The 55,335-nt window shown below is 70.3% G+C and carries 53 protein-coding genes (1 of these 53 only partly in view); 25 read left to right on the forward strand and 28 right to left on the reverse strand.

The features are described 5' to 3' along the window. Positions 1 to 103: 103 nt before the first annotated feature. From ACTWPT_RS29630 to ACTWPT_RS29660, 7 genes are all read right to left on the reverse strand, one after another. Positions 104 to 619 carry a hypothetical protein gene (locus ACTWPT_RS29630; RefSeq protein ID WP_443180756.1) on the reverse strand — a complete coding sequence of 172 codons (516 nt, stop codon included), beginning with the start codon at positions 617 to 619 and terminating at the stop codon, positions 104 to 106. Positions 620 to 1,137: 518 nt separating this feature from the next. Further along, positions 1,138 to 1,707, reverse strand: coding sequence for an ArsR/SmtB family transcription factor (locus tag ACTWPT_RS29635; RefSeq protein WP_443180757.1), 570 nt, complete (start codon positions 1,705 to 1,707; stop codon positions 1,138 to 1,140). Positions 1,708 to 1,949: 242 nt separating this feature from the next. Further along, entirely contained in the window at positions 1,950 to 3,278 is a 1,329-nt protein-coding gene (locus ACTWPT_RS29640; protein ID WP_443180758.1) for a TniQ family protein, read from the reverse strand. Continuing rightward, positions 3,275 to 4,321: a TniB family NTP-binding protein gene (locus ACTWPT_RS29645; protein WP_443180927.1), complete on the reverse strand. Its 1,047-nt coding sequence runs from the start codon at positions 4,319 to 4,321 to the stop codon at positions 3,275 to 3,277. Before ACTWPT_RS29645 ends, ACTWPT_RS29640 begins: the two co-directional genes overlap by 4 nt. Before the next feature lie 148 nt (positions 4,322 to 4,469). Further along, on the reverse strand, positions 4,470 to 6,590 hold the full coding sequence (locus ACTWPT_RS29650; RefSeq protein WP_443180759.1) for a hypothetical protein: 2,121 nt from the start codon (positions 6,588 to 6,590) through the stop codon (positions 4,470 to 4,472). Continuing rightward, positions 6,587 to 7,348 carry a TnsA-like heteromeric transposase endonuclease subunit gene (locus ACTWPT_RS29655; protein WP_443180760.1) on the reverse strand — a complete coding sequence of 254 codons (762 nt, stop codon included), beginning with the start codon at positions 7,346 to 7,348 and terminating at the stop codon, positions 6,587 to 6,589. The genes ACTWPT_RS29650 and ACTWPT_RS29655 overlap by 4 nt, the downstream gene beginning before the upstream one ends. A 190-nt stretch (positions 7,349 to 7,538) precedes the next feature. After that, the gene (locus ACTWPT_RS29660) at positions 7,539 to 8,642 is read right to left on the reverse strand and encodes a TniQ family protein (protein ID WP_443180761.1); all 1,104 of its coding nucleotides are present in this window, start codon (positions 8,640 to 8,642) and stop codon (positions 7,539 to 7,541) included. Between the two features lie 170 nt (positions 8,643 to 8,812). Between ACTWPT_RS29660 and ACTWPT_RS29665 the strand changes: the two genes are divergently transcribed. Genes ACTWPT_RS29665 through ACTWPT_RS29675 form a run of 3 tightly spaced genes read left to right on the forward strand, consistent with a single transcriptional unit; the run spans position 8,813 to position 10,900 of the window. Beyond that, positions 8,813 to 9,430: a TetR family transcriptional regulator gene (locus ACTWPT_RS29665; protein WP_443180762.1), complete on the forward strand. Its 618-nt coding sequence runs from the start codon at positions 8,813 to 8,815 to the stop codon at positions 9,428 to 9,430. Further along, positions 9,427 to 9,618, forward strand: coding sequence for a ferredoxin (locus ACTWPT_RS29670; RefSeq protein ID WP_443180763.1), 192 nt, complete (start codon positions 9,427 to 9,429; stop codon positions 9,616 to 9,618). Before ACTWPT_RS29665 ends, ACTWPT_RS29670 begins: the two co-directional genes overlap by 4 nt. A 10-nt stretch (positions 9,619 to 9,628) precedes the next feature. Next, positions 9,629 to 10,900: a cytochrome P450 gene (locus tag ACTWPT_RS29675; protein ID WP_443180764.1), complete on the forward strand. Its 1,272-nt coding sequence runs from the start codon at positions 9,629 to 9,631 to the stop codon at positions 10,898 to 10,900. An 18-nt stretch (positions 10,901 to 10,918) separates the two neighbouring features. Here the strand turns inward: ACTWPT_RS29675 and ACTWPT_RS29680 are convergent, their stop codons facing one another. From ACTWPT_RS29680 to ACTWPT_RS29700, 5 genes are all read right to left on the reverse strand, one after another. Continuing rightward, positions 10,919 to 11,749 carry an ABC transporter permease gene (locus ACTWPT_RS29680; protein ID WP_443180765.1) on the reverse strand — a complete coding sequence of 277 codons (831 nt, stop codon included), beginning with the start codon at positions 11,747 to 11,749 and terminating at the stop codon, positions 10,919 to 10,921. Continuing rightward, on the reverse strand, positions 11,746 to 12,660 hold the full coding sequence (locus tag ACTWPT_RS29685) for an ABC transporter permease (RefSeq protein ID WP_443180766.1): 915 nt from the start codon (positions 12,658 to 12,660) through the stop codon (positions 11,746 to 11,748). The genes ACTWPT_RS29680 and ACTWPT_RS29685 overlap by 4 nt, the downstream gene beginning before the upstream one ends. 1 nt (position 12,661) lies before the next feature. Next, positions 12,662 to 14,179 carry an ABC transporter substrate-binding protein gene (locus ACTWPT_RS29690; protein ID WP_443180767.1) on the reverse strand — a complete coding sequence of 506 codons (1,518 nt, stop codon included), beginning with the start codon at positions 14,177 to 14,179 and terminating at the stop codon, positions 12,662 to 12,664. Between the two features lie 161 nt (positions 14,180 to 14,340). After that, positions 14,341 to 14,538, reverse strand: coding sequence for a DUF5708 family protein (locus ACTWPT_RS29695; protein ID WP_443180768.1), 198 nt, complete (start codon positions 14,536 to 14,538; stop codon positions 14,341 to 14,343). 79 nt (positions 14,539 to 14,617) lie between these two features. Then, on the reverse strand, positions 14,618 to 16,225 hold the full coding sequence (locus ACTWPT_RS29700; protein ID WP_443180769.1) for an AMP-binding protein: 1,608 nt from the start codon (positions 16,223 to 16,225) through the stop codon (positions 14,618 to 14,620). A gap of 85 nt (positions 16,226 to 16,310) precedes the next feature. Between ACTWPT_RS29700 and ACTWPT_RS29705 the strand changes: the two genes are divergently transcribed. Further along, positions 16,311 to 17,168, forward strand: coding sequence for a LuxR C-terminal-related transcriptional regulator (locus ACTWPT_RS29705; protein WP_443180770.1), 858 nt, complete (start codon positions 16,311 to 16,313; stop codon positions 17,166 to 17,168). Positions 17,169 to 17,202: 34 nt separating this feature from the next. On the opposite strand, the gene ACTWPT_RS29710 is transcribed toward ACTWPT_RS29705, so the two are convergent. Genes ACTWPT_RS29710 through ACTWPT_RS29745 form a run of 8 tightly spaced genes read right to left on the reverse strand, consistent with a single transcriptional unit; the run spans position 17,203 to position 24,861 of the window. Continuing rightward, the gene (locus ACTWPT_RS29710) at positions 17,203 to 17,940 is read right to left on the reverse strand and encodes a serine hydrolase domain-containing protein (protein WP_443180771.1); all 738 of its coding nucleotides are present in this window, start codon (positions 17,938 to 17,940) and stop codon (positions 17,203 to 17,205) included. 2 nt (positions 17,941 to 17,942) lie between these two features. Further along, the gene (locus tag ACTWPT_RS29715) at positions 17,943 to 18,695 is read right to left on the reverse strand and encodes a FadR/GntR family transcriptional regulator (RefSeq protein ID WP_443180772.1); all 753 of its coding nucleotides are present in this window, start codon (positions 18,693 to 18,695) and stop codon (positions 17,943 to 17,945) included. Between the two features lie 25 nt (positions 18,696 to 18,720). Then, positions 18,721 to 19,959, reverse strand: a complete 1,239-nt coding sequence (locus ACTWPT_RS29720; RefSeq protein ID WP_443180773.1) for a four-carbon acid sugar kinase family protein — start codon at positions 19,957 to 19,959, stop codon at positions 18,721 to 18,723. After that, positions 19,956 to 20,393, reverse strand: a complete 438-nt coding sequence (locus ACTWPT_RS29725; protein WP_443180774.1) for a VOC family protein — start codon at positions 20,391 to 20,393, stop codon at positions 19,956 to 19,958. The genes ACTWPT_RS29720 and ACTWPT_RS29725 overlap by 4 nt, the downstream gene beginning before the upstream one ends. After that, a complete protein-coding gene (locus ACTWPT_RS29730) occupies positions 20,386 to 21,165 on the reverse strand; it encodes an HpcH/HpaI aldolase family protein (protein ID WP_443180775.1) in 780 nt (259 codons plus the stop codon). Before ACTWPT_RS29730 ends, ACTWPT_RS29725 begins: the two co-directional genes overlap by 8 nt. Then, positions 21,162 to 22,184: an NAD(P)-dependent oxidoreductase gene (locus ACTWPT_RS29735; protein WP_443180776.1), complete on the reverse strand. Its 1,023-nt coding sequence runs from the start codon at positions 22,182 to 22,184 to the stop codon at positions 21,162 to 21,164. Before ACTWPT_RS29735 ends, ACTWPT_RS29730 begins: the two co-directional genes overlap by 4 nt. Beyond that, positions 22,184 to 23,860, reverse strand: a complete 1,677-nt coding sequence (locus tag ACTWPT_RS29740; RefSeq protein ID WP_443180777.1) for a hypothetical protein — start codon at positions 23,858 to 23,860, stop codon at positions 22,184 to 22,186. The genes ACTWPT_RS29735 and ACTWPT_RS29740 overlap by 1 nt, the downstream gene beginning before the upstream one ends. Further along, on the reverse strand, positions 23,860 to 24,861 hold the full coding sequence (locus tag ACTWPT_RS29745; RefSeq protein WP_443180778.1) for an aldo/keto reductase: 1,002 nt from the start codon (positions 24,859 to 24,861) through the stop codon (positions 23,860 to 23,862). The genes ACTWPT_RS29740 and ACTWPT_RS29745 overlap by 1 nt, the downstream gene beginning before the upstream one ends. Positions 24,862 to 24,979: 118 nt before the next feature. Here ACTWPT_RS29745 and ACTWPT_RS29750 point away from each other — a divergent pair, with 118 nt between their 5' ends. The 6 genes from ACTWPT_RS29750 (at position 24,980) to ACTWPT_RS29775 (ending at position 31,321) form a co-directional block, all read left to right on the forward strand. Continuing rightward, positions 24,980 to 27,619, forward strand: coding sequence for a family 78 glycoside hydrolase catalytic domain (locus ACTWPT_RS29750; protein ID WP_443180779.1), 2,640 nt, complete (start codon positions 24,980 to 24,982; stop codon positions 27,617 to 27,619). A 96-nt stretch (positions 27,620 to 27,715) separates the two neighbouring features. Beyond that, positions 27,716 to 28,459 carry an SDR family NAD(P)-dependent oxidoreductase gene (locus tag ACTWPT_RS29755; RefSeq protein ID WP_443180780.1) on the forward strand — a complete coding sequence of 248 codons (744 nt, stop codon included), beginning with the start codon at positions 27,716 to 27,718 and terminating at the stop codon, positions 28,457 to 28,459. Beyond that, complete coding sequence (locus tag ACTWPT_RS29760) at positions 28,459 to 28,848, forward strand: carboxymuconolactone decarboxylase family protein (protein WP_443180781.1); 390 nt, start codon at positions 28,459 to 28,461, stop codon at positions 28,846 to 28,848. Before ACTWPT_RS29755 ends, ACTWPT_RS29760 begins: the two co-directional genes overlap by 1 nt. Before the next feature lies 1 nt (position 28,849). Next, complete coding sequence (locus tag ACTWPT_RS29765) at positions 28,850 to 30,085, forward strand: Tm-1-like ATP-binding domain-containing protein (RefSeq protein WP_443180782.1); 1,236 nt, start codon at positions 28,850 to 28,852, stop codon at positions 30,083 to 30,085. Next, on the forward strand, positions 30,082 to 30,903 hold the full coding sequence (locus ACTWPT_RS29770) for a phosphoenolpyruvate hydrolase family protein (RefSeq protein WP_443180783.1): 822 nt from the start codon (positions 30,082 to 30,084) through the stop codon (positions 30,901 to 30,903). The genes ACTWPT_RS29765 and ACTWPT_RS29770 overlap by 4 nt, the downstream gene beginning before the upstream one ends. A 10-nt stretch (positions 30,904 to 30,913) precedes the next feature. Further along, positions 30,914 to 31,321, forward strand: a complete 408-nt coding sequence (locus tag ACTWPT_RS29775; RefSeq protein ID WP_443180784.1) for a cupin domain-containing protein — start codon at positions 30,914 to 30,916, stop codon at positions 31,319 to 31,321. Between the two features lie 87 nt (positions 31,322 to 31,408). Here ACTWPT_RS29775 and ACTWPT_RS29780 read toward each other — a convergent pair whose 3' ends face one another. Next, positions 31,409 to 31,561 carry a hypothetical protein gene (locus tag ACTWPT_RS29780; protein ID WP_443180785.1) on the reverse strand — a complete coding sequence of 51 codons (153 nt, stop codon included), beginning with the start codon at positions 31,559 to 31,561 and terminating at the stop codon, positions 31,409 to 31,411. 73 nt (positions 31,562 to 31,634) lie between these two features. Further along, a complete protein-coding gene (locus ACTWPT_RS29785; RefSeq protein WP_443180786.1) occupies positions 31,635 to 32,009 on the reverse strand; it encodes a DoxX family protein in 375 nt (124 codons plus the stop codon). A 121-nt stretch (positions 32,010 to 32,130) separates the two neighbouring features. Here ACTWPT_RS29785 and ACTWPT_RS29790 point away from each other — a divergent pair, with 121 nt between their 5' ends. Then, positions 32,131 to 32,625 (forward strand): MarR family winged helix-turn-helix transcriptional regulator, encoded by a 495-nt coding sequence (locus ACTWPT_RS29790; RefSeq protein ID WP_443180787.1) that lies wholly within the window; start codon positions 32,131 to 32,133, stop codon positions 32,623 to 32,625. Positions 32,626 to 32,668: 43 nt separating this feature from the next. Beyond that, positions 32,669 to 33,544, forward strand: a complete 876-nt coding sequence (locus ACTWPT_RS29795; protein ID WP_443180788.1) for a dioxygenase family protein — start codon at positions 32,669 to 32,671, stop codon at positions 33,542 to 33,544. A gap of 6 nt (positions 33,545 to 33,550) precedes the next feature. Here ACTWPT_RS29795 and ACTWPT_RS29800 read toward each other — a convergent pair whose 3' ends face one another. Further along, the gene (locus ACTWPT_RS29800) at positions 33,551 to 33,877 is read right to left on the reverse strand and encodes a hypothetical protein (RefSeq protein WP_443180789.1); all 327 of its coding nucleotides are present in this window, start codon (positions 33,875 to 33,877) and stop codon (positions 33,551 to 33,553) included. A gap of 21 nt (positions 33,878 to 33,898) precedes the next feature. On the opposite strand from ACTWPT_RS29800, the gene ACTWPT_RS29805 reads away from it, so the two are divergent. The 9 genes from ACTWPT_RS29805 to ACTWPT_RS29845 all read left to right on the forward strand — a co-directional run bounded on the left by ACTWPT_RS29805 (position 33,899) and on the right by ACTWPT_RS29845 (position 44,069). Then, positions 33,899 to 34,072, forward strand: coding sequence for a hypothetical protein (locus tag ACTWPT_RS29805; RefSeq protein WP_443180790.1), 174 nt, complete (start codon positions 33,899 to 33,901; stop codon positions 34,070 to 34,072). Between the two features lie 139 nt (positions 34,073 to 34,211). Beyond that, the gene (locus tag ACTWPT_RS29810; RefSeq protein WP_443180928.1) at positions 34,212 to 35,720 is read left to right on the forward strand and encodes a glycoside hydrolase family 43 protein; all 1,509 of its coding nucleotides are present in this window, start codon (positions 34,212 to 34,214) and stop codon (positions 35,718 to 35,720) included. A gap of 107 nt (positions 35,721 to 35,827) precedes the next feature. Beyond that, the gene (locus ACTWPT_RS29815) at positions 35,828 to 36,991 is read left to right on the forward strand and encodes a low temperature requirement protein A (RefSeq protein WP_443180791.1); all 1,164 of its coding nucleotides are present in this window, start codon (positions 35,828 to 35,830) and stop codon (positions 36,989 to 36,991) included. 344 nt (positions 36,992 to 37,335) lie between these two features. Continuing rightward, positions 37,336 to 39,678 carry a beta-xylosidase/alpha-l-arabinosidase gene (locus ACTWPT_RS29820; protein ID WP_443180792.1) on the forward strand — a complete coding sequence of 781 codons (2,343 nt, stop codon included), beginning with the start codon at positions 37,336 to 37,338 and terminating at the stop codon, positions 39,676 to 39,678. Next, on the forward strand, positions 39,678 to 40,658 hold the full coding sequence (locus ACTWPT_RS29825; protein ID WP_443180793.1) for an ABC transporter permease: 981 nt from the start codon (positions 39,678 to 39,680) through the stop codon (positions 40,656 to 40,658). The genes ACTWPT_RS29820 and ACTWPT_RS29825 overlap by 1 nt, the downstream gene beginning before the upstream one ends. Beyond that, positions 40,655 to 41,530, forward strand: coding sequence for a carbohydrate ABC transporter permease (locus tag ACTWPT_RS29830; protein ID WP_443180794.1), 876 nt, complete (start codon positions 40,655 to 40,657; stop codon positions 41,528 to 41,530). The genes ACTWPT_RS29825 and ACTWPT_RS29830 overlap by 4 nt, the downstream gene beginning before the upstream one ends. A 27-nt stretch (positions 41,531 to 41,557) precedes the next feature. Next, positions 41,558 to 43,195, forward strand: a complete 1,638-nt coding sequence (locus ACTWPT_RS29835) for an ABC transporter substrate-binding protein (protein ID WP_443180795.1) — start codon at positions 41,558 to 41,560, stop codon at positions 43,193 to 43,195. Positions 43,196 to 43,200: 5 nt separating this feature from the next. Continuing rightward, positions 43,201 to 43,386 (forward strand): GH39 family glycosyl hydrolase, encoded by a 186-nt coding sequence (locus tag ACTWPT_RS29840; protein ID WP_443180796.1) that lies wholly within the window; start codon positions 43,201 to 43,203, stop codon positions 43,384 to 43,386. Beyond that, the gene (locus ACTWPT_RS29845) at positions 43,383 to 44,069 is read left to right on the forward strand and encodes a hypothetical protein (protein WP_443180797.1); all 687 of its coding nucleotides are present in this window, start codon (positions 43,383 to 43,385) and stop codon (positions 44,067 to 44,069) included. Before ACTWPT_RS29840 ends, ACTWPT_RS29845 begins: the two co-directional genes overlap by 4 nt. On the opposite strand, the gene ACTWPT_RS29850 is transcribed toward ACTWPT_RS29845, so the two are convergent. The 4 genes from ACTWPT_RS29850 to ACTWPT_RS29865 form a co-directional block, all read right to left on the reverse strand. Continuing rightward, entirely contained in the window at positions 44,066 to 46,081 is a 2,016-nt protein-coding gene (locus ACTWPT_RS29850; protein ID WP_443180798.1) for an alpha-glucuronidase, read from the reverse strand. The genes ACTWPT_RS29845 and ACTWPT_RS29850 overlap by 4 nt on opposite strands. 135 nt (positions 46,082 to 46,216) lie before the next feature. Then, on the reverse strand, positions 46,217 to 46,603 hold the full coding sequence (locus tag ACTWPT_RS29855) for a FixH family protein (RefSeq protein WP_443180799.1): 387 nt from the start codon (positions 46,601 to 46,603) through the stop codon (positions 46,217 to 46,219). Next, on the reverse strand, positions 46,600 to 47,919 hold the full coding sequence (locus tag ACTWPT_RS29860; RefSeq protein WP_443180800.1) for a hypothetical protein: 1,320 nt from the start codon (positions 47,917 to 47,919) through the stop codon (positions 46,600 to 46,602). Before ACTWPT_RS29860 ends, ACTWPT_RS29855 begins: the two co-directional genes overlap by 4 nt. After that, a complete protein-coding gene (locus ACTWPT_RS29865; RefSeq protein WP_443180801.1) occupies positions 47,916 to 49,067 on the reverse strand; it encodes a hypothetical protein in 1,152 nt (383 codons plus the stop codon). The genes ACTWPT_RS29860 and ACTWPT_RS29865 overlap by 4 nt, the downstream gene beginning before the upstream one ends. 290 nt (positions 49,068 to 49,357) lie before the next feature. Between ACTWPT_RS29865 and ACTWPT_RS29870 the strand changes: the two genes are divergently transcribed. Continuing rightward, on the forward strand, positions 49,358 to 50,671 hold the full coding sequence (locus ACTWPT_RS29870) for an FAD-binding oxidoreductase (RefSeq protein ID WP_443180802.1): 1,314 nt from the start codon (positions 49,358 to 49,360) through the stop codon (positions 50,669 to 50,671). 69 nt (positions 50,672 to 50,740) lie between these two features. On the opposite strand, the gene ACTWPT_RS29875 is transcribed toward ACTWPT_RS29870, so the two are convergent. After that, positions 50,741 to 52,849: a carbohydrate-binding protein gene (locus ACTWPT_RS29875; protein WP_443180803.1), complete on the reverse strand. Its 2,109-nt coding sequence runs from the start codon at positions 52,847 to 52,849 to the stop codon at positions 50,741 to 50,743. Between the two features lie 199 nt (positions 52,850 to 53,048). Between ACTWPT_RS29875 and ACTWPT_RS29880 the strand changes: the two genes are divergently transcribed. From ACTWPT_RS29880 to ACTWPT_RS29890, 3 genes are all read left to right on the forward strand, one after another. Further along, positions 53,049 to 53,606, forward strand: a complete 558-nt coding sequence (locus ACTWPT_RS29880; RefSeq protein WP_443180804.1) for a TetR/AcrR family transcriptional regulator — start codon at positions 53,049 to 53,051, stop codon at positions 53,604 to 53,606. 223 nt (positions 53,607 to 53,829) lie between these two features. Further along, positions 53,830 to 54,273 (forward strand): hypothetical protein, encoded by a 444-nt coding sequence (locus ACTWPT_RS29885; RefSeq protein WP_443180805.1) that lies wholly within the window; start codon positions 53,830 to 53,832, stop codon positions 54,271 to 54,273. Between the two features lie 361 nt (positions 54,274 to 54,634). Then, a protein-coding gene (locus ACTWPT_RS29890; RefSeq protein WP_443180806.1) for a pectate lyase crosses the window boundary here: on the forward strand, positions 54,635 to 55,335 show its 5' portion. It continues 487 nt past the right edge of the window; the window shows 701 of its 1,188 coding nt (coding positions 1-701); it begins with the start codon at positions 54,635 to 54,637; the stop codon falls past the right edge of the window.

A 55,335-nucleotide genomic window follows, 5' to 3' on the forward strand; every position in this document is an offset into this window, starting at 1 on the left:
CAAACGCTGGATCACCCGCTGGAAAGCCGCTCTGAACGCCTTCGCCATCACCTTCGAAGGCCGTCTGACCCCGACCACTCGATAGAACTAATTCAAGATCGAGTTACACCGTTTTCTGGACAGGCCCTAGGCCTTCACCGGCCAGCAGCAGCGCGGCCTCGGGCAAGTCCAGATCTTCGACAGTCGCGGGCGGGTGCAGGTGGTAGGGCGCGCCTGGTTCCCAGAGAGCGAGCGGTTTGAGCAGCGCCGGGTCGACGTTTCTGATCTTGAGGTGGTTAAGGACCCGGTTGGTGACCGCGGTGGGATGGTTGTCGTCGCAGAATTCGTGCCAGAGGGTGCCGGCCCAGGGGTCGTAACGGCGTTGGTCCATGAAGTAGCGCAGCGCGTCCAGCAGGGTGCCGGCGAAGCTGAGGGCTCTGTACGTCTTCGGTGTCGCAATGATGCCGTACGCCAGTGAACGGACGTCCCTTGACGCGCGTACATCCAGCCCTAACGCCTCGGCCATCGTCCACGGTGGACATCCGTTCCGCAGGGCCATCCGATCAACCCACGACGCGAACGACTCGCCGTACGCCGGTGCCATCACCAGCGCCAGCCGCCGGGGCCAGATCGTCATCATTTCCTGGGCCGAACCTCCTGCCGTACACCGCCCCTACTGCCAACCCCGATGGCCCACTGCCATGTCCGCTTCCATCTGGCGTGACGCACTTCCATCTGCAAGGCCGCCAGACACAGGTGTCTGGACGCAGCGAAGATGACAGTTGGACCTGCGCCCGACCTGGGCACTGTCACTTCGAGGGGCGTCGAAATAAGGTGCTAGCGTCATCGAAGTTGGCAGTATCCGGCCGAAGATCGTTCACCTCAGCCCGCGCAGGGAGCATGCGACGGTCAGATGCCCCGGGCTGGGCATGCGAAAGCATCGGGCGTCAGTAGGCCGACCGGCGACCTCAGGACTATCGGGCAGGTTCGAGGTGATCGGCGAGGCGGCGGAGGGTGACCGCGAACCGACCGCGGAGGCGGAGAAGAACACGCTGGCGCGAGCGCGGCGGGATCATGCGTAACCGTGCTGCCTCGGCTCGCTGTTCAGCGAGGTAGGCGCGGCCCCACTCCTCATGCATGAAATGCATGGAAGGCTCCTCAGGGTTCTTCGGGGAATGCGTGGTAGAAGAGAAAGATCGGGCGGGTATCCGGCGGTGTCTCGCTCGATTCGACACGCGACTTGGTCAGCTCGCGCCACGGCTCCAACACGGCATTGAGCTGGTCGGCGAGCTGCGCGAGCTCATCCTTGGTGAGCCGTAGGTGGCGGCTGCTCCCGAAGCCCGCGCCTCGCCAGTCCTCGGGAAGCGTCATGTGAGTGCGTTGGGAGTCGCGCAGCCGCTCGAACTGGTCAATCACCCACTGTGAAATCCACGCCCGCACCACGGCTGCGGCTTCCGGGGCTTCGGAGTCCGTGTCCACTGCCCACCCGACCATGGCCGCCCGCACCCAGCGTTCCCGGCTGTCCCGGGCGAGCTCCGGCACGTCCTCGATCAAGCCATGTTTCTGCATCTGCCGCAGGTGATAGCTCACCTGCCCAGGGTCGGCATCCATCCGCCTGGCGAGCTCACTCACCGTGACCGGGCCGATCCGGAAGAGGACGCTGAAGAGCTTCATCCGAAACCGGCTGGTCAAGACCTTGAGCACGTCCAGGTCATCGATCTGTCGCATGGCCAAGACGGTAAGACCAGCAGGTGAGAATGCTCAAGACGTCTACTGGATCTTGAAACCACGCGTTGGCGGCGTAGCCGCGCTCGGCAGTGCCTTTGCCGATCCCGCCGTTCAAGAGGTCAACCTAGGCGTCTACTCACGTAACACCGGAGCGATGAGGCTCTATGAATGCCTCGGATTCCGCCGCCAACGTATTGAGCCGATGGCCACGCAAGTTGCTGGGGAATGGTGGTCATTGATCACTATGAGTTTGCAGCGTGAGGCTTGGCTCGTGCTATGAGCTGGGCTCTTTTGTGGGACGGCAGGGTAGCCGCAGAAGTTGCCCAAGGACGTAGTCCTTCGCCGACCAGAAGCAGCGCAGCCTCGGGCAGGTCCAGGTCTTCGACGGTCTCGGGCGGGTGCAGGTGGTGGGGCGCGCCGGGTTCCCAGAGTGCGAGCGGTTTGAGCAGCGCCGGGTCGACATATCTGATCTTGAGGTGGTTGAGGACCCGGTTGGTGACCGCGGTGGGATGGTTGTCGTCGCAGAATTCGTGCCAGAGGGTTCCAGCCCAAGGGTCGTAGCGGCGTTGGTCCATGAAGAAGCGCAGAGCGTCCAGCAGGGTGTCGGCGAAGCTGAGTTCGTCGATGATGAGCATCGCGGCCGCGCTGAGCAGCGGCCCGGGCTGGTAATAAAGCAGATCGCCGCAGAGCTCGCGGGCCGCGGATCCGGCGGTCAGCGCGAGCTGGTCGCGTAGGTGGCAGAACTCGTGGAAGGTCCACCACAGGTGGACGTCGGTGTCGGCGGGCAGCATCTCCGGGGTGCCGAAATAGACCGCCAGGCGAAACAACAGCTCATAGAGATCCCAAAACGCCTTGATGGGTTCGATGGGACCGTCCCGCGGCCGGCGCAGCCGGGCCAAGAGATCCCGCTGGATGCGCAGCAGCCGCCCGTCTCCGAGCGGCTGAGAGGGGAGCTGGGCGAGTTGCTGCCGGCAGTTGCGGACGCCGACGATGCGCCCCTGCGGGCCGAACGGTCCGTTGCATTCACGCCGGTAGCGGGGGGTGTCTCCGACGCTGATCCGGGTGTGGCACCTCGGGCACCAGCCGATCAGATAGACGCGGTGGATCGGGCAGACCACGCAGGGCAGCAGATGCCACGAGATGTGCCAGATCGGGTCGGGCCCCGCCAAGCACCGGGGGCAGACGGCCGCGGTGTCGGCGCGCCAGGGCCAGGGCCGAGTCCTGGTGTTGCCGGTCCAGCTGTAGGTGATGAACTGGCCGCCCTGGCCCATCAGCGCCATGCGCATCATGGCGCGGGCGCGCAGACCGGTGGCGTCGCGCAGGTTCTCGAAGACGTACTCGCCGTCGTAGATGGTGAGAAAGTCCTCGCCCAGGGTGTAGCGCTGCGGAGTGTAGGGAGGCAGGCCGAGCAGGGACGCGATGGTGTCGCGGTGACTGTGGTGCGCCTCGACCAGGCGGAAGAACCAGGAGTGAAATGCCTCGCCGTCGGCCGGCGGCGGCACCAGGGCCAGCCGCCGCAGCGGCGGGCGGTCCGGTTGCCGCTCCTCGAGTTCGAGGTGATGCCGGATCATCCGGTGCCCGCGTCCTGGCCGGGATCGGGCGGCGCTTTTCTGGTGCGGCGCCGAGCGGCTGCCTGGCGGCGGGCTTTCGTCTTGGCGTAGTCGACCTCGTCATTGTGGCTGAGGACCACGCTGTCCAGGATGTCGCGGGTGAGCGCTTCGACGCCGGTGTCCATCGCCAGGTGAGCGGCCTCTTTGAACAGCATGGCCAGCGCGCCGATGTAGCCGGAGGTGCGTTCGTGCAGGTAGCGCCAGTGGCGCAAGGTGAGAGCATCGGGCTGGTGATCGAGCAGGATCAGGTTGCTCTCGAAATGGCGCACTAGCGACATCCAGGTGCGCTGCTGCTCGCGGGTGGTGATCGGGAACGGGGCCAGGTGCTGCAGGTCGGCGAAGCGGGATCCGAACTGGCCGGCCCGGCCGCGCTCGTGCCCGTTAGGGGCGGTGCCTGCCTTGCCCGGGTGGGTGCGGGGTGGGGCGCCGTCGGAGAACAGGTTGCCCTGCTCCAGCAGGATCCCGGCGCCGATGATGGTGACCGCGGCGTGGTTGGCCAGGTTCTTGATGTGGTCGTTGGTCTCCTGCCCGCCATCGCGGATCTTGTCCAGCATGTGCAGATCGTCCAGGAGCAGCAGTTCGGTGCCGCATGCCTCCATCGCGTCCAGCACCGGGTCGGTGAGTGTCCATTTCGTCGCCGTGCGGCCGGGGTTCGGGACGTGCAGGAACTTGCCGATGGCTTGAGACAGCATGCCTGCGGTGGCGCCGGTGCTGGCGCTGACATAGATCACCGGCACCCGGTCGCCAAGGTATTCGCCGCGGAACTCGGCAGGTGACATCCCTGGGGCGGGGGCCAGGTCGGGATGACGTCGGCGCCAGTCCAGCTCGCACTCCTTGCCGATCAGCTTCAACAGCGACGTTTTGCCGCAGTGCCCGGGCCCGTTGATGATCGCGCTGTGGTAGGTGGCGTCCTCGCTGTAGCGGCCCTGAGCCAGCTTCGGCTTCAGCGCCGCCAGCACCCGCAAGACCTGCGGGTGTTTGATGAACGGCGGATTGTGTTGCAGCTTCTGCGCTGCTCATCGAACGGGGTCCGCCGCTCGGCGGGCCAGCTGTCATACTCGCTGCGGCTGACCTGCTCCGGCCGCGTCGGTGCCGGGCGAGCGCAGAACTCGCGCCACTGCTCCTTGGTGCGTGGCTGCGCGACACGCTTTCTCATGCGCTATCCGGGCCTCGAGAGGGTGCGCCGGGATCCCAGATCTCGAACTCCTCCAGGTCGGAAGGGTCCACCACCGCTGCCTCCGCAGGCTCCTCCTCAACGGGTGGCACCAAGCTCAGCGGCGGCGGCTCCTCTTCACGGAACTGAGCGCGAGCTTGATCGCGTTTGATGGCCCGCGCGTCCTCGCGGGCCCGGAGCAACTCGCGACGGCTGCGCGCGGTTGCCGATTCAGGAGCGTCCATCCGACGTTGCAGATCCACCAAGGCCTCGGCGATGTCCTGCTGACTCGGCTCCCGCAACCCGCCCTCGTGCAGCAGCTTCCGGGCTTGTTCGACCATCCGCCAGGTGAACGGCGTTGTCGGATCCGGCAGATGCGTCCAATACAGCACGTGCCAGGCGTCTTCGAGAAAGATGAACACCCTGCTGGGGTCACCCGGGTGGTAGCGGATCGGCCATTTCCTGCCTTTGCCCGGGATCGGCGAGATCGCCCGTCGATAGTTGCCCAGGATCGGATCGTCATAGATGAGGTAGTCGCGTTGCACTCCCTCGGGGCGGATCACCCGGTACTCGATTGGGAGCCGCTTGCAGTAGTGGTGCGAGGCTGGCGGGCAGACGATGTAGCCGTAGCGGGCCACCATCAGGCTGTATGCCTGGTTCGGCGACATCTCCAGCTCGGGGAAGCCGGGAACGATCAGCCCCGAATGCACCCGCCGCTGATAGACGGCCACCACATACTCGGCGAAGAACTCCTCGAGCTCTTCCAGGCTCCACCGGGCCGCGTGCTCCACCAGCCGGCCCCTACTGGAGGTGTCGGAGCCCTTGTAGCCAGCGACATGCTTGGCGAAATCGGCATTGACTATGCCGAAAGCGCGCTCGACGTTGGCCTTGTCGGTGGGATTCGCCTTGCGGGCCAGACCCAAGTTGATCCCCAGATCCAGGCAGGCCTCGCGCAGTGCGTCCGACAAGTTGACCTTGGCGTGGTCGACCAGGATTTCCTCGGGCCAGATCACCGGCCGGGCCGCGGCCAACTCCAACCGCTCGTCCAACTCCACCTGCCGGGTGACGGGCAGGCGCAGCATGCGGAACGCCAGCGCCTTCTGCCAGCCGGGCCGCATTGGCTCCGGCGTGATCGCGTCGTTGAGCAGCATCACCACGTCGACCGCCCGGGTGTCGCCGACCGTCATCCGCCAGGCCAGCAACGTCCGGGTCGCGACATCGATCGCCAGGACCACATGCACCGCATGCGTGACGTCGCCGATCGGGTCGTAGGCGATCACGTCCAGCGGAGTGGCGTCGATCATCACTACCTGCCCCGGCCGCACTGCCGGGTCCGGCCGGTAGGAACGCTGCGGCCGCACCGCCTCGCTGCGCCGCGCCGTCGCCCGGCCGAAGGTGTACTGGCCCGGCAGCAGCACCTCGACATAGCGGGCGACGGTCTTGGCCGAGGGGACCTTCACCACCTCGGCCCCGTGCTCGTGATCTAGCCGATCCTGCAGGCGACGGTGGAACCGGTTCAGGCTGCCGGTGGAGTCCTCGCGCTCACCGACCCTGTGTTGAGCGAGGATCGCATCCAGCACTCGCGGATCGGCGCGGGCCAGCGGATCGTGAACCTCGGCGCCGCGCCCGTCGATCAAGCCTTTGCGCTTTTCCTCGCGATAACGTTGCAGCTTGCGCCATAGAGTCCGCTCTCCCATGCCGAGTTCGACGGCCTTGGCCGCCAGCCGATCGCTCAGTCTTGGCACCAGGGCTGGATCATAGGACGGGAGTGGTTCCCTCGGCCCCGCCTGATCTGGGTCGCCGCTGCGATAGCCCTTCCACATCTCGTTCAGGTGCGCTTCGAGGTCACGCAGTATCGCCGCTTTGCCCTCGGCGAGGCCATCCAGCAACGCCCCGGGATCGACGTTGGACGAGTGCAGTTCCACGGGGCTTTCGCTCAGCAGCCGGAACCCTGGCGCGGCCATCAGGTGCGAGATATAGATGGCCGTCCACTGACCGTCAGCGGAGTGCAGGTGGACTTCACTGCCGCTGTGGCCAACCACCTGGTGACGCTCGTCCTCGAACCATACCCACGTGCCCATGGCCAGCCGCCGACCACTCGCCTCGCCGGACGCGCTCACCGTCGCGCTCCGACGTCGCTACTTTTTGAAGCAGCCCAGACCAGCGTGGTGTCCTCCAGCGGGCGTGAAAGGTCCGCAGCCAGCTCGCCGGTCCAGCACAGGTGCAACACGACCGCGCGGGCCACCAGCGGTTCGGCGGTGAAGCTGACCAACTGCCCCAAAGGCACCGGCTTGCCGGCCAGGGCCATCAGTTGCGTGCGGTAGTCGCTCACGCCCGCCATCTCACGGCGATATCCCGCCAACGTCAGCACATTGATCGTGCGCTGCCGCTCGGGTGGCTCGCCGACCAATTCATAGCCCCAGCCTGCGACCGCGCAGCAGGCCGCGACCCGTTCCGCCGTCGCCCTCACCCTCGTATCGACCAGTCGGCCGGGGTTCTTGACCTCCATCACCGTCGCCGATCCGTCCAACCGGCGGACGAACAGGTCCGGGGTCGCTTTCCAGGTGCCGCGATCGTCCACGCCGAGCAGTTGCATGGGCTGGCCGGAGAAGCCGCTCACCTCGGGGTCGAAGTCCAGCAACGTCATCCAGACGCTCTCCAGATACGACTCGCAGTCGATCATCCGGTTCGTGGTGGAGGACCAATGCGTGCTCGGCGTGTGCGCCTGATCGGCGCGGTGCGGAATCCGCCGGATGGCGCTGCAGTTCTCGAAGGCCAACCCGGCGGCATCTTCCAGCGAACATCGCTCTTCTTGCCCGTCCGGGTGCAGGTAGCGGACCTGGACGCTGCGGAGCTGCAGGTCGCCCGCCAGCTTCATTGCGCCTCCACAAACCGTAGGAGCGCCGCTCGTAGCCGTCCACACGTCGGCCACGCCCGGTGGACTACTGTGATGCAAGTCACGGTAGTGCCCTGTGGTCGCCTCCGTCCTCGCTTTCCCTGCTATAGCGCGTTAATTCAGGCCCATTGACCACAGGCATTCACCGCCATTCCACTCCTCCCCGCCTCGCTCACGACTGGCGACCGCGCCGAGGCATTGCATCCAGGGCTGCTGCAAACACGGAGGGCAGATCCAGTTCCGCCAGCGGATCCGGACGCCGCCCGTTCCGCCTGATCCGCGCGGCCGCGGCGAGTGACTTCAGCCGGGTTGCCAACTCCGACTCCCCCTCCGCGGCGACCACTTCTATGGCCACTGCCAGCAATCCCGCTGCGACCAGCGCCGTCTGCGGAAGCATCCCGAAGCGGCCCGCTGACCCCGCCCGGTTCCACCGGTGCCCCAGGGCTTCTGCGGCCACTGCCCTCCGGCCATCAGGCGACATCGCATCGAGCAGAGGCAGAACGTCCGGCATTCCCAAGCGGACCAGCATCGCAACCGCTTTCAACGCCGCGAACCACTGCCCGGCGCTCACCACTTGGCCCGCGATCAGCGCAGGCCGGCGGCGCGTCGCCACCTCAAGCATCATCCGTTGCGCGTGGACGAGTTCGTTGCTCACCGCACTCGGCCTGATCTGCGGGATCGATTGATCACAAACGCCCCCGCTAAGGATCGCGCCGCATTGCAACGGAGCAGGTACCCGTGTGCGGGACAGGCCGCGCGGCTGGCCAGCCGCACCCCGTCGTATGCGTACGCGACAGGTTGGGCAGTGATCCATCAGCAGCACCCGATGGATCGGACAGACCGCGGCCCAGCCCAGCTTCCACCACACCTGCCACGCTCCCCCCGAGGCTGCCAAGCACTCCGAGCAAGCCCGGCTGCCGAAGAACTGCGCCCACTCACGAGCCTCCGCCCGGCGGAGTGACTCCTTGTCGCCCACACGGACGCCCGCCAGGTCCACAGCGGAGCCGTTGAACACATCCAGGTGCAGTTCGCGTACGGTTTCGGCGCCCACCCCTGTGGCAGCCGCGATGGCCAGGTGCACCTCCGGAGTGGCAACGATGCCGTAGGCCAACGAGCGGACATCGCCCGACACCGCGCGTACATCCAGCCCTAACGCCTCGACGATCGTCCACGGCGGGCATCCGTTCCGCAGGGCCATCCGATCAACCCAAGACGTGAACGACTCACCAGACACAGGAGCGACCACTAACGCCAACCGCCGAGGCCAGACAGCCATCACCCTCCAGTTCGCAACACTCTGTCGTCGCTACTGCCAACTAGCGCGGCTCACTGCCAGATCCACTGCCAACTTCCGTGCCGTACTGCCAACTTCAAGGGGGCCAGACAACAGGCGAAGAGGTGGCGCGTGCTCTTGACCTATCAAATGAACGGTCTTTTAATTCGAAGATGGGGCGGATCGCAGGCGTTACCGCCGCCGAGACCCGTGAGCGGCTGCTGAGGGCGGCCGCCGAGGTGTTCGCCGAGCGCGGGTACGACGGCACGCGGGTGGCCGACATCGCCGCGGCCGCCGGGGTGAGCAACGGTGCCCTGTACGCGCACTTCGGCTCAAAGGCCGACCTGATCGTGGCGGCGCTGCGCGCTCACGGGCCCCGGCTGCTCGCCGACCTGTTCGCCGCCGACCCGGACCGGTCCATCACCGATCTGCTCCTCGTCGTCGGCCGATGGTTGCCCCGCCGCCGCGAGGCCTGCGGCTACCTCATCGTGGAGGCCCTCGTCGCGGCCCGGCGCGACGAGGACGTCGCGCGGCCGATGCGCGACTACATGGGCGAGCGCGCCGACTGGCTGTCCGGGCTCGTGCGCATCGCGCAGAACGACGGGGAGCTCGACCCATCGCTGTCGGCGAACGCGCTGGTTCACTTCTGCACGCTGCTGGCGATGGGCAGCGCGCTCGTCACACCCGACCTGCACGCGGTCGACGACCGGGAGTGGAGCGCGTTGCTCACCCGGGTCGTCAGCGCCTTCGCCCCTGCCGGCACCACAGCACAGAGTGGAGCGCCACAGTGAAAGTGAAGATCGACTCCGAGCGTTGCCAGGGACACGGCCGCTGCTACGACCTCGCCCCCGGCCTGTTCGGCGAGGACGAGGAGGGTTACGGGCAGGTGCTCGGCGAAGGCGTCGTGCCGCCGGAGGAGGTGCAGGCGGCACGCCTGGCCGTGGCCAACTGTCCGGAACGAGCGATCGAGATCCTCTAGGAGGCGTGGCATGTCCGTCGACGACCGCTTCACCCAGGATTTCCGGGAGGCGCGCGGAGACCAGCCCTTCGGCACGCGCAATGAGATCATCACCGGCCCGGTCGCGGACTGGGCGACGGACTTCTCGCATCTCGAGCCCGAGTGGGTGGACGATCCGTACCCTATCCAGGACGACCTGCGGCAGCGCTGCCCGATCGCGCACACGGGGCGGTTCGGCGGCGGCTGGCTGCCCACGCGCTACGAGGACGTCGCGGCCATCGCGTACGACACCGAGCGCTTCTCGTCGCGGTCCATCATCATGAGCAACTTCCGGCCGCCGCGTGAGCTGGCGCCGGTCGGCGGCTCGCCGCCGATCTCGTCCGACCCGCCGTTCCACCACGACGCGCGCAAGCTGCTGCTGCCGGCGTTCACCAAGAGCGCGGTCGCCAAGCGGGAGGCGGCGACCCGGGCGTTCTGCCACGAGCTCATCGACGCGCTCGAGGGGCAGGAGGTGATCGACGCCGCCGCCGATTACGCCCAGCACATCCCGATGCGGGTCATCTCTGACATGCTGGGCTTCCGGCCTGAGGACGGGCCGCGCTTCCGCGAGTTCATCGAGAACGCCCTCGAAGGCGTCAACCTGCCGCCCGAGGAACGCATCGCGCGGATGGGGCAGCTGTTCGACTACCTCCTGGCCCAGATCCGCGACCATGTGGACCACCCGCGCGACGATCTGACGACGTACTTGATCAACGCTGAGCTGTACGGCAGGAAGCTCGCCCCCGACCACGTGGCCGGCACGATGGCGTTGCTGCTCATCGCCGGCATCGACACGACCTGGAGTGCCATTGGGGCGTCGTTGTGGCACCTGGCCAAGACTCCCGACGACCGGGAGCGCCTGGTCGCCGAGCCGGGGCTGCTGCCGACGGCGATGGAGGAGCTGCTGCGGGTGTACGCGCCTGTGACGATGGCGCGGCTGGTCAAGGAGGACATGAGCTGGAACGGCGTGGACATGAAGGCCGATGATTGGGTGCTGCTGTCGTTCCCGGCCGCCAACCGCGACCCGGCGCAGTTCGACCGGGCGGGCGAGGTGGTCATCGACCGCGAGGTCAACCGCCATGCCGCCTTCGGCCTGGGCATCCACCGCTGCGTGGGCTCCCACCTGGCCCGCATGGAGCTGCGGGTCGCGCTGGAGGTCTGGCTGGAGCGCATCCCGGCCTTCGCACTGGCCGATCCTTCGGCGGTGACCTGGGCGGCGGGCCAGGTCCGCGGCCCGCGTACCCTTCCGATCCGCGTCGGCTGACCGCTGACGGGGGCACCTTCAGGAGGAGGATGTGAGCCGGCGGGCGTCGACCACGAGAGTGATGGCCACGCCGGTGAGCGCCAGGGCGAGGGCTGGGGCGATCGCCAGGCGGGGGGCGGCGATCAGCAGCGGCACGGCGTCGGTCACCATGCCGCCCCAGTCGGTCACCGGTGGAGGCAGGCCGAGGCCGAGGAAGCTCAGCGAGGTGGCCGCGATCAGCGTACGCGCGAGGTCGGCGGTGGCGACCGTGAGCACCGGCCCGGCGATGTGCGGGCCGATGGTGCGGCGTAGCAGGTAGGACGGGGAGGCGCCCAGGGCGCGGGTGGCGAGGACGAAGTCCGACGTGGCCACGCGCCGGGTGGCCGTGTGGGCGACGAGGCCGCAGTTGACCCAGCCGAACGGGACGAGCGCGGCCACCATCGTGCCCGGGCCGGGTGGCAGCACGCCCGCCAGCGCCAGGGCGAGCGTGAGGCCGGGCAGCGCCAGCGCCACCGTGGCCGCGTGCCGCAGCAGCCTCTCCGGCAACCCGCCGGCCAGTCCCGCCGCGGCGCCGGCCAGGGTGCCGAGTGCCGTGGTGATCGCCGTGATGGCGAACGCGGTCACGAAGGAGACCACGCCTGCCGCCGCCGTCCTGGTGAGCAGGTCGCGGCCGAGCTGGTCGGTGCCGAGCCAGTGCCGCGTGCTGGGCGGCAGCAGGGCGAGGGCCGGGTCGGGCAGGTACGGGTCGTGGGGGGACAGGAGCGGCGCGAGGCCGCAGAACGCCACGATCGCCGCCAGGATCGCGATCCCCGCGCGGCCCGTCCCTGGCGACGCACTCCTGAGGCGCCGGGCGGGGTCAGAGCTGTTCATGGGCGGCGCACCCGCGGGTCGGCCGCCGCCAGGCACAGGTCCGCCAGCGCTAGGAGCAGGACCGTCGCCGCCCCGATGACCAGCACGTACGCCTGCACCACCGGCACGTCGCGCTGCCGGATCGCCGAGATCGCCAGCTGCCCCACCCCGGGCCAGGAGAACAGCGTCTCCACCACCACGGCGCCCGCCACCAGGTCGGCCAGCACCGCGCCCCCGGCCGTGATCGCGTTCGGCGCGGCCACCCGCAGCGCGTGCACCGTCACGGCGCGCCGCGCGCTCAGCCCCTTGGCGGCGGCCAGCCGCACGAACGGCAACGCGAGCGCCTGAGCCAGATCGGCGCGCAGCAGCCGGGTCAGCGTGGCGGCGCCCGCCAGCCCGAGCGTCAGCGCGGGCAGCACCACGGCGCCGGACCCGCTGCCGCCCCCGGTCGGCAGGGCACGCAGGCCGACCGCGACCACGCTGATCAGCAGGATCCCGACGATGTACGGTGGCACGCTCGCGACCACCACCGTCACCGCCGTGATGACCCGGCCGCCCAGCCCTCGCGGCCGGAGCGAGGCGAGCAGGGCCAGCCCGGCCGCGACGAGCGCCGCCGCGCCCGCCAGCCGCAGCGTCGCGGGCAGGCGGGACAGTATCTCGCCCGTCACCGGGGACCGGTCCACGTAGGACAGCCCGAGGTCGCCGCGCACCACATCGGACAACCACCGCACGTACCGGACCGGGAGAGGCAGCTCGAGGCCTAGTTCGGCACGCAGCGCGGCGACGCTGGCCGCCGTCGGCTGGATCCCGCCGCGGCGCAGGATCTCCTCGGCCGGATCCCCGGGCGCCAGCGAGGTCAAGAGGAAGACCAGCACCGACAGCACCAGCAGCACGAGCAGCGTCTCCGTGGCACGCCGCAGCAGGAACCGCACGTCAGCTCGACGGCGTCAGCGTGCCGAGATCGATGACATACGCCGCATTCTGCACGACCCCGCCGACTTCGGTGGTCGTCACCACGGGATTGTCCTGGTACGCCAGCGGGATCATCGGCCGGTCGGCCGCGAGCTGCCGCTGCAGGCGCCGGTACAGGTCCCGCCGCCCGGCCTGGTCGGTCTCGGTCGCGGCCTGGTCGACGAGCGTGTCGAACTCCTTGCTGCGGTAGCCGAGCTTGCGGTCGACGTTCCAGGCCGCGTCCGAGCGCAGGAAGCGGCGGAACAGGTAGTCGGCGTCCCCGTTCGGCACGCTGTACGCGCTGAGGAAGACGTCGTAGTCGCCGGCCTCCATCACGGCCTTGGTCGCCTCGGCCACGGTCACCTTCGCGGGCAGCCCCGCCTGTTCGAACGCGGCCCGCAGCACCTCGGCGATGTCGGTGTAGGGGAACTGCCCGGTCTCGGCGGAAGAGATCAAAATCGTGCCCTGCGCTGCGGGCCGGCCCGCCGCGTCCACCAGCGCCCGAGCCTTGGCCGGGTCGTAGGCGGCCGCCACGGTCGGATCGGACAGCTCGCCGAAGACCGGCGACAGGAACGCGGCGCCCGGCTTGGCCGTGCCGGCGAGCAGCTTGTCCGCGATCGTCCTGCGGTCGATGGCCAGCTCCGCCGCCTCCCGGAGCCGCGGGTCGGAGAATGGCTCACGCGAGCCGTTGAACGTGAGGTAGTGCGTCAGGACGGACGGACTGCGTACGACCCGGAACCGGCTGTCGGCGGCGACGGCCGCGACCTGCCCGGACAGCAGCGCCCCCTTGTCGATCAGCCCGTCGACCTCGCCGGCGCGCAGCGCGGCGACCCGCGCGTTGGCGTCCGGGATCACCTTGACCACGATCTTCTTGTACGCCGGCGCAGCCCCGTAGTAGTGCGGATTGGCCGCCAGCTCCGCCTGCTGCCCCTTGGCCCACCGCGTCAGCGTGTACGGCCCGGTCCCCACCGGGTTCCCGGCGAAATCCCCGGAGGCGGCGAACGCCTTCGGCGACTGGATCATGCTGTAGAACCCGGCCAGCCGCCCCGGCAGATCCGCCACCGGCCGCCGCAGCTCGAACGTCACCCGCCCGCCGTAAGCGCGTACCTCCTCCAGCTGCCCGTAGGCCGCCTCCATCCCGGCGTCGAGGCTGAAGAACGCCGACTGGCGGGGCGCGATCCGCAGGAACCGCTGGACGTTGGCCACCACCGCCTCGGCGTTCAGCGCGCTCCCGTCGCTGAACCGCACGCCTTCCCGCAAGGTGAACGTCCACCGCCGTCCTCCGTCCGCGCTCTCCCACGCGGTGGCCAGGGCAGGCACCGGCCGCAGCCTGTCGTCCACGCTCACCAGCGGCTCCCATACCCGGAGCGTCTGGTGCGTGAAGTAAGGATCCTGCGGTCCCGCGACCAGGTCACGGGGAGCCGCCAAGGTCAGCAGGCCGGCGTCCTGCGGGGTCTCGGGCGAGCCGCCACACCCCGCCAGGACCATCCCTAACAGCATGGCCGGCACTACGATCGCGGCTCGTCTCCGCACCCTTTTCTCCCCTCAGCCACCTAACCTTCCGCAACGATAATGGTTTTCATCATTGGTGGAAAGCGGACTGCCGCATTGAGAAGATCCGCACATGCATGCCTTGGGCAAGGTCGCCATGGCGGGGGTCGTCATCGGGACTCGGCGTCGCTCCGCACGGTCTTGTACACGCCGTACAGGGTCTCCACTCCGCCGAGGACCATCAGGACCAGGCCGATCTTCGACGGCGTGAAGATGAAGATCTCCTCGTCGAGGCCGAACAACCAGAGCGCCAGGCCGCCGACGAAGGTGGCCAGGCCGGTGAGGAGCGTTTTACGCGCGGAGGTCATGCCGGAAACGCTAGTGAAGAGCCAGGTCGCCGATCTTCCTGCGCGTTGAGGAGATCGCTGTACATCTTTCGGGTGACGCTCAGCTGCCGAGGAGGCGGGCGGCCTGCTCGCGCATCTCGACCTTGCGGATCTTCCCGGTGACCGTCATCGGGAAGGAGTCAACCACGTGCACGAAGCGGGGGATCTTGTAGTGGGCCAGTCGTCCCGCGCAGAACTCCCTGATCTGCTCGGCCGTCAGCGGCTCGGCGCCCGGCCGCATGACGATCCAGGCCATGAGCTCCTCGCCGTACTTCTCGTCCGGCACGCCGATCACCTGGACGTCGTGGATGGCCGGGTGGCTGTACAGGAACTCCTCGATCTCGCGCGGGTAGATGTTCTCACCGCCGCGGATCACCATGTCCTTGATGCGGCCGACGATGCTGACGTAGCCGTCGGCGTCCATGGCGGCCAGGTCGCCGGTACGCATCCAGCGGGCGGCGTCGATGGCCTCGGCCGTGGCCTCCGGCTGGCCCCAGTAGCCGAGCATGACCGAGTAGCCGCGGGTGCACAGCTCGCCGGGCTCACCCCGCGGTACGGGCAGCCGGGTCTCCGGGTACACGATCTTGACCTCGATGTGCGGCATCACGCGGCCGACGGTCTCGGTGCGGCGCGCCAGGCCGTCGTCCGCGCGGGTCATCGTGGAGACGGGTGAGGTCTCGGTCATGCCGTAGCAGATGGCGACCTCGGTCATGTTCATTTCGCTGACCACACGCTTCATGACCTCGACGGGGCACGGGGAGCCCGCCATGATGCCGGTTCTGAGGGTGGAAAGGTTGAAATTTCCGGACACGGCGAGTTCGGCGATGAACATCGTCGGCACCCCGTACAGGGACGTGCACCGCTCCTCCTGTACGGCCCGCAACGTCGCCTCCGGGTCGAAGCCGGGCGACGGCAGCACGATGCACGAGCCGTGCGAGGTCGCGCCGAGGTTGCCCATGACCATGCCGAAGCAGTGGTACAGCGGCACCGGCAGGCACACCCGGTCCCGCTCGGTGTAGCCGAGGAGTTCGCCGACGAAGTAGCCGTTGTTGAGGATGTTGTGGTGCGACAGCGTGGCGCCTTTGGGGAAGCCGGTGGTGCCCGACGTGTACTGGATATTGATCGGGTCGTCGAACGTCAGCTCCGCCGCCCGCGCCCGCAGAGCCGCCGGGTCGCCGCGCCGGCCACTCTCGACCAGCTCGTCCCAGCTGTGCTCGCCGATGAGGATCGCGTCCGCGAAGCCGATCTCGCCGATCATCGCCCGGTAGTCGCTGGTCTTGTGCGTGACCGCGCTGATGAGCAGCCGCATGCCGGACTGCTGTACGACGTACGCCAGTTCATGGGCGCGGTAGGCGGGATTGACGTTGACCAGGATCGCGCCGATCTTCGCGGTGGCGTACTGGACGAGCACCCATTCGGCGCAGTTGGGCGCCCAGATGCCGACCCGGTCGCCCTTGGCGACGCCCCAGGCCATTAGTCCGAGCGCGACCTCGTTGACGGCGGCGTCCAGCTCGGCGTACGTCCAGCGGCGCCCGGCCGCCACATCCACCAGCGCCTCGCGGTCACCGAACCGCGCCACCGCGCGCTCGAAGTTCGCCCCGATCGTCTCGCCCAGCAGGGGCACGTCCGACACGCCGGAGGCGTACGAGAGCATTGCGTCAGCAACCATGCACGCAGGATCTCCCGGGACCGAGCCCGCCGCCACCCCCGTTCGGGGGTAGCCTGCCGCAGCCGGGCTCGTCCATGCTGGTGCCATGGCCGCACTGCACGTGCCCGCCGAGGCGCTCCACACCGCCGTCGGACGGCTGCGCCGGGCGACGGGGCTGCCCGTCGCGTTCGGCGGCCTGGTGCCGGACGGGCGGCACGGCGTCACGCTGACCGAGTTCAGCGGCATCCTGACCGGCGCGCTCCGCGGCCTGGTCGTCAGCGCGGGCAACGGGCTGGGCGGCCGCGTGATCACGACGGCCCGCCCCGGCGCCGTCGACGACTACGCCGCCGACCCGCGCATCAGCCACGAGTACGACAAACCGGTCACCGTCGAGGGGCTGCGGGCGATCGCCGCGGTGCCGGTCACGGTGCACGGCACGGTGTCCGGCGTCCTGTACGGGGGGATCCGCGAGCCCTTGTCGATCAGCGACCGCGTGGTGGACGTCATGACCCAGGTCGCCGCCCGGGTGAGCTTCGAGCTGACCGTGCGCCGCGAGGTGGAACGCAGGCTGGCCGAGTTGGAGACGGCGGCCATCACCCGAGCCGCCCGCGAGGCGCCGACCGCGGGGGAGTGGGAGGCCGTCCGCCAGGCCCACGCCCAGCTCAGGGCCATCACGCAGGAGATCGGAGACGCCGGGATCCGGGCGCGGCTTGCGGACGTGTGCGACCGGCTGGCCCGGCCCGGCGGCCGCCCTGCCGACGGCCGGCCGAACCCGCTGTCGCCGCGCGAACTGGACGTGCTGGCCCTGGTCGCGGTCGGCTGCGGAAACGCGGAGGCGGCCGGTCGGCTCGGCATCCGCCCGGAGACGGTCAAGAGCTATCTGCGTAACGCCATGCGCAAACTGGGCACCCACACCCGCACGGAAACCGTCATCGCCGCCCGCCGCTGCGGGTTTCTGCCCTGATCGGCCGGTCTACGAGACCGGGCTCGCCACCTCGTCAAGAAGGCCGCTGAGAAGATCTGCCCGGCGTTCGGTGTCGTCGGCCAGGGCGATGAGCAGGACGCTCACGCCCTCTGAGCAGGTCGCGCGCTGTGCTCCAGACGCCGCCGTCACCCAGGGAGAGCGGCGCGGGATGGCGATCCGCCAGCGGCGCCCCGCCGGGAGGCGTAGGGGCGGGGCCGGACCAGTAGCACGTGTCGTTCATCGCCAGGGGAGCGAAGAGGCGGCGGTGCGCGAAGCCGGGAAGGAGCTGATCGGCCGCCCGTTCCACTACGGCGGCCAGGCAGACGTATCCCGCGTTCGAATAGACGTACTCGCTGCCTGGCTCGCCCTGCAGGGCGGGGAAGCAGGCGAGGGCCCCGATGACGCCGTCGCTGGTTCGGTCGCCGCCTAAGAGGGCGTCGATCTCGGTGTCACGGGGCAGGGCCGCGGTGTGGTGGACAAGGTGCCGGAGCCGGACGGCATCGGCCCATGCGGGGAGCCGGGGCAGCCAGCGTGACAGGGCGGATTCCAGGTCAAGAGCGCCCTGCTGGACGAGCAGCGCCGCGCAGGCGGCGGTGATCTGTTTGGACAGGGATGCCGCGTAGACGAGGGTCGTGGCGGTGAGCGTCTCGCCGGTGGCCGTCAGCCCCTGCGCGTGGAAGACGGGCGGGCCGTCGCCTTGCCACAGGCCGAGTACGAGCGGTTCGTCGCGGCCGTAACCGGCTTCGGCGATGCGCCGGCGCAGTCGCCGCATACTCAGGTCTCGTCGTCGTGGAGTGAGCGGTGCAGCCGGCCGGCCGCCGCCTCCATGTGGCCGCGCATCGCCGCGGCGGCCGCCTCCGGGGAGCGTTGCTCGATGGCGGCCAGCACCGCCGCGTGCTCGGCGATCGTCGTCTCCGTCCCGCCCGCCTCATGGATGGCCCGCCGGATCCACACCCGCAGGAGCGAGCGGATGCTGCCGAGGATGTCGTTGAGCACGGAGTTGCCGGCCGCCTGTGCCAGCGTGAGGTGGAAGGCCACGTCGGCCTCCACGAACGCCGTGCTGTCGGCCGCCGCCCGCATGTCGGCCAGATGCGCCCGCAGCTCCTCGACGGCCTCCGGTCCCGCCCGCTCGGCGGCCAGCTCGGCGATGATCACCTCGATGTGCTTGCGTGCCTCGATCAGGTCGAGCACCTGCGGCTGGCCCAGCATCAGGCCCCATTCGATGGCGCTCGGCAGCAGGCTCGACGTGCTCTGCCGCAGGTAGGTGCCGTCCCCTTGGCGGACCTCGATGATGCCGAGCACGTCCAGCGCCTTCAGCGCCTCCCTGACCGTGGACCGGCCCACGCCGAGCGTCTCGGACAGCTGCCGCTCCGACGGCAGCCGGGTGCCCGGCTCGAGATGGCCCGACAACAACTGCGACAGCAGCTGCCTGGCGATCTCGACCACCGCGCTCTCGCGCTGCGGCGCGGCCAGGGAGATGGTCGCCGTCCCCGCCCGGCGCCGCGCCTTGCCCTCGGAGTCCTCCACGGTCATTCCTTCCTTCTCCAGAGTGTCACGTCAGCCCGAAGGAGTGCGCCACGTCGACCAGGGTTCGCGTGTCGCCCACATTTCCCGGGACGACGGCGTACGAGATCGTAGTCCCAGGGGATGCCTCCTCGATCTCCCAGACGGCCACGCCGGGCAGCAGCGGTCCGACGACCCAGGCGCTCGCGGCCCCCAACCCGTCGCGGGCCACCTGGGCCGAGGTGATGCCGCCCTTGGCGATCACGGCGGCGAGGTGCGGGCGGAGGGCCGTCACGGTGGCGCAGATCGCGGTCATGATCTGCGCGCCGTGGGCCAGCGTGCCGTGGTCGGTGTGCCGATTCCGCTCGCTGGCCACCAGCGCCACGCCGCGCTCCGTGAGGTCCCGGCGCGCGATCTCCGCCACCCGGAGCGCTTCCGCCTGCGGGTCTAGCAACGCGGCGGTCGTGGAGATCGTCCGTACGGGGGCGGCGAGAACCTCGGCCAGCGCGGCGAGCTGGGCGGAGGCGGCCGCGGTGTGCGAGCCGCAGATGATCAGAGCCCCGCGCGCCGGACGCGCGCGCCCGCCCGCGGGGCGGCCGAGCGGGCCTTGGGCGAGGCGGCCTGCGCGGATGGCGGCCAGCGGGGCGGCGCAGCGCAGCACCACGGGGAGGCGGCCCGCGCCCGCGGCGGTGCTGACGTCGTCCAGGGCGGCGGAGATGGCGGCCAGGTCGTCGTCGGTCTCGACGTCGGGGATGACGACGCTGCCCGGCGCGGCGTGGCGCAGGATCCCGGCGAGGTCGCCGCGCCGTACCGCGTCCAGCCCGACCGTGGTCGCCTCGCGCCCGCCCACCTCCATCGCCCACCCGGCCATCGTCCTGGCCGTGTAGCCGAAGACCGGGTCGGCGGCGAACTCGGTGTCGGCCGCCACCACCCGCCGGCCGGACACCACGACGTAGTGCACCCCGCCCACCGTCACCCGCCCGATACCCGGGTAGGCCGGGACGAAAAGCAGCACCCCGTCGGCCGCGCCCAGCGCGTCCGCCTCGGCGAAGACGTGGCCGCGCAGGGTGGAGTCGCCGCGCAGCACGTACTCGGCGGGTCCGAACCGCGCCCGCAGCCGCCGCACCAGCTCCACCGCCTCCGTCTCCTCCAGAGCCCGGCTGTTGGTGAGCACGTAGCAGGGCCCGGAGTCCGGGAGGTCGGCGTCGAGGTCGAGCAGGACCGGCACCCCGGCCGCGGCCTGGGTGCCGGTCGGGTCGTCGTCGAGGACGATCACGCGCCGGCTCATCGGAACGGGTCCCGTTCGGTCAACTCGACGCGGACGCCGTTCGGCTCCTCCAGCAGGAAGCAGGCGCGCCGGCCCCGCCCGCCCATGAAGATCCGCGCGTCCCGCTGCCCCGGCAGCGCCGCCAGGGTGGCCCCGATGTCGCGGACGTTGAAGCACACGTGGTGCAGGCCCTCGCCGCGCTCGCGCAGGTACCGGGCGACAGGACCCTCCCGGTACGGCTCCACCAGCTGCAACATCACATTGCCTCCGTCGACGTACACGAGCCGTACCCCGGGATCGGCCGCCCGCTCGTCGCCGATCACCGTCAGCCCCAGCCGCTCCACGTAGAAGGCGAGGGCCTGGTCGGCGTCGTGGACCGCGATCCCGACATGGTCGACGTGGTCGACGATCCCGGCATGGCCGGCATGGTCGAGGAGGGGGCCGAGGTCAGCCACGTTCCCTGACCTCGCGCAGCCCTGCCCGCAGCGCCGCCTGGTAGATCCACAGGTCGCCGCCGTACGCCAGGATTCTGAACCCGCGCTCGATCAGCATGGCGGCCTCCTGCGTGCCGCCCGCCATGAACCCGGCCGCCTTCCCCGCGGCCCGCGCCGCCTTGGCCACGCGGTCCAGCGCCGCCAGGTAGTCGGGGTGGTCGAAACGCCCAGGGATGCCCATGCTGTTGGTCAGGTCGAAGTGACCCACCCACACCACGTCCACGCCGTCCACCGCGGCGATCTCCTCCACGGCCTCCAGCCCGGCGACGGTCTCGATCTGCGTGATCACCAGGGTGCCGGCGTTCGTGTCACGCATGTAGGCGACGTTGTCGCCGGCGACGTAGTCGTCGTGGGCGACGCCGAAAGCCGCGCCGCGTACCCCGTCGGGCGGGTATTTCGCCCATCGCACCACGTCACGCGCCTGCTCGGCGGAGTCCACCATCGGGATCATGATGCCGCGCGCCCCGGTGTCCAGCGCGCGGGAGATCTGGCTGCGCTCGGCGGTCGGCACGCGGATGTACGGCTCCACGCCCGCCGGTTTGGTCGTCGCGACGAGCCGGCCGAGCGTCTCCCACCCCCACCCCGTGTGCTCGGCGTCGAAGATGACGAACTGCGCTCCCGCGCCGGCCGCCAGCCTGCCGATGCCGTTGGTCGCGAACTCGAAGACGAACGTGCCGAGGACGAGCCCTCCGTCGTGGAGCCCTTGCTTGATGGTCCACTGCTTGATGGTCAACGCGAAACCTTTCTGGCGAGGAGGCGGGGGTGGTCGAGCGCCTCCGGGTTCACCGGGTGCGCGGGCACGCGGCCGGCGGCGACGTCGAGTGCGGAGCGGATGGCGGCGCTGCCGTTGCCGAGCGCCAGCTGGTCGGTCCAGGCGATCGCGTGCGGGCTGAGCAGCACGTTGTCCAGCGCGAGCAGCGGGTCGGCCGGGTCGGGCGGCTCGACCTCGAACACGTCGAGCGCCGCGCCGGCGAGGCGTCCCGCCACCAGTGCCTCGGTCAACGCCACCTGGTCCACGATCGGGCCCCGGGCCACGTTGATCAGGTACGCGGCCGGCTTCATCCTGGCCAGCCGCTCGGCGTCCAGGAGGTGATGGGTCTGCGGGGTGAGCGCGCAGGTCACGACCGCGAAGTCGGCCTCGGCCAGGAGCGTGTCCAGGTCCGTGAGGGTGACGCCGTCCGCGGCCGCCTTCGCCGGGTCGGCGTACGGGTCGGCGGCGAGCTGCCGCATGCCGAGCGGGGCGCACAGGCGGGACACCTCGCGGCCGATGTTCCCCCAGCCGATCAGGCCCAGGGTCCTGCCGGTCACGCCGGTGCCCATGTAGGCGAGCTTGTCGTTCCAGCGGCCGGTGCGTACCAGGCGGTCCTTCTGGCCGAGGCGGTGGGCGGCGGCCAGCAGCAACGTCAGCGCGGCCACCGAGACCGGGCCGCGCACGCCGCCGGGGGTGATCGTGACCAGGACGCCATGGCGGGTGCACGCCTCGACGTCCACGTTGTCGTACCCGACGCCGAACCTGGCCACCAGCACCAGCCGGTCGGCGCCTTTGAGCGTGTCGGCGGTGACGCGCGGGGTGAGGACGATGAGCGCGTCGTAGCCGCGTACCGCGTCGGGTGTGATGTCGCCTTCTGCGGTGTCGATGAAGTCCCATGTGACGTCGCCGGCCTCGTCGAGCGCGGCCAGGCCGATGTCGCCCCAGCCGACGCGTCCGTCGTCGGTCAGGAAGTCTCGGGTCAGGCCGATCCTGAAGGGCATCAGAGGTCGCCTCCTGGGGGAGTCGTGAGGATCGCGATGGACGGCGCGGCGAGGGTGATGGAGGTGGTGCCGGGCGGGTGGTCGTGGACGCCGTCGTCCTCGGTGATGGTGGTCACCGCATGGCCGCGCGTGTCGATGGTGCCGGGCTCGGCGTTGTTCAGGGCCGCCGCCAGGACCAGCGTGCGGTCGTCCCGTCGTACGGCGAGGGACTCCAGCTCGGGCGGGACCCCAGGGTCGAAGAGCTCGCCACCGGTGAACGGGTGCAGCGCGATGATCAGGTGCCGTGCGGGGGCCGCGAGCGAGATGGCGGCGGCGCCGGCCTTGGCCAGTGCGGCCACGGCGCCCACCGCCCAGGCGGCCTCGAAGGAGGGCGAGGGTGCGGTGGTCGGCGGTGCGGCGAAGCCGAACGCGGGCAGCAGGCCGACCGGACCGGCGAACACCGGCCGCCCGTGCTCGGCCGCCTGCCTGACGAGCGCCGGGTGGACGAGGAGCGTCTCCCGCGCACTGTCCTCGTCGTCGTGGTGCGCGTGCGCCGCGATGGGGAAGCACACCAGGTCGAGCACGTCGGCGGGCAGGTCGTGGGCGCGGTTGAGCTCGGCGAAATGAGCACGGCTGCCGCCCCCGATGCGCACCCCGGTCCCCGCGAACGCCTCCCGTGCCGCCACCGCCAGCTTCCTCGGCGTGCCATGGTCACGGTCGAAGACGAGCAGCGTGTCAAGAGGGGCGCACTGGTCGCCCGACGTGCTCTGAGGGGCGCGTTGGTCGCTCGGCGCGCCGCCACCGGCCTGCTGGTCCGTGGCGGGCCAGGCGGCGCGCAGGTCGGCCAGGCGGTCGGGGGAGGAGCAGACGGCGCTCAGGACGAGCGGCCGGCCGGTCGCCGGCAGGCGGGCGACCGTCTCGCGCCACTCAGAGCCGTCCAGGTCCACGGTCGCGTGCACGAACGCGACCGGCGCCTCCGGCAGGCCCGCCGACGGCCGCACGAGGGCGAGCCCGACGGGAGGCAACGTTCGTCGGGCCCGCACACGGACGGCCGGCGCGGCGGGCGCGGTGAGGTCGTTGAGGGCGGTGCGAGGTGTGCTGGGTGCAGGGGTGGCGGTGAGGCGGAGGCGCTGGCGGATGTGTTCGCCGCGCCGCACGAGCACCGGCCACGGCGCCGCCAACGGCGTGCCGTAGGTCTTGTAACCGGCGTCGCTCCAGTTCCGATGGTCCTCCGTCTCGAACGTCTCCCCTTCCAGCTCGATGCCGACGACCACCCCCGCATCCCGATACCGCAGCGTCCGGATCCCCGTGAACAGCTGATGCGGGCTGATCCGCTCGGGAAACACCCCGGCCGCCACCCCGTTCATCTCCACCGCGGTCCCGGCGAGATGGAGCGGGTGAATGAGGCAGAGCCCGATCCTCGCTCGGGAGAAGTCCCGCAGAGCCCATCCGTCCACCTCGAACGTCAGCGAGTCCCCCTCGACGGCCACGCTCCCACGCCACCTGAAGTCCGACCCATGCCAGACCTCCAGCTCAAGCCGCCCACCCGGCCCGCGATCCGCCCGCCGCAACCGCCCGGGCACGGTCATCCACCGCTCGTCCCTGACCATCACCCCGAGCCGCCGCAACAGCACCAGCTCGCCCACCCGCACCCGGTCGAGATGGGGCCCGGACAGGTCGAAGCCGACCATTGCCATCACCCGGCCTTCCGCCGCGCGAGCAGGCTGTCGGCGGTACGCGGGTACGAGGGCACGGCGGTCAGCGCGTCCACCTGGTCAGGTTCCAGCCGCAACCCGGCGGCGGCGACGCCGGTGTCCAGCTCGGCGAGGTTCTCGGGCCCGACAACGGCCGCGGCCACGCAGGGCCGGGACAGCAGCCAGGCGAGGGCGAGCCGGGCAGGCGGGTGTCCCCATGCGGCGGCCAGCGACTCCAGACGCGCCGCGGCGGCCAGGTGCTCGGGGGCGAAGCCACCGCCGCCCCAGCGCCGCTCTCCGCTGAACTCCCGCCCCGCCGCCCCGGCCAGCAGCCCGCCGTTCAGCGGGCTGAAGGCCACGATCGACAGCCCGAGGCTCCGGCAGGCGGGGACGAGCTCGACCTCGGGCGTGCGATCGAACAGGTTGTAGCGGACCTGCGCGCACACGGGCGCGTGCAGGTTGCGCTCGGCGCAGATCCACAGCGCCCGCACGGTCTCCCACGCCGGGTACGTCGACAGCGCCGCGTACCGCACCTTGCCCTGCCGCACCAGATCGTCCAGCGCCCCGAGCGTCTGCTCCAGCGGCGTGCCCGGATCGGGATGATGGGCGTAGTAGAGGTCCACATGATCGGTACGCAGCCGCCGCAGGCTCCGCTCCAGCTGCTGGAACAGGTGCCGCCTGGACAGCCCGCGGTCGTTGGGCCCCGTGCCGACGGACTCGCTTGCCTTGGTCGCGAGCACCACCTCGTCCCGCCGCCCGGCCAGCGCCCGCCCCAGCAGCTCCTCGGCCGATTCCCGCTCCGTCCACGGCGGCACGCCGGGCCGGTCGAAGTGGGGCCGGTTGCCGTAGGAGTTGGCGGTGTCGAAGAAGTTGATGCCCCGCTCCAGCGCCCCCCGCACGATCGTGTCCGCGCCGGCGGGGTCCGGCGCCACCCCGAACGTCGCCGTGCCGACGCAGATCCGCGACACCCGCATACCTGTCGGACCGAGCAGCGCATAGTCCATGACTTGGGACAGTACGTCTCAAAACAGGCATTGGTCAACCGGTTGACCAATCGCGCAGGGCCGCGTAACGTCGCGGAAACCAGCCCTTTGAAACGATTGAAGGGAAGTGGTCAGAAGCATGCACAGCCTGTCTCCGTACGGCCTCACCTGCGAATTCCTCGAAAGTCCTCGGGGCGTCGACGAACCCGCCCCCCGCCTGGCATGGAAACTGCGCTCCGGCACGATGGGCGACCGCCAGACCGGCTACCGCCTCACCGTGCGAGCGGCCGGCGAGCACGTATGGGAGGCCTCGGGCGACGGCGGACAGCAGGTCGCCTACGAGGGCCCGCCCCTGGAGCCCTCGACCCGCTACGACTGGACGGTCGAGGTCCGCGACGCGTGGGGCGCGGTGGCGGGCCGCGCGGCGTCGTGGTTCGAGACCGGGCTCATGGATGGCTGGGAGGCGGCCTGGATCGCCAGGGACGACGGCTCGCTGCCGGTCTTCGAGCCCCCGCGCGACGACGACCTCACGCTCAACACCCGCAAGCTTTCCGCCTGCTCCCACCTGCGCAAATCCTTCGACCTGGACGAGGCGCCGGTGCGGGCGCGGCTGCACGCCAGCGCCCGTGGCCTGCACCGCTTCTCGCTGAACGGCGCCCGCGTCTCCGACGGCGAGCTCGAGCCCGGCTGGACCGACTACCGCCACCGCATCCGCTACCAGACCTATGACGTCACCGCGCACCTGAGCCAAGGCCCCAACGTCCTGGCCGCGCTGCTGGCCGACGGCTGGTGGAGCGGCTTCGTCGGCTTCGACCCGCGCAAGGCGGGCAAGCTGTACGGCGACGCACCGCAGCTGATCGCCCAGCTCGTCATGGAGTTCGCCGACGGCGCCCGGCGTGTGATCGCCACCGACGGCACCTGGCGGGAGTCCCCGGGCCCGCTGCGTTACGCCGACCTGCTCATGGGCGAGTACTTCGACGCCACCAAGCGGCTCGACGGCTGGGACGAGCCCGGCTTCGACGACATCGGCTGGCCGAACGCCCTGGCGACCGGCACCGGCACCGGCGCCCTCGTCTGGTCGGCGAGCGCCCCCGTACGCGTCGTCGCCGACCTGCCCGCCCAGGACACCTGGCGGACCGCCGGCGGCGCGACCATCGCCGACCTCGGGCAGAACATGGTCGGCCGGGTCCGCCTGACCGTCCGCGGCGCCGAGCGCGGTTGCCGGATCCGGCTGCGCCATGCCGAGATGCTGGAGGACGGCGGCCTGCACCTGGCCAACCTGCGCCGCGCCGAGGCCACCGACGTCTACATATGCGCCGGCGACCCCGTCGAGGTGTACGAGCCGGCCTTCACCGTGCACGGCTTCCGCTACGTCGAGATCACCGGCTACGACGGCCCCATCGAGGTCACCGGCCGGGTGCTGCAGAGCGACACGCCGTGGACCGGCGAGTTCAGCTGCAGCGACCCGCTCGTCAACCGGCTGCACGAGAACATCCGCTGGGGCCAGCGCGGCAACTTCGTCGCGGTGCCCACCGACTGCCCGCAGCGAGACGAGCGGCTCGGCTGGCTGGCCGACGCGCAGGTCTTCCTGCCCACGGCGGCCCGCGGCGCCGACGTGGCGGCGTTCTTCGCCGACTGGATGCCGGACGTGCTCACCGGCCAGGACGCCCAGGGCGGCTTCCCCGACGTGGCGCCGAAGGTCTGCCTGACCAGGGAGGGCGCGCCCGGCTGGGGCGACGCGGGCGTGATCGTGCCGTGGACGCTGCATCGCCTGTATGGCGACCGCCGCCTCCTCCAACGCTGCCTGCCCGCGATGGCCGCCTGGGTGGACGGCATCGAACGGCACAACCCCGACCTGATCTGGCGCACCCGTACCGGCCGCAACTACGGCGACTGGCTGCAGGTCGGCGCGGACACCCCGCGCGAGGTCCTGGCCACGGCGTACTTCGCCCAGTCCGCCACCCTCGTGGCGGAAGCGTGCAGGGTCCTCGGCGAGCCGCACGAACGCTACGAGAAGCTGGCCGCGGCGATCAGGCAGGCGTTCGACGACGCGTTCGTGGACGCGGAGGGGCGCATCCGCGGCGACACCCAGACCTGCTACCTGCTCGCCCTGGAGTTCGGCCTGACCGACCCGGAGCGCGCGGCCGCTCACCTGGTGCGCGACCTGGCCGCCCACAACGGCCACCTCACCACCGGCTTCCTCGGCGTCGCGCTGCTGTGCCCCGTGCTGACCAGGGTCGGCCGTGCCGACCTGGCCTACCGGCTCCTCCACCAGGAGACCTTCCCCAGCTGGCTGTTCTCCGTGAAGCACGGTGCCACGACCATCTGGGAACGCTGGGACGGCTGGACCCCGGAACACGGGTTCCAGTCGGCCGCCATGAACTCCTTCAACCACTACAGCCTGGGCGCTGTCGGCGACTGGCTCTACGGGGGCGTGGCCGGGATCGGCCAGGCGGCGGGATCATCAGGGTACGCCGGCCTGGTCGTCAGCCCGCACCCCGGCGGCAAGCTCACCTGGGCCCGCGCCGTGCAGGAGACCGCTCGGGGGCGCGTGGAGTCCGCATGGTCGCTGACGGGCGGCGTGCTCACGCTGGAGGTCCTCGTCCCACCGGGCGCGGCCGCCACGGTGCACGTCCCCACCCGCGACCGCGGGGCGATCGAGCCCTCCGCCCACGTCACCGTACTCGAACGGCGTGACGGCGTGGTCGTGTGCTCGGTGGCCTCCGGCCGCCACCGCTTCACGACCCCCTGGCTCACACACGAGAGGACGACGCCTTGAACATCCCCACACGATGTGACGTCCTGAGCGCCGGAGGGCTGGCCGCCGCGGCGGGCAGGGGATGACGGCGGGCGCGCTCAAGTGAAAGGTTGTCAAATGAGGTTGGCAGGCAGGAAGGCCGTCGTCACCGGCGCGGGAGGCGCCATGGGAAAGGTGTTCGCCCAGGTCCTGGCCAGGGAGGGCTGCGATGTCGCCGGGCTGGACGTGCAGGGCCTGGAGGAGTTCGGGGACGCGGTCCGCGCGACCGGGCGCGCGGCCCTGGAGCTCAAGGCCGACATCACCGACCTGGACGCCACACAGGCCGCCGTCGGGCAGATCGCCGACGCGTGGGGCGGCGTGGACATCCTGGTCAACAACGCCGGCGGCGGCATGGTCCGGAAATTTCATGAGATGACCGCTGACGAGTGGCGGCGCATGATCGACGTCAACCTGACCAGTGTTTTCAACGTCACCCGCGCGGTCGTGCCGTCGATGCTGGCCCGCGGCGGCGGCCGCATCGTCAACATCGCCTCCATCGCGGCCCTGCGCGGCGGCCGCCTGGTCAGGCATGCCACCGGGTACGCCGCCGCCAAAGCCGGCGTGGTCGGCCTCACCAAGGCCCTGGCCATCGAGTACGCCACCGACGGCGTCACGGTCAACTGCATCGCCCCCGGCGCCCAGCGGACGCCCGGCCGTGACCGCGACACGCCCGATCAGCGCGAGGCCCTGCTCGCTCAGATCCCCACCAGGACGCTCGGCCGCCCCGAGGACCTGGCGGAGACCATCGTGCACTTCTGCCTGCCCTCGGCCGCGTACCTGACCGGCGTCATCCTGCCCCAGGACGGAGGTCACTCCATCTGATGAGCGACCCTGCGAACGGCATGGAACGGGGCCGGGCCCGCTACGACGAGGTGTACGGCGAGGGCGCCGCCGACCGGCTGCTCGCCGCCCTGTCGGGGCTCGGCTCCGACCTCGGTCGCTACGGCGTGGCATTCAACTTCGGCGAGATCTACTCCCGCCCCGGGCTGGACCTCAAACAACGGCAGATCGCCTCGATCGCGTCCCTGGTCAACATCGGCGGCGTGGAACCACAGCTGACAGGGCACATCAACGCCGGGCTCAATGTGGGCCTGACCCCCGAGGAGATCGTGGAGGTGATCATCCACTGCGTGCAGTACGCGGGGTTCCCACGGGCGATCAACGCGCTCACCGTGGCCAAGAAGGTCTTCGAGCAGAGAGGTGTGGCATAACATGCCGACCGTCGTACTGATCGGCACCCTCGACACCAAGGGCGAGGAGTACGCGTGGCTGCGTAACCGGCTTGTGGAGCTGGGCAGCGACGTGATCGTCATCGACGCGGGCGTCGGCCCGCACGGCGCCCTCGTCGACGTCTCCAGCGAGCAGGTCGCCGCGGCGGCCGGCCATGACGTGCGGGCGTTGCGGGAGGCGGGCGACCGAGGGGCCGCCGTCACGGCCATGGGCGAGGGCGCGGCAGCCGTCCTCGCCGGGCTGCACGCCGACGGCCGCGTGGACGCCGTGCTGGCGCTGGGCGGCAGCGGCGGCTCGTCCATCGCCGCGCGGGCCGTGCGCGACCTGCCGATCGGGCTGCCCAAACTGATCGTCTCCACGATGGCCTCCGGCGACGTGTCGCCGTACGTCGGGGCCAAGGACGTCACGCTCATGTACAGCGTGGTCGACATCGCGGGCGTCAACCGGGTCTCGCGGGCCATCCTCGGCAACGCCGCCGCCGCGGCCGCCGGCATGGCCTCGGCGCACCAGCTCACCAAGGCCGCCCGCACCGCCGCCCGCGAGGACCGGCCACTGATCGGCGCATCCATGTTCGGCGTCACCACCCCGGCGGTGGACGCCGCCCGCGAGCGGCTCGGCGAGCTCGGTTACGAGGTGCTGGTCTTCCACGCGACCGGCTCCGGCGGCCGGGCCCTGGAGGCCCTGGCGGCCGACGGCCTACTCGCGGGGGTGCTCGACCTGACCACCACCGAGTTGGCCGACGACCTCGTCGGTGGCGTGTTGTCGGCAGGATCCGAGCGGCTCACCGCGGCCGGCGCACGCGGCGTGCCGCAGGTGGTGGCGCCGGGCGCGCTCGACATGGTCAACTTCGGCCCCCGCGACACCGTGCCCGCCCCGTTCGCCGACCGCCTCCTGTACGTGCACAACCCGACCGTCACGCTCATGCGCACCACCGCCGAGGAGATGCGCGAGCTCGGCCGCCGCGTGGCCGCCAAGCTGCGGGACGCGAAAGGGCCTGCGGTGTTGTTCGTGCCCCGGCGCGGGGTCTCCGCGCTGGACGCGCCCGGCGCCGCCTTCGCCGACTCGAAGGCCGACGCGGCCTGCTTCGAGGCCATGGAGGAGGGCCTGCGCGGCTCCGGCGTCGCGGTCGAGGACCTCGACCTGCACATCAACGACCCCGCCTTCGGCCGTGCCATGGCCGAGCGGCTCCACGACCTGATCACCGGAGGTGCCTCGTGAACAGGCAGGACGTCCTCGCCAGGCTCCGCGCGCCGGTCGCCGCGGGACGGCCCATCGTCGGCGCGGGCGCCGGCACGGGCCTGTCGGCCAAGTGCGCCGAGGCCGGAGGCGTGGATCTGATCATCATCTACAACTCGGGCCGCTACCGGATGGCCGGGCGCGGCTCGCTGGCCGGGCTGCTGCCGTACGGTGACGCCAACCAGATCGTCGTCGAGATGGCCTCCGAAGTGCTGCCGGTCGTCCGCGACACCCCCGTGCTGGCCGGGGTCTGCGGGACCGACCCGTTCCGCGTCATGCCGCTCTTCCTCGACCAGCTCAAGGCCATGGGGTTCGCCGGCGTGCAGAACTTCCCGACCGTGGGCCTGTACGACGGGCTCTTCCGGCAGAACCTGGAGGAGACCGGCATGGGCTACGACCTGGAGATCGAGATGGTCCGGCTGGCCCACGAGCGCGACCTCGTCACCGCGCCCTACGTCTTCGACGAGGACCAGGCACGGGCGATGGCCGAGGCCGGCGCCGACGTGCTGGTCCCGCACGTGGGGCTGACCACCAAGGGCAGCATCGGCGCGGGCACCGCGCTGAGCCTGGACGAGGCGGCCGAGAAGGTGCAGGCCATGCGGGACGCGGCGGCCGCCGCACGGCCCGACGTGCTCGTGCTCTGCCACGGCGGGCCGATCGCCGAGCCCGAGGACGCCGCCTACGTGCTGTCGCGCACCAAGGGCGTCGTCGGATTCTTCGGGGCCTCGTCCGTCGAGCGGCTGCCGACCGAGCGCGCCATCACCGAGCAGGTCCGAGCCTTCAAGTCACTGAGCTTCTGAGGAGAGTGCCATGCACGTCAGCCCCGACAACGTGCCCACGATGGCCTTCGACTGGGGGTCCATCAAGTGGTTCGTCACCCCGTCGGCCATCCCGGGGGCGGCCAGCACCCTCGGCGAGGTCATCGTCAACCCCGGCAGGGGGCACGCCCGTCACAACCACCCCAACGCCGAGGAGGTCATCTACGTCATCTCGGGGGAGGGGCGGCAGATGGTGGACGACGGGCAGGAGTTCACGATCAAGGAGGGCGACACCGTGCACATCCCGGCGGGCGCCTACCACTCGACGTTCAACACGACCTGGCGGCCGCTGCGGCTGATCGTCACGTACACGCCCGGGGGAGAGGAGAAGGCGCTGGAGGCCGCCCCCGACCTCACGCTGTACGAGGCAGGCAGCGTCGCGGAGTGGCGGCAGGCCTGACGCGCCGCCGCGGACGAGCGCGTTCGGGGAGAACACGCTCGTCCGCGGCCGGCCCCCAGTGCCCATCACCCGTGGATCGGGCTGGGGTCAACGGGGGATGAAGCCGCGGTAGACGACGGTCCGCCACCGGCGCACCGGCCACTGCCGATCCCTGATGCCGCTCAGCACGAGGGCGGCGACCCCGCCGGTGAGGACGATGCCGACGATGATGCTCATGACGAGCATGAAGGCGATTTCCATGACGATCCCTTCGCCATAAGTTCGAATCTGAACTTGTTCGCGGTGGAACAGGACGCTTCCGCGCCCTATTCCGTCAGAAGGAGTACGGGCCGAACCGGCCCCAGGCCACGAAGGCGGCCAGGGCGAGCAGCACCACGTTGGCCACGATCATCTGGGGCTCCTTGCGGCGGGCATGCGTGACCGCCGCTCCGATCATGACCAGGACCAGGCCGGTCGCGGCCAGGGGCGTCAGCACCGGCACGATGCCGAACGCGGCGGGCAGGATCAGCCCGATGGCGGCCAGCAGCTCCAGCGTGCCGATCGCCTTGACGGCACCGGGGGAGAAGTCCTCGGTCCAGGCCATGCCGGAGGCGGCCAGCTTCTGCTTCGGCTGGCTGATCTTCATCAGCCCGGCGGCGAGGAACGCGAGGGCGAGCAGGCCGGCGCCGATCCACAGTACGACGTTCATCGGGATTCCGATCCCTGGGGGGTGACTTGAAGTTTCAACTCGAAATGTACGCGGCTGCGACTTGAAGCGTCAAGTCAATCCGAGGCGCGATCACTTGAGAGTTCAAGTTAGAGTGGACGGCATGGACAACGTACAGAACCAGGAGCCGCGCTGGCTGAGCGAGGAGGAGATGGAGAGCTGGCTGGTGCTGGTCAGCGTGCTGATCAGGCTGTCGGCCGCGCTGGACGGTCAGCTGCAGCGCGACGCCGGGATCAGCCATTTCGAATATCAGGTGCTGGCGATGTTGTCGATGAGCGAGGAACAGAGCGTGCGGATGAGCGAGCTGGCGGCGCTCTCCGACGGGTCGTTGTCACGCCTTTCGCACGTGGTCAAGCGGCTGGAGAAGCGCGGCTGGGTGCGCCGCACACCGGACCCGGCCGACGGCCGCTACACCCTGGCCACCCTCACGGTGGAGGGCTGGAAGAAGGTCGTCGAGACCGCCCCGGGACACGTCGAGGCCGTGCGCCGCTACGTTTTCGACCCCATCACCAAGGCCCAGGTCCGGCAACTGCGTGACATCGGCCGCCGCATCTCCCTCGCCATCGACCCCGACGAGACCTGCCTCGGCGGGCGCTGACCTCCACGCCTGACCTCGCCGTCCCTCAGCAAGGAGCCTCTCCATGACGTCCCTCTTCAACCCGGACGTGCCCGCCGGCGCGCACGACGCGTTCCTGCCCAGCGCGCTGCCCCTGGCCCGCGCCCAGCGCGCGTGGACGCCCGCCGACGGCCCCCTGCCCGCCCTGTACATCAGCCACGGCGCGCCCCCGCTCTTCGACGACGGCCACTGGATCGACGAGCTGTTCGCCTGGGCCCAGGCCCTGCCCAAGCCGAAGAGCATCCTCATCGTCTCGGCCCATTGGGAGGCCGCGCCCCTGTCCCTGTCCGACCCGGGCGCGCACACCCCGCTCGTGTACGACTTCGGGGGCTTCCATCCCCGCTACTACACCATGCGGTACGACACCCCCGACGCCACCGGACTGGCCCGGCGCGTGGCCGCGATGATGCCCGACGACGAGCCGGTCCACCAGCACGCCGGCCGCGGGCTCGACCACGGCGCGTGGGTGCCGCTCATGGCCATGTACCCGCTGGCCGACATCCCCGTGCTCCAGCTAAGCCTGCCCACCCACGACCCCGCCAGGCTCCTGGACCTCGGGGCGCGGCTGGCCCCGTTGCGGGAGGAGGGCGTGCTGGTGATCGGGTCGGGCTTCATGACGCACGGGCTGCCGTTCGTCACCAGGGAGATGCTGGAGGGCGCGGTCCCGTCCTGGTCGTCGGACTTCGACGCCTGGGCGGCCGGCGCGCTGGCCCGAGGCGACGTGGACGAACTGGCCGCGTACCGGACGCGGGCGCCCGGCATGCCGTACGCCCATCCCACGGTGGACCACTACATCCCGCTGTTCATCACGCTCGGCGCGGGCGGCCGGCCGGATCGGCCGGTTCGCACTGTCATCGACGGCTACATGATGGGCTTCTCGAAGCGCTCGCTCGAGACCTGACGCTGTCTAGGGCATCGGCAGCAGCCCTTCCTGCCGGACCGTCCACGTGTCCGGGAAGCCCGGCGCCGGCGGGCCGCCGTCCCAGCCCTTGGCCATGAGTGCGACCGCCGACAGGAGACCACCGTTGCCTGGCAGGTAGACGGGGAGGGCGGCCGTCTGCCTGTTGTGGCCGTTCGGCAGGTACGTGTTCTTGGCCACGGGCATCAGCAGGGCGTCGACGGCGGTCGCCGGCTCGCCCAGCCGCGTGGCGGTCATGGCGATGGCCGGGTAGTCCCAGCCCCAGGTGGTCTCCCAGCGCCAGGTGGCCAGCACCGAGCGCAGTGTCGCCCGCATGCACGTTAGGGAGTCACATCCATGCATCGGATCGGCGTCAACGGCGACCGCCTGGCCGACGAATCGGGACAGATCGGCGGCGGCAGCGCCGTCATGAAGGAAGGCGGCACGCTGCACTTCGTCTTCAGCGACGTGTTCACGTTCGAGGGCGACGCGATCAGCCGGCTGGAGACGTACCAGGTGAATCTCGGCTGACTTCGCGCAGCTGGCGCCGGACGATGCCTTTGACGAGTGTCGAGGAGCGCACCTAGAGTCCCGACCTGATGATCGGCTGCTGACCGAAAGTTTCGGCGGTCACCAGCGGCCGGACGGAAAGGACACCCCTGACGTGCGCATGTACGACAACCCGGTGATCGGCGGGTTCCACCCGGACCCGAGCGTGTGCCGGGTCGGCGAGGACTACTACCTCGCGTGCTCCAGCTTCGAGTACTTCCCCGGCGTGCCGATCTTCCACAGCCGCGACCTGGTGCACTGGCGGCAGATCGGCAACGTGCTCGACCGTCCCTCGCAGCTGGACCTGCCGCCTGAGACGTCCGCCTCGGCCGGGATCTACGCGCCGACCCTCCGGCACCACGCGGGCCGGTTCTACCTGATCACGACGAACGTCAGCGGCGGCGGCAATTTCATCGTCACCGCCGACCGCCCCGAAGGCCCCTGGTCCGACCCGGTCTGGATCGACCTGCCCGGCGTCGACCCCGACCTGGCCTGGGACGAGGACGGCTCCTGCTGGAGCGCCGTCTCCGGGAACCAGGTCGCGCGCATCGACCCGGAGGCCGGCAAGGTCCTGGAGGGGCCGTACCCCATCTGGTCGGGCACCGGCGGGAAATATCCCGAGGCGCCGCACCTGTACCGGGTGGACGGCTGGTGGTACCTGCTGATGTCGGAAGGCGGCACCGAACGCGGCCACGCCGTCTCCATCGCCCGCGCCCGCTCGCCGCGCGGCCCCTTCGAACCCGGACCGGTCAACCCGATCCTCACCCACCGCGGCACCGACCGGCCGATCCAGAGCACCGGGCACGCCGACCTCGTCCAGGCCGCCGACGGCGGCTGGTGGATGGTGCTGCTGGGCACCCGCCCGCGTGGCCACAGCCCCGACTTCCACGTCCTCGGCCGGGAGACCCTCCTCACCCCGGTCACCTGGGTGGACGGCTGGCCGGTCGTGGGACCGGTGGAGGAACGCCATCCCGCACCGGACGCCTGGCACCCGTTCCCCGAAACGCCGTCCCGGGACGACTTCGACGGCGAGACGCCGGCGCTGTGCTGGGTCTCGCCGCGCGGCCGCCCCGACGGCTCCTGGTCGCTGACCGAACGCCCCGGCTGGCTGACCCTGCACGCCACCGGCCCGACCCTCGATCGGCCCGGCCACACCTTCATCGGCCGCCGCCAGCAGCACCACGACTGCCGCGTCACCGCCCGCCTCGATCCGGGGTCGTCGCGGGCGGGGTTGTCGGTGCGGATCGACGAGGCCCACCACTACGACCTGGAGGTGAGCGACGGGCAGGCGAGGGTGATCGCCAGGATCGGGCCGCTGCGCCAGTGCGTGGCCGAGCATGCCGTGCCGCCGGGGCCGCTCACGCTCGCCCTCGACTTCCGCACCCGCGACATCCTGCCGCCGTCCGCGACCGGGCCGGCCGCAGAACCGCTGGGCATCGAGGGCCGCGGGCCGGACACGATCGCCTTCTCCGCCGACGGGGTGCTGCTGGCCGAGTTGGACGGCCGTTACCTGTCGACGGAGGTGGCGACCGGCTTCACCGGGCGGGTCATCGGCATGTACGTGATCGAGGGAAGTGCGAGCTTCGACTGGTTCGAGTACGACGCCGGTGGCGGTGCCGGCGGTCGGTGAGAGGCGTCGCAACGGTCGCGCCGCTGGTGTTCACGCGGCCTCGCGCGGGGACTCAGTAGGGTGAGAGCCGCACCGCCGGCCGGCGGGCGAGGCGTAGGGAGGTGAGCGTGGCGCGGCTGAGGGCGCCGCGGTGGCGGGGGGCCGACCGCGCGCCCGCCGACCGCGTGACCACGGTGGAAGTCTTCTTCGACGTCGTCTTCGTCTTTACGCTCACCCAGCTCACCCACATCCTCGAAGCCGACCTGTCGCTTCCCGGCGCCGGCCGCGTGCTGCTGCTCTTCGCGATCCTGTGGTGGATGTTCGACGGATACGTGTGGCTCTCCAACCACGTCCCGCCCCGGTTGCCCGCGCAGAAGCTGCTGCTCTTCGTGGCCATGGCGGGGTTCCTGATTGCGGCGGTGGGCATGCCGCGGGCCTTCACGGGCACAGGGGTCGTCTTCGGTGTCGGCTACCTCGTGGTGATCAGCGTCCATCTGATCCTCTTCACGCAGGCCGACGTCGGCAGGGGGCTGCGCCGGCTCGCCCCGTACAACCTGGGCGCCGCCCTGCTGGTGCTGGCCGGCGGGCTCGCCGGGGGAGTTCCGCAGTACGTGTGCTGGGTGGCGGCGTTCGCGCTGCAGATGGTGGTGCCCTATCTCGTGCCGCGCCGGTCGTGGCTGAGCGTCGTATGGTCCTTCCGCATCGCCCCTGAGCATTTCGTCGAGCGGCACGGCCTTCTGGTGATCATCGCGCTCGGCGAGTCCGTCGTGGTCATCGGGATGGGCGTGGACGTCACGCACCTGTCCGCAGGGATCCTGGCCATGGTGGTGCTGGCGCTCGCGCTGCCGGGCGCGCTGTGGTGGACGTACTTCACCGACACCCCCGCCGCCGAGGCCGTGCTGAGCGCCGCCGAGCCGGGCTCGCGCGCCCGGCTGGCGCTGCGGCTCGGGTTCGCGCACATCCCGGCGCTGCTGGGCGTCATGATCGCGGCCGCCGGGATGCACGGCGCGGTGGCGCATCCCGGTTCCCCGGCGTCTTGGCAGTCGGCGCTGGCGCTGGGCGGCGGGGTCGTGATGTTCCTCGCCGGCATTGTGTGGGTCCGCCGGTCGCTGCGTACGGTGCCGGTGAGCAGCCGGCTGGTCACGGCGGCCGCCGTGCTCGCGACGATGCCGATCGGCACGGTGGTGAACGCCGGCCTGCACCTTGCCGCCGTGGTGGCGGTCCTCGTGGCGATGCTGCTGATCGAGCGCCGCCACCACGCGGACGAGATCCCCGGCGAACCGGCCGTTTAGGAACTCTCCCGTCAGGACCTTCCCGCGGGCCACGACGCCGTAGTCGAGGCAGCCGCCGGTAATTCCTCGTCCCGATCGCACCGGCACGTCGCCTGAGCGGCAACTTGTCAGCGGCCTCTCCGAGCCTTATTGCCGGAAAGTTTCCGGAAAGTTGTTGTTGAAAAGCGGCTCATATTTAGCCTGTGACCCGCGCTAACGGCAACAACTTCGGCAGCAACGTCACGGCCTGGGTACCCCTTGACACGATTCAATGCGACCCTTAAGTTGCCGCAATATTAACGAATCTCCTCGAAAGTTTCGGTGTCATCACCGGTCGAAAGGACGGCATGAGGGGCCAAGTACCAATGGACACGAGCCCGGCGACCGATGAGGCCGCACCGTGGCAGGACACGCGGCTGTCGCCCGCCGAGCGGGCCGCCGCGCTGGTCCCGCTCATGACGCTGGAGGAGAAGGTGGCCCAGCTCGTCGGCGTGTGGGTCGGCGCCGATGCCTCAGGGGGAGGCGTCGCGCCGCACCAATCCGACATGACGGGCCCCCCTGGTGAGCTGGAGTGGAACGAGGTGATCCGCCACGGGCTGGGCCAGCTGACCCGCCCGTTCGGGACCGCGCCGGTCGATCCCGTCGCCGGCGCCCGCTCGCTGGCCGCGTCCCAGGAACAGATCACGGCGGCCAGCCGGTTCGGGATCCCGGCGCAGGTGCACGAGGAGTGCCTGACCGGGTTCGCCGCCTGGAAGGCGACCGTCTACCCGGCTCCGCTGAGCTGGGGCGCGTCCTTCGACCCCGAGCTGGTCGAGGAGGTGGCCGGGCAGGTGGGCCGGACGCTGCGGGCGGCCGGCGTGCACCAGGGCCTCGCCCCCGTCGTCGACGTGACCAGGGACTACCGCTGGGGCCGCACAGAGGAGACGATCGGCGAGGACCCGTACCTCGTCGGCACGATCGGCGCGGCCTACGTGCGCGGCATCGAGGGCGCCGGCGTCGTGGCCACGCTGAAGCACTTCGCCGGGTACGCCGCCTCCCGCGGCGGCCGCAACCTCGCCCCCGTGGCGATGGGGCGCCGTGAGCTGGCCGACACCGTGCTGCCGCCGTTCGAGATGGCCCTGCGCCTGGGCGGCGCCCGGTCGGTCATGAACTCCTACGCCGAGATCGACGGCCTGCCCGTGGCCGCCGACGAGGAGCTGCTCACCGGGCTGCTGCGCGGCGACTGGGGCTTCTCCGGCACGCTCGTCTCGGACTACTTCGCGATCCGGTTCCTGGAGCGCCTGCACGGCGTCGCCGCGGACGGCGGGGACGCCGCGAGGCTCGCGCTGCGTGCCGGGATCGACGTCGAGCTGCCGACGGTCGACACGTTCGGCGCCCCGCTGATCGAGGCGGTGAAGGCGGGGGAGATCGACGAGGCGCTGATCGACCGCGCCCTGCACCGGGTGTTGACGCAGAAGGCCGAGCTCGGCCTTCTCGACGCCGATTGGAAAGCGCTTCCCGAGGACGTCCAAGGGCTGCGCCTCGATGACGAGACCGGGCAGGACCTCGCGTTGCGGCTGGCGCGGGAGTCCGCCGTCCTGCTCCGCAACACCGGCGGGATCCTACCGCTGGCCGCCGGGCGGCGCGTCGCGCTCGTCGGCCCGGTCGCCGACGACCCGATGGCGATGCTCGGCTGCTACACCTTCCCGGCTCACGTGGGCCCGCACCCCGAACACGGGCTCGGGGTCGACATCCCGTCGCTGCGCGAGGCCCTCGGCGGGATGGTCCCGGACCTCACCTACACCAAGGGCTGCGACATCACCGGCGACGACATCTCCGGCATCGCCGCGGCGGCCGCCGCGGCCGCAGAAGCGGACGTGTGTGTGCTCGCCGTGGGCGACAGGGCGGGACTGTTCGGGCGCGGCACCTCCGGCGAGGGCTGCGACGCCACCGACCTGCGCCTGCCGGGCGTGCAGCCCGAGCTCGTGCGGGCCGTGCTGGCCACCGGCACCCCCGTGGTGCTGGTGCTGCTCGCCGGCCGCCCGTACGCGCTGGATGCGGACGCCGACGCGGCCGCGGCCGTCGTCTACGGCTTCTTCCCCGGCCAGCGGGGCGGCCAGGCCGTCGCCGAGGTGCTCACCGGCGCGGTCGACCCGTCTGGGCGGCTGCCGGTCAGCGTGCCGCGCGACGCCGGCGGGCTGCCGTCGACGTACCTGTCGCCGCCGCTGGGCCGCCGCTCGGAGGTGTCGTCCGTGGACCCGACGCCCGCGTACCCGTTCGGCCACGGGCTCGGCTACACCACGTTCGAGTGGAGCGAGGCCGGCGTGCGTGGACCGGCCGAGTGGCCGGTCGACGGCGAGGTCACCGTCGAGATCACGGTGCGCAACACCGGCTCGCGGCCCGGCACCGAAGTCGTGCAGCTGTACCTGCACGACCCCATCGCGCAGGCGACCAGGCCGGTGGTGCGCCTGGTCGGCTACGTCCGCGTCCCACTGGAGCCGGGCCGGACCGCGCGCGTGTCGTTCACCGTCCCGGCCGACGTCACGTCGTTCACCGGGGCACGCGGCCGGCGGATCGTCGAGCCCGGCGACGTCGAGCTGCGCTTCGGCCGCTCCAGCGCCGAGACGGCGGCGACTGTGCCGCTGCGCCTGACCGGCGCCGAGCGCGAGGTCGGGCACGACAGAAAGCTGCTGGCCACAGCAGGCGTCACAGCGGAGGGCGCGGGATAATGAGCACAACGCTGGAAAATCCGCCGCGGGACACCCGCCCGGCCAGCCCGGAGCCCAGCCGGCGCAGACGGGCCAAGCCGGGCACCTGGCGGCACGCCTTACGCCGCGACTGGCAGCTGTACTCGCTGGCGATCCTGCCGCTGCTGTTCTTCCTGATCTTCCGGTACGCCCCGATGCTCGGCAACGTGATCGCCTTCAGGAAGTTCGAGCCCGGCGGCAGCATCTTCGGCGAAACCTGGGTGGGCCTGCGCTACGTGGAGATGTTCCTGAACGACCCCACGTTCTGGACCGTGTTCACCAACACGCTCATCCTCGGCGGACTGACCCTGCTGTTCTGCTTCCCGCTGCCGATCGTGCTGGCACTGCTGCTCAACGAGGTACGCAACCGGCGCATCAAGCGGCTCCTGCAGTCGGTGTCCTACCTGCCGCACTTCCTGTCGATGGTGATCGTGGCCGCCATGGTCATGCAGATGCTGGCCATCGACGGGCCGATCAACCAGATCGTGAAGGCGTTCGGCGGCGAGGCCACCCCGTTCATCCAGAAACCGGAGTGGTTCCGCACGATCTTCGTCTCGTCGGAGGTCTGGCAGACGGTCGGCTGGGGCACCATCCTCTACCTGGCCGCGCTGACCACCATCGACGAGCAGCTCTACGAGGCGGCCAGGATGGACGGCGCGAGCCGGTGGCGGCAGATCTGGCACGTCACCCTGCCGGGCATCCGCCCGACGGCCGTCACGCTGCTGATCCTCAACCTCGGCACGTTCATGGCCACCGGCTTCGAGAAGGTCCTGCTGCTGTACAACCCGCTGACCTATCCGACCGCCGACGTGGTCACCACGTACCTGTACCGCATGGGCGTGGAGTCCAGCTCCATGAGCTACGCCGCCGCGATCGGCCTGTTCGAGGCGCTGGTCGGGGTCGTGCTGATCGTGTCGGCCAACTTCATCTCCCGCCGCACAGTAGGGACGGGCCTGTGGTGACGACCGTCAAGAGCCGGGGCTACCGCGTCTTCCAGGGCGTCAACGCCGTCATCCTGACCGGCGTCGTGATCGTGACGCTGTATCCCTTCGTCAACATCATCGCGCGTTCGTTCAGCGACGAGCGTTACATCGTCTCCGGACAGGTCAACTTCTTCCCGCGCGGGTTCAACGTCAAGACGTACCAGCTCGTGATCTCGGACCCGATGTTCTGGACGAACTACCGCAACACCGTGGTGTACACCGTCGTCGCCACGGCCATCGCGATGGTGCTGACGACGTGCTACGCGTACGTCCTGTCCAAGAAGCACCTCAAGGGCCGCACGGTCCTCGTCTGGGTCGCCATCTTCACCATGATCTTCTCCGGTGGCCTGATCCCCCAGTACGTGCTGGTCAACAGCCTCGGGCTGACGAACTCCATCTGGGCGATCGTCCTGCCGAACGCCATCAGCGTGTTCAACCTCCTGGTCATGAAGGCGTTCTTCGAGGGCCTGCCGAGCGACCTTGAGGAGGCCGCCGCCATCGACGGCCTCAACACCTACGGCATCCTGTGGCGGATCGTGCTGCCGCTGTCGAAAGCGGTCATCGCCACGATGGTGCTGTTCTACGCCGTCTCGTTCTGGAACTCGTGGTTCACCGCGTTCCTCTACCTGAACGAGCAGGAGTTGTTCCCGGTGACCATCTACCTGCGCAACCTCATCGCAGGGGCCACCGGCGCCGAGTCCGCCGGAGCCGCGATGTCCGAGGTGTCGGCGGCCGCGGCCAACATCCAGGCGGTGACGATCATGCTCACCGTCCTTCCCATCCTGGCGGTCTACCCCTTCGTCCAGCGGTACTTCGTCTCCGGAGTCATGCTCGGCGCGGTCAAGGGCTAGCCGATGTCCATCCGAAAGGAACCCCCCATGCAGCACATCTCCCGGCGTCAGGCACTCATCGGGCTGGGTGCGCTCACCTTCGTCGTCGCCGGTTGCGGCGAGGACGAGGCCCCGAAGAAGGGCGCCGAAATGTCGGCGAACAAGGCGGGCGCGATGGCGGGCTACGCCGCCGGCCAGCAGTTCAAGGCCACCGAGCCGGTCACGTTCGACCTACTTCACCTCAACAACCCGTTCTACCCGCTCAAGAAGGACTGGCTGCTCTGGCAGGAGGTCACCAAGCGGACCAACGTGACGCTCAAGCCGGTGGAGGTGCCGCTCAGCGACTACGAGAAGAAGCGCGGCCTGCTGGTCGGCTCCGGGCAGGCCCCGCTCATCATCCCGAAGACCTACCACCCGTCCGAAGAGGCGTTCGTCGCCTCCGGCGCCATCCTGCCGGTCAGCGACTACCTCGATCTGATGCCGAACTTCAAGGACAAGATCGCCAAGTGGAAGCTGGAGCCGGAGCTGAACACCCTCCGGCAGGCCGACGGCAAGTTCTACCTGCTGCCCGGCATCCATGAGAGCCCCTGGGTGGACTACTCCCTGGCGGTCAGGACCGACATCCTGGAGAAGCACGGCCTGGAGATCCCGAAGACCTGGGACGAGCTCTACACCGTGCTCAAGGCGCTGAAGAAGGAGTACCCCGACCAATACCCCATGACCGACCGGTGGGGCGTGCCCACGCCGGGCGGCAACCTGCTCAAGATCGTGGCCCAGGCCTACGGCGCCAAGGGCGGCTGGGAGTACCAGCACGCGACCTGGGACTCCGCCGCCGGCAAGTTCGCCTACACCGGCGCCATGCCGCAGTACAAGCAGATGATCGAGTACCTGCGCAAGCTGGTGGAGGAGAAGCTGCTCGACCCGGAGAGCTTCACGCAGCAGGACGAGCAGGCCAAGCAGAAGTTCAACTCCGGCAAGTCCTTCGTCATCAGCACGAACGCGCAGTCGATGGTCAACGACTACCGGCCGACGCTCACCAAGCTCGTCCCCGACGCCAAGATCGTCAAGATCCCGGTGCCGATGGGACCGGTCGGGGAGTACAAGATCCAGACCCGGCTCGAGAACGGCGTCATGATCTCCAAGAAGGCGCTGGAGAACAAGAACTTCGTCGCCATGATGCAGTTCATCGACTGGCTCTACTACTCCGACCAGGGCCAGGAGTTCGCCAAGTGGGGCGTCGAGGGCACGACGTACACCAAGGACGCCTCCGGCAAGTTCACGCTGGCCAAGGACATCGACTTCATCGGGCTCAACGCCGGCGCGCCCAAGCACCTGCAGAAGGACTTCGGCTTCTCCAACGGCGTGTTCGCCTACGGCGGCCCCCTCAAGCTGGTGCAGTCCACCTTTTCCGAGGAGGAACTGGCGTTCCAGAACGTGATGAACGCCAGGCAGCTCTGGCCGGTCGAGCCGCCGCGCCCGTTCAACGACGTGGAGCGCGAGCAGGCCACGCTGTGGGAGACGCCGCTGAAGGACTTCGTCACCCAGCAGACGCTCAAGTTCATCCTCGGCGAGCGCGACCTCAGCGAGTGGGACGCCTACGTCAAGGAGCTGGAGGGCAAGAACATGACCACCTACATCAACCTCGTCAACACCGCCTACGACCGGTTCAAGAAGGAACACGGCTGATTCTGATGCGGATCGTGGTTCCGGACCGGCCCTCGGGGCGGCTGTCCGAGGCCTGGCGCTTCTGCGTCGGCACCGGCCGCTTCGAGCTCGCGCTGCGGCGCGACTACCAGGAGTCACTGGCGCTGGTCCAGCGGGAGATCGGCTTCCGGCACATCCGGAGCCACGGTTTTCTGGGAGAGGAGAGGCGATGAGCGAGGTGACGGCCGGGCGCGGGTTCGGCGAAGGGCCGCTCTCGCGGGCCTCGGCGCTGATCTACACCCTGCTGGTGGTCGAGGGCATGTTCCTGGTCGCGGCCGCGCCCGGGCTGATCGCGCTGACCCTGCTCGGCCGGGACGCCAGTAACGTGCCGCTGGCGGCGGCCTGCGCGCTGCCCCTCGGCCCCGCGCTGTCCGCGGCGCTCTACGCGGTGCGCCGGCGCAGCCGGGACCTGACGGATCTGCACCCGGCGGCGGCCTTCTGGCGCGGATATAAGGCCAACGTGCGCGGGGTGCTGAAGATCTGGGTCCCGTGGCTGGCGGGTCTGGCGGTCATCGGGACGAACCTCGCGAACTTCGCGGCTGCCGGGGTTCCGGGGTGGTGGGCGGTGCTGCTGGTGCTCGTCGCGGTGGCGGCCATGCTCTGGGTCGCCAACGCGTTGGTGATCACCTCCTTGTTCGAGTTCAGGGCCGTGGATGTGGCCCGGCTGGCCGCGTTCTTCCTCATGCGCTTCCCCAAGGCGACCCTGGGCAACCTGTCCCTGCTGGTCGTGGCGGCCGGCGTCACGATGGTCGCCACCGAGCTGGCGGCGGCCGTCCTGGCCTCGGCGTTCGCGGCGGCCCTGCTGTGGAACAGCCGGCCGATGATCGCCGAGGTCCAGGAGGAGTTCACCACCTAGGGGATGCGGCGGCCCTGCGCGTCCGGCACCCCCGACTTGCGGAAGAAGTAGGCGTTGATCTGGTCGCGCCACTCCTGCGCGCAGCGGAGCTGCTCGTCGAGCAGCTCCCGCACCCGGGCGTGCAGCGCCGGGTCCACCAGCCCTTCCATCTTGTCCCAGTGCGTGCGCATCTCAGCCACCTCGTCCGCCCCGGCGAAGTGGGTGTCGTAAATGTGCTGGATGACGGTCGAGCCGCTGTGCAGCACGTGCCCGTACGGCACGTGGTGGAAGAACAACAGCAGCTCGTCCGGGCACTGCTCCAGGGACTCGTAGACGTCGGACCACGGCTGCGGGTATTGGCCGGTGTAACCGGTGCCGGTGGCACGCGTGCGGTCCACGCCGACGCCGTCGCGGTCCGCGAAGTGGTACGTCCCCCACGGCGTGTACTCGTATCCGTCCACGTCGGGCCCGTAGTGATGGCCCGGCCTGACCATGAAGCCGACGCCCAGCGGCGCCGTGTACCGCTCGTAGGTCCGCCAGGAGCCGTCCATGATCGTGTGCAGCGTGCGCCGCAGCGGCTCGGCGGTCGGGGCGAAGGTGAGGTTGATCCACTCGTCGAGGACGGCGTCAGGGGCGAGGCGCGGGTCCCACGCCAGGCGGCCGAACGCGTACAGGTTGGCCTGGGCGAGCGGGTGCCCGGTCCAATACAGGTCGTCGCCCACGTTGGAGACCGCGACCAGCTCGGTGGCGACCCCGGCCACGTCGCGGCCGTCCTGGCCCCACGGCCGGAAATCGAGCAGCTCCCGCCACATCGGCGCCAGGTAGCAGACATGTTTCTGCTGGCCGGTGTACTCCTGCGTGACCTGGAACTCCACCGCCAGGCGGGTCGCGGGCATGGCCGCGATCACCGGCGAGACCGGCTCACGCGGCTGGAAGTCCATGGGGCCGTACTTCACCTGAAGGATCGCGTTGTCGCGGAAAATCCCGTCGAGCGGGGCGAAGTGGTCGTAGGCGGCGCGGGCGCGGTCGGTCGACCGATCGCGCCAGTCCTGCCGGTGGTTGTAGACGAATGCCCGCCAGTGCACGACCCCGCCGTGCGGGGCCAGGGCATCGGCCAGCATGTTGGCGCCGTCGGCGTGGCTGCGCCCGTACGCGAACGGGCCCGGCTGCCCCTCCGAGTCCGCCTTCACCACGAAGCCGCCGAAGTCGGGGATCGTCTCGTACACCCGCGCGGTGGTCGCGGCCCACCACCGCCGCACGCCCTCGTCCAGCGGGTCGGCGGTCGGCAGTCCGCCGAGCACGATGGGAGCGGCGAAGGTGACGGACAAGTGCACGTGGATTCCGTACGGGCGCAGCTCGGCGGCGATCGCGGCCACCTCGCCGAGGCGGTCGGTCAGTAGGCGGGCCTCCGTGGCGTGCACGTTCACGTTGTTGATCGCGATCGCGTTGATCCCGCAGGCGGCCAGCAGCCGTCCGTAGGCCCGCACCCGCGTCAGGTCGTCGCGCAGGACACCGTCCCGCCAGAAGATCGATCCGCCCGCGTAGCCGCGCTCGACCTGTCCCATGACCGGGTGCACGTCGATGTTGTCCCAGTGGTCGAGCATGCGCCGCCGCATCGCGGGCTCGTGCCGCTCTGCCGGCCGCGCCGCCTCGAACGCCGGCTCGCCGAGCCTGACCAGGTGGAACAGGCCGTACAGCAGGCCGGCCGGCGCGCTGGCGAGCACGACCGTGACGCCATCGTGGCGGGCGAGCACGTGACCTTCCTCGCCGATCGGCCCGGCCTCGGCCGCGACCGCCGCCGCGACCGGTGGCAGCGGGCCGGCCGTGGTGAGCGCGAGCACGAGATCGAAGGGGCCGTCGCCGGTCCGCTCGGCGCTGCCGCCGTAGCGGGCGCAGGCCGCCGCGACCTCGTCGTGCACGGTCCCGGTCAGGGCGCCGTCGCCGAGCACGAGGGCCCGGCGCGAACCGATCGCGCGGAACGCCTCCGACGGCAGCCACGCCGCGTGCACGTCGGTCAGCTCAGGTATGGTCACGAGGCTCCTCCGGCCCGTCACAATGATCGGTCGTGGACGAATCTATCGAAACCGGTCAGGCGGGCGGAGGCCAGACCAGGCCCAGGTACGCCGCGGGCCGGAACCGCCTAGGGTCTGCCCAGTGCCGTTGGCGTCCTATCCGGTGATCAGCGCGTTGACCACCAGCACCTCTTCGCCCGCGGGCCCGTCCAGCCGGATCGACACCTCCCACGCCCCAGACATGGGGAACAGCTCACCCTCGGCCACGAAACGGCCGGGCCCGGCCTGCCGCGCGATGATTTCGGGCGTGGAGTGCCCCATGCCGGGCATCACCGCCGACACGGCCACGGAGCCCGGATCGCCCGAGGTCACCAGCACCTCGACCGAGACGCGGCCCGTCGTCGGCTCCTCGATGACGACGGTGACGGCGTAACGGGCGCCCGTGCTGCTCACGCGGAGCGGCTCTGCCGCCCGGCTGCGCCCCACGATGAAGATCACGGCCACCACTACGACGAGGGCGACGGCGATCACGATCCGCTTCATCGGGCGGCCTCCGCGACGTCCACGGTGAACGGGACGGTCACGATGCGGTCGGCCAGGGCGTACTGGGCCCAGGCGAGATACCGCCCCGCCTCCGGGAAGCTGAAGGTGAAGCGCAGCCGAGAACCTCCGGAGCCCATCTCGTGCACATGGCCGAGGAAGTCCCCGTCCTGGCTGCGGACGATCACGTGACCGCCCATGCCGAGCCACGGCCGCACGGGTCCGGGGGCGTCGACCTCGACCGTCACCGGGCGGCCCACGACCGGCTCGGCAGGCGACATCCGCGGCGGCGCGCCCGGCTCACGGCCGGTGCCGGGAGTCGCGCCGTCGGCACTGGTGGCGGCGCCGCCTCCGAGGCTGGCCGGGTCCGCCTCGCCACCGACGCTGAACCGTCCGGTGAGGAGTTGTCCTCCGGAGTCCTCCCGTTCCAGTTCGACGTGCGTCACATAGGCGCCGGGCCGCTCGGCCCGCAGCCTGACCTCCAGCCGTCCCGGCGCCGTGCGCAGGGGATGCACGTGCCGGAAGAACCGCCCGTCCGCGCTGGTGACGACCACGTGAGCGAGCGCCTCATGGTGGACCGCGAGATCGTCCACGGGCCGCCCAGTGGACCCGTCGACGAGATCCACCCGCACGGTGAACTCCTCTCCCGCGGCCGGCCGCGCCGGCACCGTCTCCACCCGTCCCTGCACGAACGGACGCCCTCGCGCCTGCGACGTGACCACGGGCGCGGCGCCGTCGGGTGGCCCGGCAGGCAGCATCGGCTCGAACACGATCGCCATGACCGCGACCGTCACCCCCACGGCCGCGCCACCCGACACCGCCATGGCGCGGCCCGGCCGCGCCAGAGCCCCGGTGAGCAGTCCGCCCACCAGCAGCAATCCCGCCACGAAGAAGCCGCCGTAGATGAGGAACTCCGTCCACGGCTCGCGCTCCACGAGCACGCGGAACGGCACCACGGCGACCTCGTCCCCGGCCCGCAGCGTGAGCTCGTGCGGCCCGGTCCGCTCCACCCTGAGCTCCGTGTAGTGCGGATCCTGCAGCGCCGGACGCGCCACGCCGGTCACCGCGCGGCCGTCCTCGACCGACCGGACCCGCAGATCGATGGGGACGGCGGCGGCCGGCTCGAAGGCGATGACGCCGATCCGCAGCGGCCCGGGCACCCGCGTGGTGCCCTTGATCACCACGGTGACCTCCATGCCGGCGATCGTCTGGGCGATCCGCAGATCCGCGCCCGCCGAGACGTTGTGCGCGGCGGCCGGCGCGGCGCACGCCAGCACCAGCACGGCGACCAGACAGAGCAGCCGCAGCAGCCGGATCATGCCCTGTCGTCGACGGGCGGTCCGACCGGATCGGCCTGGCCGGCCGGGCTGGTCACGCCCGCCGCGTCCTGCTGGCCCGCCGCGCCGGGCTGGCCGGTCGCGTTGGGCAGGAACAGCGCCCCGAGCAGCAGCCCGATCAGCCCGGCCACGATCGGCGCGCCGGTCCACAACTCCGGCGTGTCGGGCAGCCCGCCGCCCGTCGCCGAGGCGAACCCGAGGTACAGCGACCAGGTGGCGAAGCTCGACAACCCAGCGAACGCCCAGAAGGCGTAGCGCCGGCCGGCCGACGGGCGCAGCCAGAGAATCAGCAGGTCGCCGGCGAGGCCCCCGGCCACCACGGCCAGCAGGATCGGCACGTTCTCGAACGCCGTCTGCGCGCCCGGCATGAGCACCGCCAGCGCGTACATGATGGTTACGCTGCCGAACGGCAGCCGCCACCGTCGCACCAGCAGCAGCACGGGCGCGAGCAGGACGATGTTGGTGAGGGCGATCGTCGTGGCGAGCCGCTCCGCGTCCCCGCCGTTCAGGATGGAGAAGGCCTCGACGATGTGGGGGGCGCGCCACTGCAGGGCGTCGCCGTACGACAGGAACAACGACACCAGCGTGGTCGCGAACGCCAGCCCGATCAGCGCCGGCAGCAGCCGGCCAAGCGTCGGCCGCGCGCCCACGTCGGGGGCGTTCCAGGCGGAGCGGAGCGGCGTGGTGATGATGAGCAGCATCGACGTGACCAGCCCCAGATGCGACGGGCTGAACAGGATGTCGACCCTCGTCTCGATGCCGAGGAGGGTGTGCCACATCATGTCGGCGAAGCCGAAGGCGGCGAACGCGGGCACCGCCACGAGCCCGGCCAGATACCCCTGGGGCACCGCCGCGAGTCCCGGCCGGCCGGTGCGGACGTTGCGCCACACCTGCCAGATGATCCAGCCGGATACGGCCGCGAATCCCGAGTAGAACGCCGCGTGCCAAGGCGTGAAGAACGTCTCCAGCTCGCTGTCGAGGTTGGAATGCGCCCAGGCGTCGATCATCAGCCCGATGCCGAACCACACCCCCAGCAGTGCTGTGACGAGATCAGTACGGGGCGACACCCACGTCCGCGGCTCACCCGTGTCCACCAATAACCGTCGAATTCCGGCATTCGCCAAAGCCATCTCGAGCCTCCCTTCGCCTGAGTTCGATCTTTCCAGACTTGGCATAAGGGCGCAGTGGCGAATTTACGCCGAACGTGGCTTTGAGTAATGGCGATTTCGCGCTGCGTCCTAAATGTGACTCTTTTCGAAGAGACAATGCACGGCCGGTGACCGATATTCGGCGTCGTCGCCGTGTGACATGTATCACCCTCATATGTTTGGCCGGCCTGTCACCTCCTCGCGCCCCGAGCCGTCATAGCGGTGGTCCCGGCGGAACGGGACCCCCAGGCATCTGAAGAGGAGTGCGAAAGATGACGAACACTGACCTGCGAAGCGCCGTCGACGGCCGCGTGTCGCTGCCCGGAGACGACGGGTTCGAGCAGACCGCCAAAGCATGGAACCTGGCGATCGAACAACGAGTGGCCGCCGTCGTGGAGGCCGCGGGGGCCGGCGACGTGGCGGCCGTCGTCGGCTACGCCCGCCGCTCCGGCCTCTCGGTGAGCGCCCAGCCGACCGGCCACGGCGCCTCGGGCGACACCGACGGCGTGATCCTGCTGCGTACGGGCAGACTGGACGAGCTGCACGTGAACCCCGAGGAGCGCACGGCACGCGTGGGCGCCGGCGTCCAGTGGGGGCGGGTCCTGGCGGCGACCGGGCCGCACGGCCTGACCGGCCTGGCAGGCAGCAACCCCGTGGTCGGCGTGACCGGCTACACCCTCGGCGGCGGCGTGAGCTGGTTCGGCCGCAAGCACGGCTTCGCCGCCGACAGCGTGACGGCCTTCGAGGTCGTCACCGCCGACGGCGAGCAGGCCAGGGTCACCGCGGACACCGACCCCGACCTGTTCTGGGCGCTGCGCGGCGGAGGCGGCGACTTCGCGCTGGTGACCGCCGTCGAGTTCGACCTGCACCCGGCCCCGAACCTGTACGGCGGCAGCCTGATGTGGCCGGGCCACCGCACCCGCGAGGTGTTCGACGCCTTCCTGGAGATCACCGCCGAGGCCCCGGACGAGCTGTCCGTCTGGTTCAACCGGATGCAGTTCCCGCAGGCGCCGCCCATGGTCGGGCTCGCCGTCGCCTTCCTCGGCGACGAGGCCGAAGGGCGGGCGCTGCTGGCCCGCCTCGACAAGATCGACGACGTCATCGCCGACAAGCGCGGCCAGGTCGCCGTCGCGAACCTGGGCGAGATCACCGCCGAGCCCACCGACCCGGCGCCCGCCCGCTCACGGACGGAGCTGCTGACCGGACTTGACGACGCGGCGATCGAGGTCTTGACGGGCCCGCCGATCGAGCCTCTGGTCGGCCTCCAGCTCAGGCACCTGGGCGGCGCGCTGGCCGCCTCCCGTCCGGGTGGCGGGCCGAGCGGCCCGATGGCGGAGCCGTACATGCTCTACATGCTCGGGCTGGCGCTCAACCCGGAGATGTCCGCGGCCGTGGGCGCCAAGCAGGCGAGCCTCGCTGAGGAGCTCGGCGTGCGGGTCAGCGGGCGCAAGCCGTACACGATGCTCGCGCGGGGCGAGCGGGCGGCGGCGGCCTTCTCCGGCGACACGATCGCGAGGCTGCGGGACATCAAGCGGGCCCGCGACCCGCAGAGCGTGCTGCGGGCCAACTTCCCCGTGCTGGCGTAACGCTTCTCCGCCTGCAGCTCGACCGGCGCTGTCCGGTCGAGCTGCTGGTGCCGGATCTCCGGTGTGGCCTCAGCCGAGTGGTGCGGCGATCTGGATGAGGTCGATGTCGGGTGCGTAGCCGGCCGAGGCGTTGCCGAACGTGATCGTGTTCGCGCCCGCGGCCAGGACCACGTCCACGACCGTGGTGCGGTAGTTCGACCAGCCCAGCGTGTTGCGGAAGTAGTGCCTGGCCGGCGCGCCGCCGTTGACGGAGATGTCGGCGTAGCGGTCGACGATGTTGGAGTTGTAGTTGGTGGCGCCCTCGCCCAGCTCGCCGTTGGCGTAGGTGACGACCATGCGGTAGCGGCCGGCGGCTGGGACGGTGACGTTGTTGAAGCGCAGCGTGTTGGCCGCGCCCGCGCCGATGTAGCCGACGTACGCCCCGCCCGACGCCGCGGAGTTGGACGCCACCCTGGCGGCGCCGCTCAGCGTGTTGGCCGAGGATTCCGCCTGGTACGAGGTGATCGTCCCGGTGGTGGACGTGACGTCGATGTAGTCGATGTTGACCGCGTCCCGGTCGTCGGAGGCGTAGGCGTTGACGTCGACGCGGTTGATCCCGGCGGTCAGGAACACCTTGGTGGTGACGGTGTTCCAGGAGTTCCAGTCTGCGGTGCCGGGCAACGTCACGGTGGTGAGGTCGGCGCCGTTGAGCCGCATCCGGACCGAGCGGGTGGCCGGGGCGCCGTTGTACGGGCCGGCCGAGTAGCGCAGGGCGATGGCGTAATAGCCGTCCGCGGGGGCGGTCACCACGAACTTGGTGCTCGCCGTGGTGCTGGCGCCGTACCCCTCGGCGAAGTACGTGCCGGAGTAGCCGGTGTTCGATCCGTAGGTGACGCGGGCCGAGCCGGCCAGGGTGGCGTACTCGGCCTCGTACCGCTGCTGCGAGGCCGCCTGGGACAGGTCCTTGTCCGGGGTCACGACCACGTGGTACGCCGACGTGCCCTTCAGCCCGGTCAGCGGGATCGTGATCTGCCCGCCGGAGGCCGTGTAGTCGCTCTCGCTCACCCGGTAGGGGCCGGGGGAGGAGTTCAGCCCGGTGTTATCGACGCCCCACACGGTGGCGTGCACCGTGCCGCCCAGGTAGGAGGGGATGCCCTTGACGACCAGGTTCGTGTCGTAGGTGCCGCTCGCCGGGTTGTTGCCGCCGAAGATCACGCGAGCCTGCTTCTTGGCCGCGTCCAGCGCCGCCACGCCCTGCAACGGGCCGCCCGGCGCGGGCGGAGTGACGGCGACCGTGGTCCCGGTCAGCTCGCCGTACCACTTGTACAACCACCAGCCGCCGGTCGCCTGGTTGTTCCTGGTGACCAGGTCGTTGAGCCCGCCCGCCGTCGTCCAGTACGCCAGGCAGCCGTCGACCTTGCTGTTCTCGAACTTGGCCACGAACTGCACCAGGTTGCCAGGCACGCCGAGGTCGCCGGAGAACCGGCCGTACTCGTTGATGGTGATCTGGCGTGGCGAGACGCCCAGGCTCGACTCGATCGCCCGGTAGTCGGCGTAGTGCTCGTGCCAGCTGGTGTAGAAGTCGTCGCCCAGCTCGTGCCACGTCATCACGTCGGGCAGCACGTTGTTGTCGCGAGCGAAGCGCAGGAACGACCGCAGGTCGGCCGAGCGGTAGGAGGCGAAGTTGGGCCCGGCGATGCGGCCGCCGGGGTCGATGGAGCGGATGCGCTGGTAGACGGTCCTGTAGTCGTTGAGGAAGCCGGTCAGATTTCCTGAGTACCAGATCTGGTCGGGCTCGTTGAACGGGACGTAGACGTAGGAGGTGCGGTACGGGTCGGCGACCACCTTCCTCGTCATCGTGTCCACCTTGGCCAGGTAGTCGGCGATGCCGAGGTTCTCGTACGGCCACTGCTTGTAGATGTCCTGCATGTAGATCTGGATGTCGCGGCCGCCCGCCCGCTTGAACATCGGGGCGACCTTGAGCGCGTCACCGTTCGGATGTTGTAGGCCGTCAGGGGCCTTCTGGGCGGTGACCTGGGGTTTGAGTGCGGCGAGCATGGTCTCGTTCGGGATGCCCTCGTCGCCGAGCCCGTACAGGAAGCCCGTGGCGCCATAGCGCAGAGGGCCGGTCTGGGTGGCGAGGTCGACGACGAGCTGGGACGGCGCGGCGGCGCCCGGAGTCGCGGGTACCACACTCATCACGAGGGCCGCTGCCAAGGCCGCGGACCAAGCATGTCTCCTCCTCATGGCGCTCCTCACAGCGCTCGATGTGATCGGTCACATCTTTCTGCTGCATGAGTGTGATCGGTCACATGGATCAGGAGAAGAGGTGTTGCCAGGTTGTTACCGGCAAATGTCGGGGAGACCTGCACACGGGCGTTGGCCTACACTCGTTGTCATGGTGTTCACCGAACGGTCGGCGGCGACCCGCACCTCCATCCTCGCAGCCGCCAGGAAGCTGCTCATCGAGCGAGGCTACGAGGCCATGACGATCCGGGCCGTGGCCGCCCAGGTCGGCGTCGACCCGTCGATGGTCATGCGGTACTACGGCAGCAAGGCCGGCCTGTTCAGTGCCGCCGTGGACGTGGACCTGCGGCTCGCGGAGGCGCCTGAGCCGCCGCCGGACCGGCTCGGCGAGCTGCTCGTGCGCCACTTCCTGGACCGCTGGGAAGGCGGCCTGCCCGACGACGTGCTGATCCTGCTGCTGCGGTCGGCCTCGACCAACCCCATGGCCGCCGAGCGAATGCGGGAGGTCTTCCAGACGCAGATCGTCGCGTTCGTGGCCCGGGTGACGGGCGCGGACGACGCCGCACGCCGGGCCGGACTGGTCAGCACGCAACTGCTCGGGCTGGCGCTCACCCGGTATGTGCTTCAGTTGCCGCCGATGGCGGCGGCCGACCCGGAGAGCCTGGTCCGCGATCTCGGGCCCGCCGTGCAGCGTTACCTGACGGGCTGACGCGGGTCCAGCGGACGCCATTCGGCGTGCTGAGCAGCCCGCCGAGGGGGTGCGCATGATCGGTGAGGCTGTTCTGCGCGCAGCGCCAAGGGTGGTGCGCGCAGCGCCAACGCCAGGGGCGGGGTCGCCGACCCATCATGGAACCCGAATCCGGCAAAGCCCTCTTATCGGGGAACGGGCTCAGGGCTGAGCGACACCGACGAACAGAGCCCGCCGTTACATCATGACCACGTCACACATCATGACCGTCACCAAGGTGGGATTGGCCACCGCCACGGCCACTGTCATGGCCGCCGGTCTGCTCGGCGCTCCGGCGTTCGCCGCCACCGGCGAGACCGGGGAGAGCGCGACGGCAGCGGCGACGCAGTCCTTCGGCTGCAGGAAGATCTCAGGCAGCCCGAAGGGTGCTCCCAACGCGGACATCGCCGTCCGCTACTGCTGGAAGGGTAAACGCGTCACCTGGACGGCCTACTTCTATCCCCGGGGCACACGCATCGCACTCGAGGCGACCGGCGTGTACGGGGGAGTCGTCCACACCAAGAAGTCGCGCCCCCGGGTGTCCTACGACACGGCACGCGGGAGCTTCCGCAAGGCTCGCCACGTGTGGTTCAAGGCGTGCAAGGTCAGGGGCAGCACGGTGTTCTACGCCTGCACCGTGCTTCGCTGATCACATCCGGCCAGGCCCGATGCCTGCCGGCCGCTCCCGTCCGATGAGCCTCGCCATGCGCCGCATCCTACGGTCAAGGTCCGGCAATCTCGGCACGTGAAACTTTCACCGGTAAGCCGCAGGTCGATGCCCGAACCGACGCGTTCCGGTTGACGGCTGTCCCCGCCCGTGCGATCAAAGCCCGAGCAGGGACAGCCGCTCCATCAATTAAGGCTGTCCTCTCAACTGATTCCGGCACGATGCCCGTCCGACCGATGGGAAAGCGCTTGCCTCAACAAGTGCAGAAGGGCAGAGAGCGGCCTTGACACTCCGACCCCAGTTCAGAGGCGGTTGGCACCGCCGGCTCGCCACGGTGGCTGCCATGATCATGGCCATGGCCGGCGCCGCGGCGGTGACGCCACCGCCGGCGCAAGCGGCCACCGTCGACACCAGCGCCTGGTACGTGCTGGTCAACCGGCACAGCGGCAAAGCGCTCGACGTGTACAACCTGGCCGCCAACGACGGCGCGCCGATCGTGCAGTGGCCCCGCAACGACGGCAACTGGCAGCAGTGGCAGTTCGTCAGTTCGGGGAGCGGCTACTACCGGCTGAAGTCCCGCCACAGCGGCAAGGTGCTGGACATCTTCGAGCACTCCACGGCGGGCGGTGCCCAGGTCGTGCAGTGGACCGACCTCAACGGCTACAACCAGCAGTTCCGGCTGGCCGACTCCGACAGCGGCCACGTCCGGCTGATCAACCGCAACAGCGGCAAGGCCCTGGAGGTCTGGGAGTGGTCGACCGCCGACGGCGCCCGCATCTCCCAGTGGGACGACCTCAACGGCGCCAACCAGCAGTGGCAGCTCGTCAAGATGGGCAGCGGCGGCTCTGGCGGTGGTGACGGCAGCGGTGCCTGGCCCAGCGACACCGGCAGCGTGCATCAGACGACGACCCGCAACACCGGGTCGTTCTTCGACGGTGGGATGAAGCGTTACTACGGCATCGGCGACGGCGGTCAGAGCGAGAGCCAGGATCCGATGTTCGTGGTGCCCAATGGGGGCACGATCCAGAACGTCATCATCGATGC

The sequence above is a fragment of the Nonomuraea sp. 3N208 genome, assembly GCF_052245935.1.
In the GTDB taxonomy this organism is placed as follows: Bacteria; Actinomycetota; Actinomycetes; order Streptosporangiales; family Streptosporangiaceae; genus Nonomuraea.

What these genes read in the sequence shown, in the direction of transcription:
- ACTWPT_RS29805 (WP_443180790.1), top strand. Translation starts at nt 33,899, where the DNA reads ATGCATCGGATCGGCGTCAACGGCGACCGCCTGGCCGACGAATCGGGA.
- ACTWPT_RS29695 (WP_443180768.1), bottom strand. Translation starts at nt 14,538, where the DNA reads ATGACCTCCGCGCGTAAAACGCTCCTCACCGGCCTGGCCACCTTCGTC.
- ACTWPT_RS29790 (WP_443180787.1), top strand. Translation starts at nt 32,131, where the DNA reads ATGGACAACGTACAGAACCAGGAGCCGCGCTGGCTGAGCGAGGAGGAG.
- ACTWPT_RS29705 (WP_443180770.1), top strand. Translation starts at nt 16,311, where the DNA reads ATGGCCGCACTGCACGTGCCCGCCGAGGCGCTCCACACCGCCGTCGGA.
- ACTWPT_RS29880 (WP_443180804.1), top strand. Translation starts at nt 53,049, where the DNA reads ATGGTGTTCACCGAACGGTCGGCGGCGACCCGCACCTCCATCCTCGCA.
- ACTWPT_RS29845 (WP_443180797.1), top strand. Translation starts at nt 43,383, where the DNA reads ATGAGCGAGGTGACGGCCGGGCGCGGGTTCGGCGAAGGGCCGCTCTCG.
- ACTWPT_RS29710 (WP_443180771.1), bottom strand. Translation starts at nt 17,940, where the DNA reads ATGCGGCGACTGCGCCGGCGCATCGCCGAAGCCGGTTACGGCCGCGAC.
- ACTWPT_RS29630 (WP_443180756.1), bottom strand. Translation starts at nt 619, where the DNA reads ATGATGACGATCTGGCCCCGGCGGCTGGCGCTGGTGATGGCACCGGCG.
- ACTWPT_RS29640 (WP_443180758.1), bottom strand. Translation starts at nt 3,278, where the DNA reads ATGATCCGGCATCACCTCGAACTCGAGGAGCGGCAACCGGACCGCCCG.
- ACTWPT_RS29875 (WP_443180803.1), bottom strand. Translation starts at nt 52,849, where the DNA reads ATGAGTGTGGTACCCGCGACTCCGGGCGCCGCCGCGCCGTCCCAGCTC.
- ACTWPT_RS29795 (WP_443180788.1), top strand. Translation starts at nt 32,669, where the DNA reads ATGACGTCCCTCTTCAACCCGGACGTGCCCGCCGGCGCGCACGACGCG.
- ACTWPT_RS29820 (WP_443180792.1), top strand. Translation starts at nt 37,336, where the DNA reads ATGGACACGAGCCCGGCGACCGATGAGGCCGCACCGTGGCAGGACACG.
- ACTWPT_RS29635 (WP_443180757.1), bottom strand. Translation starts at nt 1,707, where the DNA reads ATGCGACAGATCGATGACCTGGACGTGCTCAAGGTCTTGACCAGCCGG.
- ACTWPT_RS29785 (WP_443180786.1), bottom strand. Translation starts at nt 32,009, where the DNA reads ATGAACGTCGTACTGTGGATCGGCGCCGGCCTGCTCGCCCTCGCGTTC.
- ACTWPT_RS29825 (WP_443180793.1), top strand. Translation starts at nt 39,678, where the DNA reads ATGAGCACAACGCTGGAAAATCCGCCGCGGGACACCCGCCCGGCCAGC.
- ACTWPT_RS29760 (WP_443180781.1), top strand. Translation starts at nt 28,459, where the DNA reads ATGAGCGACCCTGCGAACGGCATGGAACGGGGCCGGGCCCGCTACGAC.
- ACTWPT_RS29765 (WP_443180782.1), top strand. Translation starts at nt 28,850, where the DNA reads ATGCCGACCGTCGTACTGATCGGCACCCTCGACACCAAGGGCGAGGAG.
- ACTWPT_RS29675 (WP_443180764.1), top strand. Translation starts at nt 9,629, where the DNA reads ATGTCCGTCGACGACCGCTTCACCCAGGATTTCCGGGAGGCGCGCGGA.
- ACTWPT_RS29755 (WP_443180780.1), top strand. Translation starts at nt 27,716, where the DNA reads ATGAGGTTGGCAGGCAGGAAGGCCGTCGTCACCGGCGCGGGAGGCGCC.
- ACTWPT_RS29660 (WP_443180761.1), bottom strand. Translation starts at nt 8,642, where the DNA reads ATGGCTGTCTGGCCTCGGCGGTTGGCGTTAGTGGTCGCTCCTGTGTCT.
- ACTWPT_RS29800 (WP_443180789.1), bottom strand. Translation starts at nt 33,877, where the DNA reads ATGCGGGCGACACTGCGCTCGGTGCTGGCCACCTGGCGCTGGGAGACC.
- ACTWPT_RS29865 (WP_443180801.1), bottom strand. Translation starts at nt 49,067, where the DNA reads ATGGCTTTGGCGAATGCCGGAATTCGACGGTTATTGGTGGACACGGGT.
- ACTWPT_RS29720 (WP_443180773.1), bottom strand. Translation starts at nt 19,959, where the DNA reads ATGAGCCGGCGCGTGATCGTCCTCGACGACGACCCGACCGGCACCCAG.
- ACTWPT_RS29835 (WP_443180795.1), top strand. Translation starts at nt 41,558, where the DNA reads ATGCAGCACATCTCCCGGCGTCAGGCACTCATCGGGCTGGGTGCGCTC.
- ACTWPT_RS29885 (WP_443180805.1), top strand. Translation starts at nt 53,830, where the DNA reads ATGACCACGTCACACATCATGACCGTCACCAAGGTGGGATTGGCCACC.
- ACTWPT_RS29855 (WP_443180799.1), bottom strand. Translation starts at nt 46,603, where the DNA reads ATGAAGCGGATCGTGATCGCCGTCGCCCTCGTCGTAGTGGTGGCCGTG.
- ACTWPT_RS29655 (WP_443180760.1), bottom strand. Translation starts at nt 7,348, where the DNA reads ATGAAGCTGGCGGGCGACCTGCAGCTCCGCAGCGTCCAGGTCCGCTAC.
- ACTWPT_RS29840 (WP_443180796.1), top strand. Translation starts at nt 43,201, where the DNA reads ATGCGGATCGTGGTTCCGGACCGGCCCTCGGGGCGGCTGTCCGAGGCC.
- ACTWPT_RS29665 (WP_443180762.1), top strand. Translation starts at nt 8,813, where the DNA reads ATGGGGCGGATCGCAGGCGTTACCGCCGCCGAGACCCGTGAGCGGCTG.
- ACTWPT_RS29750 (WP_443180779.1), top strand. Translation starts at nt 24,980, where the DNA reads ATGCACAGCCTGTCTCCGTACGGCCTCACCTGCGAATTCCTCGAAAGT.
- ACTWPT_RS29775 (WP_443180784.1), top strand. Translation starts at nt 30,914, where the DNA reads ATGCACGTCAGCCCCGACAACGTGCCCACGATGGCCTTCGACTGGGGG.
- ACTWPT_RS29780 (WP_443180785.1), bottom strand. Translation starts at nt 31,561, where the DNA reads ATGGAAATCGCCTTCATGCTCGTCATGAGCATCATCGTCGGCATCGTC.
- ACTWPT_RS29810 (WP_443180928.1), top strand. Translation starts at nt 34,212, where the DNA reads ATGTACGACAACCCGGTGATCGGCGGGTTCCACCCGGACCCGAGCGTG.
- ACTWPT_RS29700 (WP_443180769.1), bottom strand. Translation starts at nt 16,225, where the DNA reads ATGGTTGCTGACGCAATGCTCTCGTACGCCTCCGGCGTGTCGGACGTG.
- ACTWPT_RS29690 (WP_443180767.1), bottom strand. Translation starts at nt 14,179, where the DNA reads ATGCTGTTAGGGATGGTCCTGGCGGGGTGTGGCGGCTCGCCCGAGACC.
- ACTWPT_RS29680 (WP_443180765.1), bottom strand. Translation starts at nt 11,749, where the DNA reads ATGAACAGCTCTGACCCCGCCCGGCGCCTCAGGAGTGCGTCGCCAGGG.
- ACTWPT_RS29740 (WP_443180777.1), bottom strand. Translation starts at nt 23,860, where the DNA reads ATGGCAATGGTCGGCTTCGACCTGTCCGGGCCCCATCTCGACCGGGTG.
- ACTWPT_RS29735 (WP_443180776.1), bottom strand. Translation starts at nt 22,184, where the DNA reads ATGCCCTTCAGGATCGGCCTGACCCGAGACTTCCTGACCGACGACGGA.
- ACTWPT_RS29860 (WP_443180800.1), bottom strand. Translation starts at nt 47,919, where the DNA reads ATGATCCGGCTGCTGCGGCTGCTCTGTCTGGTCGCCGTGCTGGTGCTG.
- ACTWPT_RS29745 (WP_443180778.1), bottom strand. Translation starts at nt 24,861, where the DNA reads ATGGACTATGCGCTGCTCGGTCCGACAGGTATGCGGGTGTCGCGGATC.
- ACTWPT_RS29870 (WP_443180802.1), top strand. Translation starts at nt 49,358, where the DNA reads ATGACGAACACTGACCTGCGAAGCGCCGTCGACGGCCGCGTGTCGCTG.